This window comes from Paenibacillus sp. FW126-R14 (genome assembly GCF_058789495.1).
Window position 1 is genome coordinate 1 of record NZ_JBYTBS010000054.1, and the last position, 50,149, is coordinate 50,149.

General features: G+C 43.0%; 37 protein-coding genes and 4 pseudogenes. 32 read left to right on the plus strand and 9 right to left on the minus strand.

Going from position 1 to position 50,149, the window contains the following annotated elements:
* The first annotated feature begins 527 nt into the window (after nucleotides 1–527).
* Nucleotides 528–1,076: a DUF3221 domain-containing protein gene (locus AC3WRW_RS26150; protein ID WP_492549164.1), complete on the plus strand. Its 549-nt coding sequence runs from the start codon at nucleotides 528–530 to the stop codon at nucleotides 1,074–1,076.
* Nucleotides 1,077–1,246: 170 nt separating this feature from the next.
* Nucleotides 1,247–1,846, plus strand: coding sequence for a hypothetical protein (locus tag AC3WRW_RS26155; RefSeq protein WP_492549165.1), 600 nt, complete (start codon nucleotides 1,247–1,249; stop codon nucleotides 1,844–1,846).
* 312 nt (nucleotides 1,847–2,158) lie between these two features.
* Here the strand turns inward: AC3WRW_RS26155 and AC3WRW_RS26160 are convergent, their stop codons facing one another.
* On the minus strand, nucleotides 2,159–2,803 hold the full coding sequence (locus AC3WRW_RS26160) for a hypothetical protein (RefSeq protein ID WP_492549166.1): 645 nt from the start codon (nucleotides 2,801–2,803) through the stop codon (nucleotides 2,159–2,161).
* Nucleotides 2,804–2,842: 39 nt separating this feature from the next.
* Nucleotides 2,843–3,046: a TetR/AcrR family transcriptional regulator gene (locus AC3WRW_RS26165; RefSeq protein WP_492549167.1), complete on the minus strand. Its 204-nt coding sequence runs from the start codon at nucleotides 3,044–3,046 to the stop codon at nucleotides 2,843–2,845.
* 126 nt (nucleotides 3,047–3,172) lie between these two features.
* Between AC3WRW_RS26165 and AC3WRW_RS26170 the strand changes: the two genes are divergently transcribed.
* Both AC3WRW_RS26170 and AC3WRW_RS26175 read left to right on the plus strand, forming a co-directional pair.
* Nucleotides 3,173–3,745, plus strand: a complete 573-nt coding sequence (locus tag AC3WRW_RS26170; RefSeq protein ID WP_492549168.1) for a hydrolase — start codon at nucleotides 3,173–3,175, stop codon at nucleotides 3,743–3,745.
* Nucleotides 3,746–4,164: 419 nt separating this feature from the next.
* Nucleotides 4,165–4,425 carry a DUF3977 family protein gene (locus AC3WRW_RS26175; protein WP_492549169.1) on the plus strand — a complete coding sequence of 87 codons (261 nt, stop codon included), beginning with the start codon at nucleotides 4,165–4,167 and terminating at the stop codon, nucleotides 4,423–4,425.
* Nucleotides 4,426–4,837: 412 nt separating this feature from the next.
* Here AC3WRW_RS26175 and AC3WRW_RS26180 read toward each other — a convergent pair whose 3' ends face one another.
* The 4 genes and pseudogenes from AC3WRW_RS26180 to AC3WRW_RS26195 all read right to left on the minus strand — a co-directional run bounded on the left by AC3WRW_RS26180 (nucleotide 4,838) and on the right by AC3WRW_RS26195 (nucleotide 9,894).
* The gene (locus AC3WRW_RS26180; RefSeq protein WP_492549170.1) at nucleotides 4,838–5,134 is read right to left on the minus strand and encodes a hypothetical protein; all 297 of its coding nucleotides are present in this window, start codon (nucleotides 5,132–5,134) and stop codon (nucleotides 4,838–4,840) included.
* Between the two features lie 1,051 nt (nucleotides 5,135–6,185).
* Nucleotides 6,186–7,332: pseudogene (locus tag AC3WRW_RS26185) on the minus strand (IS110 family transposase).
* Between the two features lie 306 nt (nucleotides 7,333–7,638).
* Nucleotides 7,639–7,881, minus strand: a complete 243-nt coding sequence (locus tag AC3WRW_RS26190) for a hypothetical protein (protein WP_492549171.1) — start codon at nucleotides 7,879–7,881, stop codon at nucleotides 7,639–7,641.
* A 780-nt stretch (nucleotides 7,882–8,661) separates the two neighbouring features.
* Nucleotides 8,662–9,894 (minus strand): M16 family metallopeptidase, encoded by a 1,233-nt coding sequence (locus AC3WRW_RS26195; protein ID WP_492549172.1) that lies wholly within the window; start codon nucleotides 9,892–9,894, stop codon nucleotides 8,662–8,664.
* A 634-nt stretch (nucleotides 9,895–10,528) separates the two neighbouring features.
* On the opposite strand from AC3WRW_RS26195, the pseudogene AC3WRW_RS26200 reads away from it, so the two are divergent.
* The 12 genes and pseudogenes from AC3WRW_RS26200 to AC3WRW_RS26255 form a co-directional block, all read left to right on the plus strand.
* Nucleotides 10,529–10,777, plus strand: a pseudogene (locus AC3WRW_RS26200) (NUDIX hydrolase); the annotation flags it as partial.
* 55 nt (nucleotides 10,778–10,832) lie between these two features.
* Nucleotides 10,833–11,294: an NUDIX domain-containing protein gene (locus tag AC3WRW_RS26205; protein ID WP_492549173.1), complete on the plus strand. Its 462-nt coding sequence runs from the start codon at nucleotides 10,833–10,835 to the stop codon at nucleotides 11,292–11,294.
* Between the two features lie 196 nt (nucleotides 11,295–11,490).
* Nucleotides 11,491–12,114 carry a hypothetical protein gene (locus AC3WRW_RS26210; protein WP_492549174.1) on the plus strand — a complete coding sequence of 208 codons (624 nt, stop codon included), beginning with the start codon at nucleotides 11,491–11,493 and terminating at the stop codon, nucleotides 12,112–12,114.
* An 11-nt stretch (nucleotides 12,115–12,125) separates the two neighbouring features.
* Nucleotides 12,126–12,548, plus strand: coding sequence for an SMI1/KNR4 family protein (locus AC3WRW_RS26215; protein ID WP_492549175.1), 423 nt, complete (start codon nucleotides 12,126–12,128; stop codon nucleotides 12,546–12,548).
* 221 nt (nucleotides 12,549–12,769) lie between these two features.
* Nucleotides 12,770–13,072: a hypothetical protein gene (locus AC3WRW_RS26220; protein WP_492549176.1), complete on the plus strand. Its 303-nt coding sequence runs from the start codon at nucleotides 12,770–12,772 to the stop codon at nucleotides 13,070–13,072.
* 372 nt (nucleotides 13,073–13,444) lie between these two features.
* Nucleotides 13,445–13,846, plus strand: coding sequence for an Imm7 family immunity protein (locus AC3WRW_RS26225; RefSeq protein ID WP_492549177.1), 402 nt, complete (start codon nucleotides 13,445–13,447; stop codon nucleotides 13,844–13,846).
* A 216-nt stretch (nucleotides 13,847–14,062) separates the two neighbouring features.
* Nucleotides 14,063–14,581: a DUF6985 domain-containing protein gene (locus tag AC3WRW_RS26230; protein WP_492549178.1), complete on the plus strand. Its 519-nt coding sequence runs from the start codon at nucleotides 14,063–14,065 to the stop codon at nucleotides 14,579–14,581.
* Between the two features lie 294 nt (nucleotides 14,582–14,875).
* Entirely contained in the window at nucleotides 14,876–16,192 is a 1,317-nt protein-coding gene (locus AC3WRW_RS26235; protein ID WP_492549179.1) for an FG-GAP repeat domain-containing protein, read from the plus strand.
* Nucleotides 16,193–16,302: 110 nt separating this feature from the next.
* Nucleotides 16,303–17,028, plus strand: a complete 726-nt coding sequence (locus tag AC3WRW_RS26240) for a hypothetical protein (protein WP_492549180.1) — start codon at nucleotides 16,303–16,305, stop codon at nucleotides 17,026–17,028.
* A 359-nt stretch (nucleotides 17,029–17,387) separates the two neighbouring features.
* Nucleotides 17,388–17,612 (plus strand): annotated as a pseudogene (locus tag AC3WRW_RS26245) (MFS transporter); the annotation flags it as partial.
* A 303-nt stretch (nucleotides 17,613–17,915) separates the two neighbouring features.
* Nucleotides 17,916–18,710, plus strand: a complete 795-nt coding sequence (locus AC3WRW_RS26250; protein WP_492549181.1) for a Cof-type HAD-IIB family hydrolase — start codon at nucleotides 17,916–17,918, stop codon at nucleotides 18,708–18,710.
* Between the two features lie 44 nt (nucleotides 18,711–18,754).
* Nucleotides 18,755–19,075, plus strand: coding sequence for a hypothetical protein (locus tag AC3WRW_RS26255; protein ID WP_492549200.1), 321 nt, complete (start codon nucleotides 18,755–18,757; stop codon nucleotides 19,073–19,075).
* Here AC3WRW_RS26255 and AC3WRW_RS26260 read toward each other — a convergent pair.
* Nucleotides 18,983–19,465, minus strand: coding sequence for a TspO/MBR family protein (locus tag AC3WRW_RS26260; RefSeq protein ID WP_492549182.1), 483 nt, complete (start codon nucleotides 19,463–19,465; stop codon nucleotides 18,983–18,985). The genes AC3WRW_RS26255 and AC3WRW_RS26260 overlap by 93 nt on opposite strands.
* 493 nt (nucleotides 19,466–19,958) lie before the next feature.
* Here AC3WRW_RS26260 and AC3WRW_RS26265 point away from each other — a divergent pair, with 493 nt between their 5' ends.
* From AC3WRW_RS26265 to AC3WRW_RS26305, 9 genes are all read left to right on the plus strand, one after another.
* Nucleotides 19,959–20,945, plus strand: coding sequence for a sugar-binding protein (locus tag AC3WRW_RS26265; protein ID WP_492549183.1), 987 nt, complete (start codon nucleotides 19,959–19,961; stop codon nucleotides 20,943–20,945).
* A complete protein-coding gene (locus AC3WRW_RS26270) occupies nucleotides 20,942–22,378 on the plus strand; it encodes a sensor histidine kinase (RefSeq protein ID WP_492549184.1) in 1,437 nt (478 codons plus the stop codon). Before AC3WRW_RS26265 ends, AC3WRW_RS26270 begins: the two co-directional genes overlap by 4 nt.
* A 22-nt stretch (nucleotides 22,379–22,400) precedes the next feature.
* Nucleotides 22,401–23,963, plus strand: coding sequence for a response regulator (locus AC3WRW_RS26275; RefSeq protein WP_492549185.1), 1,563 nt, complete (start codon nucleotides 22,401–22,403; stop codon nucleotides 23,961–23,963).
* Nucleotides 23,964–24,179: 216 nt separating this feature from the next.
* A complete protein-coding gene (xylF, locus tag AC3WRW_RS26280; protein WP_492549186.1) occupies nucleotides 24,180–25,253 on the plus strand; it encodes a D-xylose ABC transporter substrate-binding protein in 1,074 nt (357 codons plus the stop codon).
* A gap of 84 nt (nucleotides 25,254–25,337) precedes the next feature.
* Entirely contained in the window at nucleotides 25,338–26,849 is a 1,512-nt protein-coding gene (locus AC3WRW_RS26285; protein WP_492549187.1) for a xylose ABC transporter ATP-binding protein, read from the plus strand.
* Nucleotides 26,850–26,932: 83 nt separating this feature from the next.
* Complete coding sequence (locus AC3WRW_RS26290; RefSeq protein WP_492549199.1) at nucleotides 26,933–28,048, plus strand: sugar ABC transporter permease; 1,116 nt, start codon at nucleotides 26,933–26,935, stop codon at nucleotides 28,046–28,048.
* A gap of 617 nt (nucleotides 28,049–28,665) precedes the next feature.
* Nucleotides 28,666–34,710, plus strand: coding sequence for a glycoside hydrolase family 3 C-terminal domain-containing protein (locus AC3WRW_RS26295; RefSeq protein ID WP_492549188.1), 6,045 nt, complete (start codon nucleotides 28,666–28,668; stop codon nucleotides 34,708–34,710).
* 131 nt (nucleotides 34,711–34,841) lie between these two features.
* Nucleotides 34,842–37,301, plus strand: a complete 2,460-nt coding sequence (locus tag AC3WRW_RS26300) for an endo-1,4-beta-xylanase (protein WP_492549189.1) — start codon at nucleotides 34,842–34,844, stop codon at nucleotides 37,299–37,301.
* Between the two features lie 135 nt (nucleotides 37,302–37,436).
* A complete protein-coding gene (locus AC3WRW_RS26305; protein WP_492549190.1) occupies nucleotides 37,437–37,583 on the plus strand; it encodes a hypothetical protein in 147 nt (48 codons plus the stop codon).
* Nucleotides 37,584–37,789: 206 nt separating this feature from the next.
* On the opposite strand, the gene AC3WRW_RS26310 is transcribed toward AC3WRW_RS26305, so the two are convergent.
* Nucleotides 37,790–39,175 carry an MFS transporter gene (locus AC3WRW_RS26310; RefSeq protein ID WP_492549191.1) on the minus strand — a complete coding sequence of 462 codons (1,386 nt, stop codon included), beginning with the start codon at nucleotides 39,173–39,175 and terminating at the stop codon, nucleotides 37,790–37,792.
* Nucleotides 39,176–39,289: 114 nt separating this feature from the next.
* Between AC3WRW_RS26310 and AC3WRW_RS26315 the strand changes: the two genes are divergently transcribed.
* Nucleotides 39,290–40,201, plus strand: coding sequence for a LysR family transcriptional regulator (locus AC3WRW_RS26315; RefSeq protein WP_492549192.1), 912 nt, complete (start codon nucleotides 39,290–39,292; stop codon nucleotides 40,199–40,201).
* Between the two features lie 183 nt (nucleotides 40,202–40,384).
* Nucleotides 40,385–40,744 (plus strand): annotated as a pseudogene (locus AC3WRW_RS26320) (IS110 family transposase); the annotation flags it as partial.
* A 1-nt stretch (nucleotide 40,745) separates the two neighbouring features.
* Here AC3WRW_RS26320 and AC3WRW_RS26325 read toward each other — a convergent pair.
* On the minus strand, nucleotides 40,746–41,117 hold the full coding sequence (locus AC3WRW_RS26325; RefSeq protein WP_492549193.1) for a VOC family protein: 372 nt from the start codon (nucleotides 41,115–41,117) through the stop codon (nucleotides 40,746–40,748).
* 98 nt (nucleotides 41,118–41,215) lie between these two features.
* On the opposite strand from AC3WRW_RS26325, the gene AC3WRW_RS26330 reads away from it, so the two are divergent.
* The 5 genes from AC3WRW_RS26330 (at nucleotide 41,216) to AC3WRW_RS26350 (ending at nucleotide 49,838) form a co-directional block, all read left to right on the plus strand.
* Nucleotides 41,216–41,884 carry a TetR/AcrR family transcriptional regulator C-terminal domain-containing protein gene (locus AC3WRW_RS26330; protein ID WP_492549194.1) on the plus strand — a complete coding sequence of 223 codons (669 nt, stop codon included), beginning with the start codon at nucleotides 41,216–41,218 and terminating at the stop codon, nucleotides 41,882–41,884.
* A 945-nt stretch (nucleotides 41,885–42,829) separates the two neighbouring features.
* A complete protein-coding gene (locus AC3WRW_RS26335; protein ID WP_492549195.1) occupies nucleotides 42,830–43,528 on the plus strand; it encodes a carboxylesterase family protein in 699 nt (232 codons plus the stop codon).
* Between the two features lie 561 nt (nucleotides 43,529–44,089).
* On the plus strand, nucleotides 44,090–44,860 hold the full coding sequence (locus AC3WRW_RS26340) for a nucleotidyltransferase (protein ID WP_492549196.1): 771 nt from the start codon (nucleotides 44,090–44,092) through the stop codon (nucleotides 44,858–44,860).
* Between the two features lie 1,710 nt (nucleotides 44,861–46,570).
* Complete coding sequence (locus AC3WRW_RS26345) at nucleotides 46,571–48,481, plus strand: beta-N-acetylhexosaminidase (RefSeq protein WP_492549197.1); 1,911 nt, start codon at nucleotides 46,571–46,573, stop codon at nucleotides 48,479–48,481.
* 442 nt (nucleotides 48,482–48,923) lie between these two features.
* Nucleotides 48,924–49,838: a hypothetical protein gene (locus AC3WRW_RS26350; RefSeq protein ID WP_492549198.1), complete on the plus strand. Its 915-nt coding sequence runs from the start codon at nucleotides 48,924–48,926 to the stop codon at nucleotides 49,836–49,838.
* The last annotated feature ends 311 nt before the right edge of the window (nucleotides 49,839–50,149 follow it).

Below are 50,149 nucleotides of genomic sequence, written 5' to 3' on the forward strand. Positions count from 1 at the left end.
ATTCATTTATATTACAGATTTTATTAGATTTTTAGGGTTAAAAATACCTCCTAATTCTAAAATATTTATATTAAATTATATTTTTGGAATAATTCTAGATGGATTTTTTATCATACTGCTAATTTGGCTTTGGAAGAAGAAGAGAGTACTATTTTGGTTGTTTTTTATTATTCATTTCATTTGGGCTTTTCATTTGTACGAGCTTGTAACTAGCATTAATGAACCAATTAAAATAAAGTTGTAGGACTGGTCGCGGTCATTAAGGTAAAGGGACACTTTACTTCAAAAGAGATCACCAGATGCCGTACAGTCAGTAGATCTCTATCTTGTTGGAATAAAGGGTAGGGTACTTGCAATGAACATGCAGAATGAACCATGTAATGAGAATTTTTCATCGTTGCAAGAATTATTCTCGAGAGAGCAATATAATGGTATTGCTCTCTCGAGAATAATTGTTCGGTGACAAGAACATTTTCTCATTAGAGGCCGCGTAAATCGCGGCTTTTTGACGCAAAGGAGACTATCAATTGAAAAAACTTTGTTTATTATTCATTTTAATAACATCACTTTTTTTAAATGCTTGTACCAACAAAATCGAACCTAAGCAATCTCCATTAGCGGAAACTAATAGATCCAGTTCAGCAGAACTTATGGGTTATATTACCAAGATTGAAAATCAAAGAGCCTTAGTGGTTAGTTCGATAAGTAGAGAAATAAATCAAACGAGAAAAGAGTTCTACGATGCGATTTGGGTTTCAAATATGCCCCAAGATGTAGAGGTTGGACAACACGTTAATGTTTGGTTTGAAGGTGCCATAGCAACCTCTTACCCTGCTCAAGGAAAAGCTTCGAAGGTCACCATAACCAAAATACAAAAACCTGAAAAAGCAATCCTGTCTCAAGACGAAGTAATACGCAAAGCATTGTTAAACAAGGATATTTCAAGTATCAACATCTTTGTTATCAATGAAGTAGTTTATGATGAAAAATCAGCGGTTTGGACTATTCGATACAAAAGTGCAATTATTACGGATAGTTCAATTGAAGAACATAGTGTGCAAATTCTAGATAAATAACATTAATCTTACGTAGAACGAGAGTTGAATAATAACATGAAAAGGCAGCCAGCCCAGGTGGTTGGGTTGCCTTTTTTCAAGTAACGGGAGGATATCGCAATAGAGCAAATCGTGTAGTTAGCAAGCGAGTAAAAAGGTGAAAACATAACTCTGTAGTGGGAGTGTGAAATATGAAAAAAATATTATTGGTTTGTATTATGATAATGTTGATGCTAGCATCGGCTTGTGGAAATGTTGAAATGACATCAAGTCCAAATACTTCTAGTGAGCCTAAACCTGAAAAGGATGAGTCTATTATTCCAAAAAACACATCCGAATATTGCACTGTAGAACGTATAAATTTGGATAACGAAACCGAAAAATATTTCTATGGAACTTGGAAAGTTGAGAAGCTTTTAGGATTTGCAAATTCATATAATGATGCTTCTGAATATCCAACAGGGCAAAAATTTATTGGAGATGAAATTATAATCGAAAAAGACTTTTTTTCATCAAAAGGACTAAAAAACTATAAGAAATATCAATATGAGCTGAAAAAACCATTGTATGAGATTACAGCGACATGCTATAACTCTGACTCTTTTTATAGATTTTATAAAATAGATATCCCAGACTTAAATATAAATGATGTAGTAAAAGCAATAGTTATAAGTGACCCTTCAACAAAACAAAGCATACCTGTAAGTGTAAGTTTTTTTGTTGTTAATAACGATAGGCTTATCTTGTTATCTGAGGCAACCATTTTTGAGCTTAAAAAAATTACTGATTAAATTAAGGTTATGTCATAAGTTCTGTGCTAATAGAGTAGAAAATATCCAGGAAGGTAAGAATATTCTCATAATTAAATATATATATTGAGGGAGCTTGAGTTTCTTTGTGTAATAAGAATTGCTGGTACATTTTAAATTGGCATAAATATATAGTTTTACGCCAATGCTGCTATTGGACAGTTATTTGCAATAGCATACACATAATGATCTCAAACAATAGAGCGATGGTCGGTGCCACTAAGTGCATAACCAGCGCTCTGAACCTGTACCAACAATTTCGCGAATGTACCTCAGTTTGGACTACGAACCTTTCTAAATACCCGAATGAATAATATTCCTTAACTGGATAACCAGACTTTTAAGCTCCTTCTCTCTTTCCAAATAGTATAGCGAAGCTTGTAACAACGGGAAATTCGGTTCCGCTTTTATAACCTCCGTCTGGATAAAATGACAAAGCTTTCTCAGCTCCGAACGATGTTCGGCGCCGGAGGGAAGAGCGTTTAGGGCAGAAATCATCTCCCTGAACAGTTCGGTTAGAATCTGCTCTTTTTCCCCTTGGCGGTTCTCGAGCCCCCAGTTTAAATACCTTTCGAACGAAACTTGTTTCAGTAGAGGCTTCAGATCGGAAGCTTTCATATGCTTAACGAGCACATTGAGCTTGTCCAAAATGAACTTTGCCGTTTCCTCGAGCGATAATGACTTTTCTTCATAAACAATCCAAAATAGATACTCCTTCAGAATAGCTCGATAGATAGAGACTAAATCCCACAGGTACGGATGGATTTCTTCGCCGTACACATGCAGCAAGCACTCACTATGCCATCGAATGAGCCGCCCCCTAACCTTGTGTCTAAGCGGTTGGAACTTAGGATCCTGTTGGATGGGAAGCTCCGTGAATTCGATCAGAATATGCTTGTACTCTATAAAATAACGGAATCGCAGAATAATCTGCTGCACAAATTGATCTTCCGGCGAAAGTCCAGGAAGGCGCGTCAGCTAATCGACTTGATCAAAATAGTCGTTATGGCATTGATCAAACACCATGCTGAATAGGTCTTCCTTGGAAGGGAAGAATTTATATACGGATCCTTTTGCAATACCGCAATCCTCGGCAATATCCTGAATCGTCGTCGCAAGGAACCCCCGTTCCTTAAAAAGCTTGGTCGCCGATTTTACAACCTCTTCCTTTGTCACACTCATTAACAAAATCTCCCCACTTGACGAATCATGAACAATGGTACAAAATTTAAAACATCGAGTCAAATGAACTTAAGTTTAAATTATAAAACTATAAGTCATATTTTAAGGATGAGGAGAACATACGGAATGGAAAAATTATTGGATCCACAAAAAGCAGCGTTGGTTGTCATCGATTTGCAAAAATGGCTAGGCAATCAATATGCCCCTTATTCCGCCGAGCAGGTGATATCTAAAGCTGCCGACTTGGCAAATGCTTTCCGTGAGCAAGGCTCGATGGTTGCCCTAGTCCGGGTATCTAGCAAGGATCTGAAGGATATCCCAAGACCGAAGTTGGATTCACCAGCGCCACCACTGAATCTGCCTGAGGGATGGGATGAAATCGTCCCGGAAATGCGGGTCACCGAGACAGACCATATCATCACCAAGAAGCAATGGGGAGCTTTTTACGGAACGGAGCTCGACCTGCAGTTGCGCCGCCGTGGAATCGACACCATTGTCTTATGTGGCATTGCTACCGGGCTTGGTGTGGACACCACCGCGCGAGAAGCGTTTATGCATGGGTACCAGTTGATTTTGGCAATCGATGCCATGACTGGGTTTTCTCAAGCCGAACACGATTACGTGAAAGATTTTATTTTTCCACGCATCGGTCGTACTCGGACAACAAATGAAATCATCTCCGCCCTTGCTGAAGCTTAAACCTAATAAGACGTGCCCTTTGATCTATCACCACTGGATCAAGGGGTAATCCGCACAGTATCAACAAGACGAAGATGAACTTCAGGGAAAAGGTTTGGGAAGGAATTTAAGGGCATAGACCAGCATGACATGGGGAGGGCAAATTCCAAGGATGAATTTATGCATTTATCTTTTGGGGTACCCAGATCTCGTGCAGGGGGAAATGAATTTGCAGTGCCAGCTAGTGATCAATGGAATATATTGTGGAAACCCAAGTGGTTATCAGGATCCAAGGCGGGATGAACTCGAGAAAGGCACCAATTTAAAAACAACGCGGTTGCTAGCATGAAACGACAGCCGCGTTGTGCTAACGGGCAGATTACTTCCGATATGTGTTAATGTGAAGATGGCACCTATTAGTAGAGAATGAGGTAACCTATTTGAAATATATCGAGGTTGGTATAGGGAATACGTGGATCGTACGTACGGAAGTAGAGCTTGCTGATGGGTCAGAGTACGAGCAAAAGGGTATTATTAAACCTATTATTCCTCACTCCATCTATTTTAGAGTTTGGTTAGGTAAAACAGTGTTCATTTGGGACTCAGTTGAAGGTTTAAAAAGAATGAAAAAGCCACGGAACGCTTTTAAGCTTATCTTTGGATTAACAAGTTATCTAAGTGAAGGTGAATCTCGGAGTTAGACTAACGTATAACGATAGCGCAATAACCAGTTCCAAAAAGGAATAAAAATACAGGGTTTGCTGATTTAATTATTGAGGGAAATCACTTGGTTAACTGATGAATATTAAAAACTCATGATTGATTACTTCCTGCTTTAGTACCCGTTCGAACTAATGTACTATAGATACCAGTTATTAGTTTGCCCATGGTTGGTGATTTGGAATAAAAATTAATATAGGTCCGTTTTATTTTGAATGGGATAATTAAAAAAACTATAGAGAAAACGTTTCGGCTAGGTTCATTACGCTAACGGAGGCTGTAAAATTCTTTGTATAAACTCTCAACCCTCCAATAGTTGATGTGTATCCAATTGAAAAGTGGTTGAAGGGACTCAGTAAAATCTATCAGATTAAAATTGCAATAGCTCTGGATCTAGAATAACCGTGCCTGTCCCCAGCTTTCTGTCCAAAGATGCCATAGATATGCTTCTGTAAGAAAAGCGATTAGTATAATAATAAAAAACTTATATTGACTTAGGATAAGCGCAATAAAAAGAATAATAATCGGCAGGTAATAAAGATATATACTTGTGAGAATTTCTTCATATTCACTTAAAGAAGCGATACTTAAAATAAGAATGAGATAAGCAAAGATGAGATATACAACACCAAGTATTACACCAGCAAGTACACCGAATATTAACGTTGTTAAGTATCCAAGTATCTTCATATGCGCGACCTCGCTTTCTGTAAATCAAGTATATATAACCAGTGAGTTATTTATCAGTACTAACTTTATATAGTACCTTGATGTTTTTGTAAGAGGACAAGAACATATATGCATAAGAAGCCGCGTTTTACGCGGTCTTTTATTTTTATGGATACAATTTCTTGTCCTTTTCCTACTGGGAGGCAGGCGGACGTATTTTTGTGGCGAAGTGTTGCTGGGATGTTGCAAGGCTTGACTTTACGGCAGGAAGCGTAATCCTAATGGTGATCCAACATTAGGATTAGAGAAGATAAGTATTAGAGCATGTGATGTTGCTTTGCTTTCGTTTGATGAATCTTAGTTAAAAAACAAGAAAAAAAACATCTATACCAAGTAGATTAATGACTTCTGCATTCGACGCTGGGAAAGAATACCATTTAACGGAACTAGGAAAATGGTTTGTACACTATACAATGAATGAAGTTGTGCCAATTGAAGCAACATAGGGACACAATCATATGGCAAGATTTTAAAGGGAGCCCAGTGCTAAAAATATAAATACTGGCCCCTTTTATTTCAAGTGGGATAACGATAAGAGAGTGATAAATAATACTTTCGGAACAGCAGGAATTCAATGATTTACTTGGTTACAGGGAGCATTGCTCGCCGCAAGTAGCGATTTCGGGGTTAACCTCCCTCGGTATGATCTAATTTCCTCACGCAAGCTCGTCTATTCGCAGGATTTCATCCTTTAGGTTTCGATGCTGAATGAAAAGGAGCGAGATCTATTTAGGGTGTTTCGTTAAAAAGGCATGCGGGAATAGAGGTGGAGTTGAATCACCCAGTTCATTCCAAATACTGCACGTATTCTCCACGGTGCCCTTAGCGATTTTCACTCCCATGTCTCGACGGGTCTATAGCCCTTTCATTCCTTCGTCACATCTATCCAAGGGGTGGAGGTCGGTCTTTCTAACGGAATGGGTCTGAGCCCTTTTGTTTAACGTATCCCGATACTCCTTGCTTTCTTTTGTCTCCTGCGAATACGCCAACTTGCGTGAGATGAGATTTAGTTTTAAGCTGCTAGCGCAGAGATTTTGTTTGGATTGTAGCCTTCGGCACTATGAACCACTCCGACTAAGAGCCGAGCTAACTTTCCACATAACTTCATGATAGATTTCATCTTTTTGAGCTTTTTCACTTCAACATTATGGTGATGTAAGGCTTTATACTCTTTGTTATTCATAACCATGCTCATCGTGATTAAATAGAGAAAGTGTCGCAGTCGTGGACGGCCACGTTTACTAAGCGTCAATTGTCCTTTCCATTTACCTGAGCTTGCTTCAGTTATATTGAGACCTGCGTGGTGGAGCAAGGCATTTCCTTGTGCGTAACCTCGAAGATCTCCACTTTGTTGCTAAGTCATGTTCCTCAAGAAGCTGCTCCAAATGGAGCCTGTAAGCGTTTGAAGCTTGTTTGGAACCAATGGTTTTCTTGGCGAGATCGACGAGAAGATGGGCTCTACGCACACCAGAATGCCGCTTCATGGAAGTCTGCCATCCCTTAATGACATCGTCAGGATTCAGTTTACAAAGGTCGGATGGGAGCGGAAAAAGCCGAAGCGTTAACAATGCCCCCTTGCAAGTTAAAATCTTAAAGACATGTCTGAGTTCCGGAAAAACAATGTCGACCCAGCGGTGGATCTGGTTGACGGTACTTACGAGTCTTTTAACGACAGTTTCGCGGTTAGCCATGAGAGTTCGTAACTCTTCATACTCAGACGAGTGGAAACGGACAGGGGAGTAGTAGCCGTTTTTCACCATGTCGGCAATAACTAATGCATCTTTCTTGTCGCTTTTAGAGCGAGTATTGCCGCGGTTTTCCTTATTCTTTTTAACAAGGTGAGGATTAACAAGTACGGCTTCAATAGCTTTGTTTTTGAGCCACCCGGCAAGGCTTAGCCAGTAATGGCCAGTCGGTTCCATACCAACGATAACCTGAGATAATTTAAATGAAGCTAGCAAGTCGCGAATCCAACGGTCGAGGGACTTGAAACCATCTTCGTCGTTGCTAAACACTAAAGGATTACCAAGAGCGACACCTCGAAAGTTAACCGCTCTGGCAACGTGGGCCTCCTGAGCAATGTCTACACCAACAACAATATGATGAAAGGTAATGTTTTCAATGAGTTGATTTTGCTTATCTTGTGATTTAAACTTCATAGTAGAGCGTCCTCCTGGATGATGGAATTAAAGGGCTTTTGACCCGTTGCGTACTTCCATCTTACCGAGGCGCTCGTTTTTTTACAAAGCTGAAATTTATCCATCTACAGGAATCTAACGGATAACGATAGCCTATTAAATTATTGTATAGCGATTTTATCCTTTTCTTAATTGACTTGAAAGTCATCTATTTGTCAAGCAATAGAGCGGTAGTTCTCAAAATCCCCGTAACAAAAAAACGCTAACGCTTGGATCTCCAAGTGATTAGCGTTCTTTAAAAGCTGAATAACATGGACTCACACGTTCTTAGACGCCTTCCATCAGAAAATGAAATAACCGATCGGCATCTTCCGGCTCGTGCGCGACGATTTCAAGTTCTAAATCCAGATTTCTGACTTCTTTAAATAACTTGCTTAACCCCACGTACTGACTCAATTTTGACTTTAAATTTAATCGGTCCCCGTCCTTGCTGACGAGTTCAACTGTCCCTTTGCACTGGTCCAAAACTTCAAGAAAACCTTCTACATTTTTCAAATGATAAATTTTCATCCTGTCACTCCTTCTGTCACTCCTTCGCATGAGGTTTGGAAAATGGTTGGCTCGATGCGGATCTGACTTCTTATATTTCTGTAAAAAGGAGTGAATAACCTTCTCCGAACAAGCCTGCCGTTCATTTTTGTAAGCAGACGCATACGACTAGTTTTATCAAGAACCAGCACACTTAAACATCCGTTCCCTGTTGATTTATTCAATCAAATATCAAATTTTTTATAAGTCTTCACGCTTAACTACAGGCGGCAGCCACAAAATCATACAATAGCTGTCCATGTAGCCAACCATCATTTAAAGGAATTTCTTTAAAAGAACAGGAAAGTTTAATCAAATACAAGAATAATCAATAATGGTCGTTTCTACACTAGATAAAATATTCTAGAGGAGAAGTCCAATGAAACCAAGTACGCAGGAACTAGCTGAAATTGGTACTAACTTAGGGATAGATATAGTTAATGTGGGGAAATTTGTGTCATTAGACAAGGAGATTGACGACTGACTGTGTATACTGAAAATAAAGTTTTAGACTGAGAAATATAGTGCTAGACTGAGAAAATAAAGTATTAGACTCACGCGGCGGCGCTCAACTAACGGGCAGATTAGTTCAAACAAAAAGGGTATTGTTAGAGGGAGTTTAATAGAGAAGAAATGGAAATTCAATGATTCGGAGAACACGGCAGTATTATCAATAAGAGAAGTTGTATTTAATAAAATTCCAATATTAGTTGTTCACTTGTGATTCCATATTGAAAAATCACACCGAATTTTAACAGGGTTTTAATAAAGTTGTTCGATGGCGCTCCATGTCTTCGGCACCACGGATGCCACATAGATGTTCCCAGCCAAGGCATATTTCTGCGCCACCCGCAGTACCTCATCTGCGGTCACCGCCTCTACATTGGCTACGAAAGCATCAACATCAAACTCCAGTCCATACAGTGTACTATAACTCAGAGAATCATTTTGAGTGAGCACATCATCCATACCGATTACCAGCTGTCCGGTCAAACAGGCAATGGCGCGGCGGAGCTCCGCAGCACTGACGAGACTTGTCTCCAGATCCGCCAGGTGGTTAAACAGAATCTTTCTTGCCTCGTTTACGTACGTTGCCGGCAGTCCCATATATCCCAAAAGGTAGCCGTGATCATGAAAAGACTCGTAATCCACATCGACTGCATACGCGAGTCCCTTTTCTTCACGAATCTCATCATACAAACGAGAAGACGCATTTCCATGAGCTCCTAAAATCGTGGCAATAACTTCAAGCGCCGGCTCATCGCCGCTCCCGTAACCTGCTACCGGAATTGCCCATGAAATATGCGCCTGTTTGACGCTGCGTTTGACAACCGCCTCTTTTTGCTGCAGATCATATTCACGCCTCTCCTGCTCGGCACGATCCTTCGGCTGATGAACTTTTAGGCGTTCCAAATAGGAGAGCACCGCAAATTCATCAAAATTGCCCGTCGCTACAAAGATCACAGCGCCTGTGTGATAGTGCGCGTTATAAAACTGAAGGAGATGTGAGCGCTGGATCTTCCGCACGCTTTTCTTAGTACCCAGAAGCGAGCTTCGCTTCAACAGACCTTCGAGCACCTCGCCGGAAACCGAAGAGGGTTGATCGGCATACATATGAATTTCTTCGATGATGACCTGCTTTTCTTTTTCGATTTCTTCTTCCGGGAGCGCCGGTTGCCAAAAAAAGTCCGATAGAAGGTCCAGCGCCTCCATGCCGTACTTGCTTTGCACCTGGATGTAGTACTTGGTTTCATCCTCCGAGGTATAGGCATTGGGAAGCGTGCCGAGGTCCGCGGCGTCCTGGTTAATCTTCTTTGCCGTTTTCGTGGCGCTGCCTTTAAAGAGCATATGTTCGAGAAAATGAGCAGTCCCGGCAGGGACGCCTACTTCCATGTTGCATCCTGCTTTAATCGCGTAGGCAAAAACCGCACTGCGCGAAGACGAATCTGGCTTCAGCACGACTTGTAAATGATTTTTTAATGTCATGATCTCCATGCGCAGATCCCCCTTTACTTTTTGCATTATGAATTTTCCGGAGGGAACCTTCGTAGTTGGCTTCCGTGCTAATATATATCTATATTACACTATTTTGGCTCATACCTGTAGGAGCGTTGGTATGTTCGAGTCGAATGAGGAAATCAGGATCATGCACTCTTCAATATAGATGTTACAAACGCTGAGGATAAGGAACTACTCGAAATATTAGAGTCTGTATTAATAAATTATACCTTGAAACAGGACAATTGATTGAGGATATTACTAAGTGTTATAAAGGAAGGATTCATGAATTCCAAACTGATTATGAGCGTTTTTGGGTTATTTAAAGATATGCTGAAGTTATCAGGAGAGTGCTTGTCCGTTATAGGGCATTTGTAAATGATGAATTAGAGCAATCAACGGACTGCTTTATTATCCTTAAGGATACGAGAACTCCATGAAACCAGGCGGCAGCGCAGCCTATTAAGCTAAAGGGCAGGTTACTTCCAATTGAAGGGATTTCCTGTAACAATGTAGAAATACCAATTACTACAAGATACTTGGGGGAAGAAAATGTCGGTTAAAAATGAGTGCGGATTATATACAATGTGTTTAGTGCAATATGAGGATAAGATCCTACTAATAAATCGTGCCAAAAAACAATTATAGATATATGGTCTTCAATTATCTGGTTACAAAATTTGAAGGGGAATTACTTACGAATCCACCTGAAGGAGAGTTGCGCTGGGTTGATATTAGTGATGCTACAAACTTACCGATGCAGCCGTGGTTTAAACGTAGATTACCCCTATTTTTCGAAAAGGGAACATTTGAGATATCCGTCGTATGGGATGAGGATAGTAAAAGGTCAATTGAAGATAAGCTCAGATTACTCGGTTAGTATAAATGAACTAACGAAGAACAATTGTAAATCTCATAAATAGGAGTGATTTGTTTTGTATCCACCATCTCATCGATTAGCAACTGGAGTAATCATTAGAAATGGTGACGCCATTCTACTAGTAAAGGGAAATAATAACCGTTGGAGTTTGCCAAAAGGCGGTACCCACGAACGAGAGGTCTTTTCAGAAGCAGCGATCAGAGAAGCAAAAGAGGAAACAGGTCTTAATGTGAAACTAAATGATGTAGCATTTGTAACGGAGTTTAAAAGGTCTGACTGGGGGCAGTATCTTCAAGTTTATTATTCAGCTGATATTATTGATGGAAATATTACTGTCAACAATGACCCTGATAATGAGATAAGCGAAGTAAGCTTTGTTCCTATCAAGGAACTTGATGCATATTTGAATTTCCGGCCTCAAGTCCTGCCATTAAAAGATTGGATTAAAAATAAAGTGACCCAATACCATTTTTTTGACTTAGACGTGGAAAGTATTGAAGTGATAACTATTAACTGAGACCCGATTAGGATGGCAAGCTCGCTCAAGAAAGAGATTGACTAAGCTCTAACGGGGAACAGTTCAAAAAGGACCTGACGGCAGTTGGCATATGATTGGCTGCCGTTGCCCGTTGAATTAACGGCGAGATAGTTTAACCAATTATCGAATATTTCAATTATAGTGGAACTTATAAGGTTATAGCGTGAGGTGAAATATGATTCGGGGAGTAATTATTGAAGGATTGTCTACCACAGGAAAAACATCAGTATTTTCTTCAATAAAGAGATTACATAGCCAAACAAACAATGATGAAAAGACTTTAATTGCAATAAGTGAACACTATTCGCAAGTTTTGCATTCATACCATGGTATATTAAGATCCATGAACAAGGATGAACATATTCAGCTTTTAAATCGTCATGTTGATTATCTTGAGCAGCAATTCGAATGGATGGATTCACTTGGTCATACGAAACCATCCAAAGGTGTATTTTTTCTTTTAGAGAGGTTCAATGTAAATCATCGAGCGGCCTTTATAAATTCTGCAGAAATTGAAATGATGGAAAAACGTTTATCAAGGCTGAATGCACATTGTGTGCTTTTAACCTTATCCCAAGATGTTGTTGAGTCTAGATATATTGAAAGTCGGGGCGAAGCTTGGAAATCCTTCGTAATGAAAAACCACTCCACAGTAACAGAGGCATGTCAGAAGTTTTTAGAGGATCAGGAAAAGCTTCGTATGTGTACTAAACAATCGCTTATCCCCACATTAGAGATAAACACCGATAAAGCAGACTGGGATTCTTATGCAAAACAAATACTCATGGGATTAAACTAATTTTAAATATTGTGGGTGAAGTTGAAACAAGTCTGGGATACAAATTACCAAAAAGCTATATAGAATTATTAGGCATTCAGAATGGTGGGGAATTACATAAAAACGTAATTCAATTTGAAAAGAAAACCGGCACAAAATCTGTTTGCACGGGTAGGTTTTATCCTTTAGATAAAGTAGCAATTAACTTCCAGGAACATATAAACATAATTGAAGAGCAGTTAGCTTTTAGCGATCATAATAGAGATATCTATCAATCGTATAAAATGATTTTACCTATCAGTGTTGAGAATCATGGTTATTTGTGTTTGGACTATAGAAATTCGATAACAGATCCATCAGTTGTGTACTTTTATGATGAAGATCTTGTAGACTATTACATCGCATCAAGCTTTGATGATTTTCTGGAAAAATTATTTTCTCTCGATTTAATGTAGGACACGGATAGTTGTGCTAACGGATAACGTTAGCATAATAACCAGGGAGTAGATCGCCGTGGCAAGCAGCTGTTCCTTTCTTTTTTAGGTAACAGCCAGTTATGCCTAAAAAGTTGTTCATAGTGCAATTTGAATATGGAAAACTAAGAATTCTACCTCTGCAAATCCTGGGAAAAGAAAATGACTTATTGATTTAACCAAATTGAAATGAGGTACGAGCAATGAGTAAGCCTGAAAATTACTTTTCTGATGAAGAAATCGAAGAAATTGAAGCACTTCATGATGGAACTGAGGCAATGAGTGTTAACGGCGAACAAATCATTTGTTTTAGAATTTTACATGGTTTGGTACAAAAGAAAATTAAAATTACGGATGTTTCTAGAATTGAATTATTGACTGCTTACGCTCAATTAAAGGGTATTATAAATACATTTGATTCGTGGGGATTTGTTGATACAAATCTTTTAGAAGTAATTGTTAACAAAGCCAAAGGACTATTTTTAAGCGAACTAGAAAAGCGTTAAAGTAAATAGATTTATCCCTTGATCGGCGCTCATGCCTTTTAACTTTAAATCAAGCCACCTTGCGATTGCTAGGTGGTTCTTTTTTGCGCCACTGTATCGTATAGTAATAGCACTTAGTGAGTGTATAAATAGATACGGAATGCTGCCGGGTGACAAGCACTTTATCCCATTCCCGACGGAGGGCAGGGAGGAATTTTGACCAACTGATTAAGCTAACTGTCAGTAGAGCGTGGGTGAAGTTTTTGTTCCATCGACGGAATATGAATGAAATTTGAAGCAATACGAAACTCGATAAATACCAACATATGGTATAATTGAGTGACAGTTAAACGTTAATGAAAGAATGATTTTATAGAAAGTGAGGGTTTAATTATGTACGAATATCATGGATGGGCGACTATTAGAGAAACTGCGACATGTGATGAAGAAGATAACATGGAAAAGATAGTCATAAATATAAAAGAATATATAAATAATCTCAATTGGTGTAACGGTATTCTTGACCTACACGTAGTGAATGGGGACTATCAGCTAATTATTGCAGGCTTAACTAATCATAAAGGACATGAAGCTAAAGAATTATTCATGCTATATAACTATATCGCAAAAGAAACACCTGGTTCATATGGGCTTTTATATATTTGGGACGATGAAGATAAGGATGGTTTTTCTAACAAGTTTCAAGTGCATGTATTAGTTCGTGGACAAGTAAAGCTTCAAGAAGACCCTTTTTTATCGCCATGCATTCCAGTAATTGAAGATAAATGGGTTTAAGGTCAGATATTTCATGGTGGCCAAGTCTAAATGCTCATTACGCTAACGGATAACGATAGTTAAACAGTGAAGGGCTGCCGCGTGGCAGCCCTTCGCCCCGTTAAGGGGCAGTTTTCTATGGGACGTAATGTTCACAAGAGGAATTCCTCTGTCTATGCAGAATAGACACTGTGTGTAAGTAATCGAACATGGTCATAGACAGGGAGTGGAGTATTAATGATTTTTAAGATACCTAATATCTCACTTGGAGAATTCGGTTATGAGGGTACCATAACATTAGATGCTTGGGACGGATTTTTGACTAGAAAGAACGGGGTGTATGGATTGGACTTTGGCGGTGATATGATTGTTCAAAATCCAAAAATAGAAGAAGAACACGTTGCAACATATCATTATCTTATTGAGAACCAAACAGCCATTAGAGAATCTATTTTAGAAATATTACTGAATAATTATAAAGATCTGCAGGACCAATATGGCTATGAAGGTAATGAGGCAGAGGATTATATGCCGGATGTAACTGAGAAAAATGGCTTTAGATCAATTATTGGATTGTTGAATGTCCATATCATGAATGTCTATAAAGATGGATTAGCATACTTCGGGCTAGAATTTGAATGTACTTGGGATGAGGAACACGGTTTTGGTGTAATGATGTATAAGGATCGAGTAGTTGAAATTGGTGGGACAGATAAGTCATGTTTGACATGGGTTGCCGATAGGGATAAGAAATGAAAAACGGTTATTGCGCTAATGCAGAACGAACGATAACACAAATAAACAGGGAGCAGATTGCCTCGGCAGCTGCTCCCTGTTTTCATTAAAGTAACGGGCAGCATAGTAAACTGATTTTAAAAATAAGAAACAGAGGTTTATAAAACGGAAATGCTGATAAAAACTCCACTCATTGAACTCATAACGTGCAGGAATCTATCCCATACAATGCGAAATTAAAATGGTTATGTTCGAACGACCAACCAAACTGTGTGGATTGCTGAGCATTTCAGAAAAGGTCGGGGAGAATATACTATGAGGATCTTGGCATTATGTCTTATATTAGCAATACTAACTGGATGTGATCAGTCGGGCCAGCACAACCAGCTCTCACAAACATCCGATTCGACTCAGGCTCCATCTACATCTTCAACAACTATTCCCCTAATAGCCTCTCCAGCAGTAACATCGCAAGCCATGTCATCGCAGTCACCTATAATTAGCGACGCATCGGTCGAGGAAATTGCGGACCAGTCGTTTAATGTTGAGTTGGAGTCGTGGGGAAAGGTTCGTTTTGTTTCCGCTAAAGTTGTAAATGCAGACGGGCATAAAGACCTTTTGCTTTGCTTAAAGGATGCTAGCGGTAACACCTTATATACTTTCCCACAGCCGAGGCTCGTCGCGACGTGGAATTTTGAATCCGTAAAAGCGATTTCCTTTAAAGATGTGGATGGGGACGGCAAGCAGGACGTGATCTTGCTCGCGGATTACGTTACCGGAAAAAATCCGGTTGGGAGCGCCACAATCATTGCCCCATCGATTTTTATTCAGAAGGACAAAAGCTTTCTGTCGGATTTTGATAAAGATAATAGGCTAAACTCTTCCGGAAAGATAACGACGGTTAGCGACGTTGTGACATTCTTAAAAGCGAAGGCAGACGCTACCAAGACAATAACGGATTCCGAAAATAACATGACCTTAGAGGAAGTAAACCGGAACCTATGTTCTAAGGTGCTTGCTACCAACATGTCTGAGGATGAAATTATTAATACGTATAACAATGAATATTCAAAGCGCAAGCTGGATGGCTCCGAATACGGTCAGGATAAAATGTTTTACTATATCGGCGAGTGCTTTCAACAGGAAACGAATAAATTGATTGAAAGTCGTAGCAATCTAAAGGCTCAAGCAGATGCTATTTATAAAACAGTTACTCAAGCTATTTCAGACCTGTCCCGTATCGATTATATCCGTAACAGCGGCGGTACCATGTGGTCTCACGATGGACATAGGACAATTGGACTCTACGGGTATCGCATGAACGCGTATGTAAAAATGAAACTAAATGAACCTGCGTCTGCTCCCCAAAAATATGATGTGCTCGCCAAAAAGCTTGATTCCTACTTGGAAGAATTAAAGGATCAAGGTGTTAAGGGTTTAGTGGATCTACAAGATGCTCAAAAGGTTAAAGAAGCACAGGGGAAATTCGATTCCGAGTTTCCGAATCTTAAAATCACAATTCAGAAGTTTGAAGAGTTAACCTCCGATAAAGACAATGCATGCATATATCTATTGCAGCTTCTCGTGGACCGTTTGGGAGCTTCGATTGATGAAGCGAAGAGTCAGAGATAAAAATGGCGCAGCATTGAACTAATGGGACACGATAGCTCAATAAAATAAATACGAGAGAATACTGTAAGTATTTTGATTTGCAGCATTCTCAGTTAAGAGCGGAGGGAAACATGTTTTCCTGGATAAAAGAAATCAACAAAGAAGATATGTTCGGAATTGACGATGAAAACGCAATACCAATCCATGTGCCTTTTAATATTGAAAAGTTAGATGTTAAAGAATCTATTTATAATATGACTGTCTTTGCTCAATTTCTTAACGCATCTAGTGTCCTGTTGCCAGGGAATACGTCCGTCCAACTAGGGATTGAGAATGAAGAAATCCATAATTTGATTCTAAAGGAATTAGTTCCTCATTATGAGAAAATAAAAGTTGTATTAATTGATAATCGGATAAATACCATAATGATGGAACAGTTGAAAAATAACTCTGTAGAGATATTTAGATTTATGGAGCAAAGCGGGGAGCTTTCTCCTTTAATCATGGACTTTTATCGAAGTAGCGATAGGAACTTGCTTGGTCCTCATAAGAAGAGAAGAACCTGCAGATATTTTAATGTGCTACTTGATAAGTTGGAACCAATAAACTTAACTGGAACAGATTCTCTGAGGAAATGGATCGAAGATGGATATATACAACCCAATGAAAGATTAGCTTTATCACCTACTGGATGGGTATTAGAGGACGAATTACAAAAGTCAGTCGCGCTTCGCTTCTTTGCATCATTTTGCCCTAATCTTCTTTTAGTAGTAGATGCAGAGGATATGAAAATAGTTGGTCTTGATATCTTAAAAAACAAATATAATCATTCAACTAAAGAAGAACTGAGAGTTTAATAACTTCAGAATGAAGTTGCCGGCTGATTGACTCCAGCAGGTATGAGTAATAAAAGTAACAGGCAGGATAACGTAAGTTACTTAACAACAGAATTAAACTGAGAATCAGAACTTTTCTTACTATCACACGTCACAAACATATGAATATTATGACTGCATTAGAAATGCAGCTTATTTATGAATAGTGAATTGATTAAAATTAATGGTTATCTTGAAGCCTTGAGTAACATGAATACTTTTCTGGGGAATTGTTATGGTAATCGATATAGGATTGTCGAACTGAATGTAAACATTAACGAGGCTGTACGTCAGTTTAATAAAAACAGCAATCTTTCGCGTCATAATTACGTAGAAATTAGAACCAGAGTTTGATCTATAACGTGCGCCCAGAGGCCCGCAGTCGACTCACTGCCGGCTACATGATTTTCTATTCCATAGGAAGCGCCACCGGTTCAATTGCTTCGACCAGTATCTACACATACGCTGGTTGGAACGGTGTATGTTCGTTTGGTGCCGCTGTCAGTGCTTTGGCCCTCTTATTCTGGGCATTGACCTGCCGTCCGCGGTCTGTCATATCGAAATAATAATCGTGCCTCGCCTTTCCCCATTTTTTATTTCACACAATGACGACGAAGTTTATGCAATAAGCTTTTGCCAGTACAGACTCCTATTCTGTGCGATTAGCACGAGCAATAAACGAAAAACGTTAACAGAACAGATTTTTGTCACCTGGTTGTCATCAAACAAATGGAGGGTATTTTAGCCTTTGAGTTAAACCAATCGAGGAGTGATCGTTACGCTAACGGGAGGTTAATTTAATAATAGGTCTAGTACCTTTTCTTATATTAGGTTATTATTGGAAAAATAACTTTTGAGGAGAGGTACAGGTGCCTGACATACAAGCAATTGTATTAGACTTGGACGGAACATTACTCGATAGTGACAAATCTATATCACCTAGAAATTATAAGGCTGTTAAAAGATGTTATGATTCTGGCATTCATATTATTGTTGCCACGGCAAGACCGCCAAGAGCAGCTAATCATTTTGTAAAGAATTTTCCTTTCGTAGACTACTTGGTTTATTACAATGGCGCTCTAATAACTTGCAAGTCTAAGCAAATTCAGTGCCACATTAGTATCCCAAATGAGATTAGCAAGCAAATTAGCAAATTCATCGAGGTGCATGCTCCTCAAGCGTTAATTACATACGAGGTAAATGATACATGGTATGCATGTAAACCTGTTCCAGACTCGCAGCGTGCTCATTTCGGTATCCGTTCTAATGACCAGTCTCCCCAGATTATGGATATCAATTTTATAAGTTCACTCTCTCCAACCAAAATATTGATTCAAGGTTATAGCTCATGGAAGGAGATATTAGAACAATTCGGCAAGTATGTGAATGTAATCGCAACGGACGGAGGGGTATTGGTTCAAATCATGCAAAAAGCAGCATCAAAGGAAGAAGCCGTACAATGGGTCCTAAATGATATCAGAGTGAAGTCAGAAAATGTAATGGTATTTGGAGATGATTTTAACGATTTGGGATTATTCAAGATGTGCGGTTTTCCTATTGCAATGGAGAACGCGATAATTGAACTGAAAAACTGTGCAACTCATATAACAACTTCAAATGATGAAGATGGCGTTGCTGTTGCTCTCGAAAGATTGGTTATGTAATCACTTGCGGGAATAGGGAAGAACTGATCGAGAGAATAGAAAAAATGGGCATTGAGAACGCAGAATATTGGTCTGAAAAGGAAACATCGGACAATAAGTACGCTACACTTGCAAAACTTCAATTTTTAAGACCGATCCAAAAGTCATTAGACAATTACTTAGAGGGACATGATATTTGGGTAAATAATGAATTGACAAGAAGGAAGAGTAAAATATCTAGCGTTTTTGAAGAAATGATTAATGCAGGTGTGAAAACAGAATCCATAGGGATTTTAGCTTGTTGGATTTCGAGAATTGTTCAACTGGTAGATGGACCAAGCCAACAAGGTGGCGAAACACGACCACAGGAAGTAAGGAACCAATAGCCAGGCGGCTAGCTTGGAATAAGGGATCGTGTAATAGAGCAGAAGAAACGCAGTAACAGCAACGATAAAGGTATCCACGAAAGCTAAACGGAGGTTTTTCAGTTTAAATTCAAAAAAAGTAAAAGCTTGATTAGCGAAATAGTTGATGATTAATGTGAGGAAATAAGCGAGGGATACTTCCTGGAAACCGTCGGTTTTTGTATAGACTATTGCAATTGACAGGGAAATCAATGCATAAAGAACGCTCCAAACAATGCCAAATATTTTAGGCTGAGGGCTCCATGCTGGCTTTCGAAGGCTTACGAAATACGTGAGATCGGTAGGAAACAGAACAGCTGAGACAGAAAAGAGCGCATAGGTAATGAGGAATACAGTAATAAAAGATAACAAATCAAAGCACCTCCATTTTGTTTGTCCAAGTATATTAATTATATTATTTACTTTGACTGGAAAGGATAACCTTGCCGGTTGAATATATCTTTTATTAATCTTTTTGAGAAAGAGGAATGTACATTACCTGCGCGAAGAACTGCATTTAAACACAAACTTTTTTATTATGTTTAGGAGATTTTACTTTCGTATTTCAAGATAGTTCCGTATTGACTCTCGCTGAAGTTTTTATCGAAAAAATACCAATCTTATCAAACACGTTTGCTGGGACGGTATATCTCATAGATTACAGTATGTTTATCCTTATTTTTAGGCCGATTATTTTACCTTTGGTTTTTCACTAAAACAAAGTTTTGACGTCGTATGTTACAAAGAACACTGCTATCAAATAATGCCGGGCAACAAAAAATATTCATGGAAGCTTAAGTCGGTTCCCTTATTGTATCCGCTTTCTTTTTCCGCTATGATAAGTGGTAAGTTGAGAGGTGGAAACATGACGGATAAAAAGTGGCTCATCAGCATCGCGCTGATCATATCGGTGTTCGGCTTCTTATTGATCCGCTTTGCTTCGGAGTCCAGCAAAATCCAGTATATTGTCGATGAACTGAAGGGAAAAAAGGAACAAGCCTTCAAGGGGCGGCATATCGTACTGATTGAGCAGGAGCAGGGGCATCCATACTGGCAGCTGGTGGAGAAGGGGGCGACGGAGGCGGCGCAGGTCGATCATATTACCATCGAATGCATCGGACCGGTACGTAACAGCATGGAGGAGCAGATTAAATTGCTGGAGAAAGCCATCGCTTCCAAGGTGGACGGGATCATCGTGCAGGGGCTGAACGACAACATATTTACGCCCGTGATCAACAAGGCGGTGGAGCGGGGCATACCGGTTCTGACCATCGATACGGATGCTCCAACCAGCAAGCGGCTGGCTTATATCGGAACGGACAATGTAGAAGCGGGCCGACGTCTCGGGCATATCGTGGTGCAAACGACCGGCGGAACGGGCAAAATCGGCGTCATTATCGGCAGCGAGTCGGCTGAGAGCCAGCTGCAGCGATTAAGCGGATTAAGAAGCGTCATCGACGAGTACAAAGGGCTGCAAATTGTGGATGTGCGGGCTTCCAACATCTCCATGATGGAGGCGATCCAGCAGGCGGCGGACATGCTGCAGCTTCATCCAGACATCGGCATGATGGTCGGCACAAGCGCTACGGACGCCCTGGGCATTCTCCAAGCGAAAAAGGGCTTGAAGCGGGACGATATCCGGATCGCCGGCTTTGACGATTTGCAGGAAACGCTGGATGCTATTCGCAAGGGCGAGATTGAAGCGACTGTCGTTCAGCAGCCGTACGGTATGGGGGAGATGTCCGTCCATCTGTTTCATGATTTCTTCCAAGGCCGCACGCTTCCTTCCACACTGTTTACCAAGGTGGAGGTCATCGATAAAAGCCAATTGAAAGCGGAGAGATCCTCATGAGCATTCGTTCGAAATTGTTTATTTTTATCCCCCTGCTCGTGCTGCTGATGAGCTTTGTTTCCTATTTTTTGTTCGAAAGCGGCAAGAACGTCCAGGAAAGCTATTACCTGATGATGGACCGCATTCTGCTCTATAAGCAGGTTTCCAAAGAGAGCAAGGAGGTTATGCGGTACTTGAACCGGTACGTTATCCAGATCGATACGGAGAGCTACCCGGATCTGAGGATGCATTTGGAGGCACTGGAAGGCTTGAGAGAGCAGCTGGCGAATATGGAAAAAAATGAAGTGAATGCGCTCCCCATTCAAAATTATCAGAATATGATCGATACGTTCCAGGAGCAGACACGGGGCATGATCGGCGGTAAGGAGGGGAATTCCAACGCCAAGGCCGGGGCTTATCTGCAGGCTGAGCAGATCTCCCTTTATATCGGTGGGGACGGTCAGGCGCTAGTGGATTTGGAGCTGGAGCATTACCGGCCGATTTACGAGAACATCATGCTGACCACTGCCAAGATGAACAAGCTTGGCTTGTATCTGGTTTTTACAGTCGCGCTGCTCAGTATTGTTTTCTCGCTATGGTTGTCAAGCAGCATTAGCGGTCCGATACGTAGTCTCGTTCTTACGGCAAAGCAAATTTCCAAAGGTAAGCTGGATACGAAGGTTTCGGAGATTTCGACAGGCGATGAAATCGGTATCCTATGCCAAACCTTCAATCGCATGCTAGACAATATTCAGGAACTTATGGATAAAAACATGAAGGGGCTGGAGAATGACCGGCTGGTGAAGGAGCTGGAGCTGAAAACGCTGCAGAGCCAAATCAACCCGCATTTTTTGTTCAACACGCTGAATGCGATCGCGAAACTCGCCTACATTGAAGGAGCGGAGAAAACGAGCGATTTAACGGTATCCGTCTCGCGCCTGCTGCGCTACAACCTGCAGAAACTGGACCATCCGGTAACGCTTCGGGATGAGGTGCAGCATGCGCTGGAATATTTGGCGATTCAGAAGGCACGGTTCCGCGACCGGATTCAGTTTGTAACGGAGATTGACGAAAGGGCTATGGAGCAGATCGTTCCTTGTTTAACGCTGCAGCCGATTTTGGAAAATGCACTCGTGCACGGCATTGAAGGTATGGAGGAAGGTGCGCTATTAAAGCTGGGCATCGCCTGCGGGGAAGACCGGGTGCTCATTGAGATCGCCGATAACGGAGCCGGCATGAGCGAGGACATCAGAACCATGCTGCTTCAATCCATCGTAAAGGATGTTCCGCGGCCGCATAGAGGGAAGGAACAATCGACGGGGCTTGGGACGGCGAATGTCTTCAAGAGGCTGCAGTTGTTTTACGACGGAATGCAGAGCATCGAGATTATCAGCGCTGAAGGAGAGGGTACCACAATCAGGTTTTATCTGCCGCTGTCTACAGGTGCGGCTTGAACCGGAAAAGGGGAAGCGAATGATGTACAGATTGCTGATTGCCGATGATGAAGCGTTGGAGCGGGAGGGCCTCGAAATGATGGTCAGCCGCATGCTGCCGGGCCAGTTTGAGTTTATTCATGCGGAAAATGGGCGCAAGGCGATTCAAATGGCGGACGAGAAGCGCCCAGACTTTATTTTTATGGATATCAAAATGCCGGGAATACAGGGCTTGGAGGCCGTGCGCGAGATTATGTCACGTCATCAAGGGGTGCGGATCATCCTGGTGACGGCTCACGATTATTTCGCTTACGCGAAGGAAGCGCTGTCGCTCGGTGTGAAGGATTACATCCTGAAACCCGCCAAGCGCGATGAGCTGATAGATGTGCTGCGCAAGCAGGCAGCCGAGCTGGAGGAAGAGAAGCGCAGACGCGGGGAGGAACTTGAGATTCGCGAGAAGCTGACCCGGCTGCTGCCGCTGGCGGAGAATGAGCTGACGATGATGCTGATGATGGACTGCATCCAGGAACTTGATCTGCGGTATCTTGCGGAGCTGCTGAATATAAGCTGGGAACAGGGCTATGCGATGGTGCTGTCCTTTCCCTTCGGGGAGCAGAAGGATTGGGAACAGCTGCAAAGCGTCCGAAAGGTCCTGTACGAAGAGCTCAAGCAGTACGCCAAGCTGCAGATTGCCTGCATGGTCTCTCCTATGATCGGCAACCGGATGGCGGTTTTCGTCCCGGTTCCGTCTTATGGTGCGGGCTTTACAAACCGAGTGGATGCCCTTGTGTTTGGGGAACGGCTGCAGGCCTTCGCCGAACACCGATTCAGGCTGTCCCCGTCCATTGGGATCGGCACGGTCGGGAAAGGGATGGAGGGGCTTCGCCGCTCCTACCAGGAAGCGGCCGCCGCCTCGGCGGACTCGTCAGATGTCGTACGTATCCGGCATTATGAAGATATTTGCCAGCGCGACGGTATGCCGGGTATCGCGCTCGATGAGGAAAGAAAGCTGCTGGACGCGCTGCAGCGGCAGCATAAGGAAGAAGCGCGTATCCGCTTCTTGGATGTGCTGGAACGGCTGATCGCCGGCTCCGGGGCTGACGACCGTGTATGCCGGGATGAGGTCGTCGCGTTATTGATTTCCTTGGCCCGGCAAATATCGCATCGGTCCCCAGCGGAAATCGTCTCCCGCTTCGCCGGGGTGGCGGGGATGACCTCCCTGCGCCAGGCCGCGGCAGAGCAGCTGGAGCGGATTCTCGAGGATATGACCGAGGAGCGCCGCCAATTCGGCGTGATCGAGCGGGCAAAGTCGTATATCGGCGAGCATTACAAGTCCGATATCTCCATGGAGCAGACGGCGGAATACGTGAACCTGAGCCCGTATTATTTCAGCAAAATATTCAAGCTGCATACGGGGGAAACGTTCATTGATTACGTAACCCGGCTGCGGATTGATGAGGCCAAGCGGCTGCTGGAAAGTGAGGAGCTCAGCTTTAAAGAGATATGCTATATGGCCGGCTATAACGATCCGAACTATTTCAGCCGCATTTTCAAAAAAACGACGGGAGTCACGCCGACGGAATACCGTCAGCAGCTCAGCCCTTGAAGTCCTTGCTCCGGCAAGGACTTTTTTGCTTTCCTGCACAAAATGGTGCTGGAAACTGAAAATATTTGAATCCGTTTTCATATTCGGTCAAATGAATGCTGATAGAGGACGAAGGAGTGCGGACCGCCGATGTAGCGAGTCCGCTTTTGGCGCTGATACAATAAATTGTGTAAGCGGAATCAATTCGTTTAACCAATTTGAGGGGGAAATCGGGACATGAACAAATGGTTGAAAAGAACGGGTTATGGTATGGTGACGCTGGTGCTGGCCGCTTCCGTAGCAGGCTGTGGCATCGTATCGGACAGCAGCAAGGTGACTAAAAATAGCGGCAAGATTGTCATCGGCATGTCGATGGACACATTGAAGGAAGAGCGCTGGCAGAAAGACCGAGACATCTTTACGGAAAAAGTGAAAGAGCTCGGTGGGGAAGTCAAGGCGCTGGCGGCCAACGGAGATGACGCCACGCAGATGAGCCAGGCGGAGCAGCTGATTTCACAAGGCGTGAACGTGTTGGTCGTTATCCCGCATAATGCGGAAGCGACGGCTCAGATTGTGGAAAAAGCCCACAAGGAGGGGATCAAGGTCATCTCCTACGACCGTCTGATCAAAAATTCCGATGTGGATTATTACATCTCCTTTGATAATGTCAGGGTTGGCGAAATGCAGGCTAAAGCCGTGACCGACAAAGTAGCGAAGGGCAATTTCGTCTACATCGGCGGTGCGGATACGGACAATAACGCCCACATGTTTAAAGAAGGAGCAATGAATATCCTCAACCCGTTGAAGGAAAAGGGCGACATCAAGGTCGTGTATGACCAGTTCTCTAAGGATTGGAAGCCGGAAGAGGCACTGAAAAACATGGAGAATGCGTTAACTGCCAACAAAAACAACATTCAAGCGGTAGTAGCGGCTAACGACGGTACGGCGGGTGGAGTCATTCAGGCGCTTACGGCGCAAGGGCTGGCGGGTAAAATCCCGGTATCCGGACAGGATGCCGATTTAGCGGCCGTTCAGCGCATCGCCGAAGGCACGCAAACGATGACGGTGTACAAACCGATTAAATCGATCGCCACGAAGGCGGCGGAAATGGCTGTAGCGCTGGCAAAGCAAGGCCAAATCTCAGATGCCGGGAAGAAGGTCAACAACGGAAAAATCGATGTTCCTTCCGTCCTGCTGGATCCGATCTCCGTTGACAAATCCAACCTGGTGGACACAGTCATCAAGGACGGCTTCCACAAGCTGGAGGATGTGTACAAGAACGTGCCGAAGGACCAATGGCCAAAGCAATAACGGGAGTCGATTGCGGGGTAAGGCGCCGTCACCTGGCTGTCTTACCCCTTCCTCAAAAGTAACGATCCGATAGGAGCTGGGAAGATGCACGTATTGGAAATGATCGATATCTCGAAGGAATTTCCCGGCGTCAAAGCCTTGAGCGGCGTAAATTTTAAGGTGCGTCAGGGAGAAATCCACGCGCTCTGCGGTGAGAACGGAGCGGGCAAATCTACTCTGATGAAGGTGCTGAGCGGACTTTATCCAACCGGCACATATACGGGTGAAATCCGGGTCAACGGCGTGAAGCAGGAGTTCCGTTCCATCGCCGATGCAGAGAAGGCCGGTATCGGCATCATCCATCAGGAGCTTGCACTTGTGAAGGATATGACGATCGGGGAGAACATTTTCCTGGGGGCTGAGCCTACCAAGCGAGGTGTCATTCAATGGGATGATCTGTATTACAATGCCGCACTTTGGCTGAAGCGCGTCGGTCTACATGTCAGTCCGGATATGCGGGTTGGCTCGCTCGGCATCGGCCAGCAGCAGCTTGTCGAAATCGCCAAGGCGCTGTCCAAGCATACGAGGATCCTCATTCTGGATGAACCGACTGCCGCTCTGACGGAGAGCGAGGTCGAGATTCTGATGGGCATTCTTCATCAGCTTCGCGAGAATGGGGTTTCCTGCATTTACATTTCGCACAAAATGCCCGAGGTGTTCCGTCTTGCCAACAGCATTACGGTCCTGCGGGACGGTCGGACTATAGCGACGCTGGACAAGTGCGACACGAATGACGATGAAGTTGTCTCCTTGATGGTGGGGCGCGAACTGACCGAGCGATATCCCCGCGTCGCGCACACCCCCAAGGAAACGGTGCTTGAAGTGAGCAACTATTCCGTATGGCATAAGGAAAAAGACGGCCACCGCGTCATCCGCAACGTCAGCTTCGTTTTGCGCAAAGGGGAGATCTTAGGGATCGCCGGTTTGATGGGAGCGGGAAGGACGGAGCTCGTTACGAGCTTGTTCGGGGCTTATGAAGGAAGGGTCGAAGGGGAAGTGAAGATTGACGGCGAGCCGGCGAGGATCCGCTCGGTAGCCGACGCCATCCGGGCCGGAATAGGGCTAGTGACCGAGGACCGCAAGCGTCAGGGGCTCGTATTGTCCATGGACGTGAAAACCAACACGACCTTGGCTACGATGGATCGAGTTTCCAGATACGGCGTGATCAACGATAACGAAGAGATCAAGTGGGGCCAGAAGTATGTACAGGAATTAAAGACCAAGACGTCGTCGTTGGACACTCCCGTGAACACCTTGTCCGGGGGCAATCAGCAAAAGGTCGTCATCGGAAAATGGCTCATGTCCAATCCGAAAATTTTGATCATGGACGAACCGACACGAGGAATCGATGTCGGAGCAAAGTATGAAATTTACAACCTGATGAACCGGCTGGTCGATCAGGGAGTGGCCATCATCATGATTTCCTCGGAGCTGCCGGAGATTCTTGGGATGAGCGACAGGATACTTGTCATGAGCGAAGGACAATTCGTCCGCGAGCTGGATTATCGCGAAGCGACCCAGGAAAATATTATGCTGGCCGCTACAGGAGGGAAATAACGATGCAACCTGCCACACACACTACGGAAACGACGAGCTCCGTCAGCCCTAACCGGCCGGCATGGAAAAGCCTGTTCGGCAACATGGATGCGCGCGCTTATACGATGGTAGGCGCCTTGATTTTGATTTGGCTGCTTTTCGGCTTATTGAACGATACCTTTCTTACTCCGCGGAATTTGTCCAATCTGTTCACGCAGATGTCCGTAACCGCCATCCTCGCTGTCGGCATGGTGCTTGTGATCGTCGCCGGCCATATCGATTTGTCGGTAGGCTCCATCGTCGGGCTGACCGGTGGGATCGCCGCCATACTCAGCAATTGGTGGGGCATGCCGGCAGGCTTCGTCATCTTGGGGACGCTGGTGGCGGGGGCGATTCTCGGTATCTTCCAAGGATGGCTCGTCGCTTACAAGGCGGTGCCCGCCTTTATTGTCACGCTAGGGGGCATGCTCGTCTTTCGTGGGGTCTTGATGGGCGTGACGAAATCGACGACGATTTCGGTGTCCGATCCGGCTTTGGCGTTAATGGGCAACGCCTACTTCGCCAAAGGCTTCGGCTTGATTCTCGCCGTATTGGCCATCGCCGCCATCGTCTGGTCGACGTTCAGCAGGCGGAGATCCCAGCTTAAATACGGCTTCGGCGTGCAGCCTCTGGGAGTGGATATCTTGAAGGCGGCCGGTTATAGCCTGCTGGTGGTTTTGTTCGTGCTCGTCGTGAACAGCTATAAGGGCATCCCGTTTCCGATTATTTTCGTCATCGTGTTAGCCTTCTTGTTTTCCTTCATAGCTACGAGGACGACTTTCGGCAGGCACATATACGCACTTGGCGGCAACATGGAGGCGGCTCGCCTGTCCGGCATCAATATCAAAAAGAAAACAATGACTGTCTTCATGTTCAGCGGTCTGCTGGCCGCTATCGCCTCGATCGTGCTGACATCCCGTTTATCGTCGGCCACCATCTCGGCGGGCAATATGGCGGAGATGGATGCGATCGCCGCCTGCGTCATCGGGGGGACTTCACTGATGGGAGGCTCGGGCAAGGTATCCGGAGCGATCATCGGCGCCCTCGTGATGACGTCTCTCGACAACGGCATGTCACTCATGGGGCTGGAATCGTTCTGGCAGTACGTCGTGAAAGGAAGCATTCTCGTATTCGCCGTATGGCTGGACATTTCCAACAGAAATAAAAAAGCGGCTAAATAAGTGTTCCACCCGTCATTTTCCGATGGCGGGTTTTGGCATTGCCTTTCGCGTTACTGGGGTAGAGAGCGACATCGCCGGACCTGGCTGCTTTGGCTAGGGAAATGCTTGAATTTAAATGCTTGAATCGGTTGCAAGAAAGGACACATTTGCTAGTGCAAAATAATGCTAGAAAATTGAAAAATATTGTATTCGTTTTCATATTGGGTTAAATGAATGCTGATAGGGGGCAAAGGAATGCAGACTGCCACTGTAGCGGGCCCGCCTTTGATGCTGATACAATAGGTCGTGTAAGCGGAATCATTTCGTTTAACTAATAAGAGGGGGAAACCGGAATGTAGTATCAACATCGCGGGCCTTGAGGCAATGGCAAGGCGCAATCTGGCAATAGGGGTGATGTGTGCAAATATTGATACGAAATGTATCATAATGTAAGAAGATTACTACTTGTGGCCCCACTTTGGAAAATGCTTTCGGAATATATGGCGGAGAAGCAGTTTACAGTAATGAATCTAATAATTACCCCTGTAGGCATTTGCATTTTTAGGAAAAAAGGAAGGATAAGTTTTAGCTTGTAGGTAGCTATCATCAAATCAGTAGTCATAGGGGGAAAGGAAAAAATGCTAAAAAAAGTGAAACGGGTTATTTCTATTACATTATGTGTTGCTATATGTACAACACCACTATTAGCAGGGCAGGCTACTCAAAGAAGTTATGCAGCTGAGTCTGCACCACAGACATTGCCGATTTATATGGATTCTGAGCACTATTCCTTTAAGGAAAGGGCAGCAGACATGATTTCAAAGATGTCTATTTCACAGAAGGCAACTCAAATGAACGGAAGCGCATCGCCATCAATCACCCTTTCCGACGGCAAAGTAATTCCTTCATATGGCTGGTGGAATGAGGCGTTGCACGGTGTATCCCGGTACCAGCTTAATGCTTCTGGTAACGCGACAACCATCAATAATGCAACTTCATATCCAATTGGGCTTTCCATGGGAAGTTCATGGGACCCAGAGCTTATGCACAAAGTAGCAACGGCCATTAGTGATGAAGCTCGTGAAACAGCTCCTGATAGTGACCGCATGTTAACCTTTTACTCACCAACTATCAATCTAGCTCGTGATACGCGTTGGGGACGCACGGATGAAACCTTTTCTGAAGATCCCTTGTTAACAGCTGGAATTGCCGGACAGTTTGTAAATGGTCTGGAAGGCAAGAATATGGACGGCAGCCTGATTGATCCCAATGGGTACTTAAAGACTGTAAGTACCATAAAGCATTATACTGCGAATAATTCTGAAGTAAACCGTCTGAATGGCAGCTCTGATGTAACAGGTCGGGAGCTCAGAGAGTTCTATACTAAACCTTATAGAGAGATTATTAAAAATACGGATGTTACCTCTATTATGAGCTCTTATAATAGTGTTAATGGTACACCGGTTACATTAGACCGTAATTTAATGGAAACATTTCTTCGTCAAACCTTTGGGTTCTCCGGTTATGTAACAACGGACTGCGATAGTATAGCTATGGCTGTGTCACCATCCAGACAGAACTATATGTATCCCGGAATGACCAGGGCAATGACTACGCAAGAAGGATACGCATGGGCTGCAATGTTTGGTACGAATCTAGTATGTAATGCAGGGTATGCCGGCTCTAGCTATGGCGCGGAACTTCCAGGAGCAGCAGCAGCAAAACTTCCCACTCCTTCAGGCATATTCACAGAGAATGCGATAGATGTAGATTTGCTTGATCTGTATACTACTCGAATGAAACTGGGCGAGTTTGATGATACGGTTAGAAATGCAGCAGGCATCATTCAATCATCGACAAACAAAGTTTCCTGGTATGATGATGCAATTGCTAGAAGAACTGCTTTAGGAAATGGAAGCTTGTGGACGTTTAATTCGGGTACCGGCGGTGACGGTAAGAACATGACTCAAGAAAGATCTGATATTGCTCGTCAAGCAGCAGCGGAATCCTTGATCTTGTTAAGAAACAATCCAGTCGCATCAAATGGTAACAAGTCAGTGCTTCCAATCAATGTGCCTTCAACTGGTGAATTTAAAGTTGTCGTGTATGGTCTTAATGCTAATTTCAATACAACGAATAACAGCTTTTTCTTAGGTGGTTATTCTTCAGGTTCCGGCGCTAGCGGCATCGCTAAAATGGTAAACCCTTATAACGGTATCAAAGCAGAAATTCAAAAAATCAATCCCAAAGCTGTGGTTGACTGGAAAATGGGCTTCACCAATACTGATATAAAATATGCTAGTATGACGACACTAGATAATGCAGCGATTGATCTTGCTTCAGGTTATGATTTAGCTATCGTTGCTCTTGGCGCAGAACAAGCAACTGCTGCAGAGGATAGTGATAGAGGCGGCAATACAAACCCTAATAACACATTACCAGGAGCGCAGCTGGCGCTGGCTAATGCTGTTGCAGCGAAAAATCCTAAAACGGTCACCGTTATTGAAAGTACCAGCCCAGACGACCTATCAACTTTATCTGCAGATGTTCCTGCCCTGTTATGGAGTGGATACAACGGTCAAGTTAAGGGATTGGGACTAGCAGATGTTTTACTAGGTAAATATAACCCGAGTGGGCGTACATCAACCCTTTGGTTCAAGAATGACCAATTCCCTAGTATAAGAAGCTACAGAATTACACCTGGATCTGATACCTATAAAACAGGTAATAATACAAGTGCATCCACAACGGTTACTTCCCCTGGTCGCACATATATGTATTATGATGGATCAAGAGGAGCTCCTCTTTACAGTTTTGGATATGGAATGAGCTATTCAAACTTCGCATATTCCAATATGACAGTAACGGATTTAGGCGCAGGGAATTCTGTTGATGCTAACGGTACGATTAATGTCTCTATGAATATTACGAATACAAGTGATAGAGACGGAAATGATATTGTAGAGCTTTATGCTTCAACACCAGACTCTACCCAAACAGGTGTTAATCAACGTCCTATCAAACGTCTTATTGGATTCAAGAAAGTAATGGTAAATGCAGGGAAAACAGTTCCAGTTACCATAACCGTTAAAGTGCCAGACTTACGTTTTTATGATGAAGCAGCAGGTAAATGGGTTATGGATACAGGCAGATACAATTTGCAGTTCAGCACATCGAGTGCAGATGCGGATATTAAACTTAACAAGGATATTTTTGTTACAGGCTCATTAGCTCCTAAGTTAAGTGTTGTAACAGCAAAACCTCGTCAGGACAGTGACGTGGCATTAGATATCCCAACTCGGGTATTCTTCGATAAAGGAAAGAATGTACTTCCACAAGTTACGGTTGCAATGAATGATGATACGCTATATGGATATATTGCCAAGGGTTCCAGCAAAGCTATGCCAGCTGGAATGACCGTAACCTATAGCAGCAATAGACCTGGGGTGGTCTCAGTAGCAGGCGATCAAATCACTACTGTCGCAGCTGGCGTCGCAACGATTACCGCAACCGTTAGTTATGCAGGAGAACAGCGTTCAACTGACTTTATAGTCTATGTTAATCCTGCTATCACTCTTAAAGACCTCAGGATTAATGGGAATACAGTTAGCGGTTTTGATCCTTCCATAAAGCAGTATAATGTAGTAGTTCCTTTCGAACAGAATGCAGCTCCAGCGGTAGCGGCTACTTCTGCTAACGCCGAAAGCGTTGTAACAATCGTGCAAGCTAATGGTATTCCTGGAACAGCAAATATTACAGTAACTGATTCAACATTTAGTAGGGTTTATACAGTTAATTTTGGTCGTCCACCGGTAAGTGCTGAATTCAAAGGAGCAACAGCTTTAGATAGTCACTACTCCATCGTACGACAAGATTCGGATTATTCTTTCGCCACTAGTACTGGAGTGACTATCAGAACAAAACAGGCAGCAGTAAATGCAGTTCAGAACTTAGTTATGCAGCCAGCGATTGGCGATTTCGTATCGCAGACTGCTATGAATTTTTCAGCCACTCCTACTGTTAACAATCAGCAAGGCGGGTTGATCTATTATCAAGATGACTCTAATTACGTAAAACTTGTTTATGAACGTTCTACGGGAACTACAAACCGAATTGCATTGTATAATGTCGTCAATGGGACAGCGACCGTAGTTACGGGCAACACAAATTCAGCAGGCAACACAAAGATGTATTTACGTCTGATTAGAAACAATGGGGCAATTTCAGCACAATGGTCCGCTGACGGTGTCACGTGGTCTAGTTATTCCGGAACAGCTGCAGTGAATTTCGCTGCACCACAATTAGGCCTAATAGCAACTAATGGTAATGTAAGCGCGAGTGCACTCAATGTATCTTTTGAATACTTGAGAATTGGAAGCATTGATGCATTAAATCCTGTGGCGGATAAAATCCAAAAGGGTGGAGTAGATATTCCAGGATTTGATCCGCGCATTACAACCTATGATGTAGTTGTACCAAAGGATGCATTGCCTGGAGATTACGAGTACTCAGTAGAGTGTGGAGATGGTTTAACGTGTGTCGTGAACCAAGCAACAACCATTCCAGGCAATGCCACTGCTGTTATAACTAGTCCTTTCGGTACAACAACATATACCTTTAAGCTTAATTATCGGGCTGAAAGCTTCAACTTTGTTAATACAACATCTGAGAATTTGTCAAACTTCTGGACAATTCTTAAACAAGATGCTGCTAATTACTCATTAGTACAAGGTAAGGGACTACGTCTTCCTACATTAACGGGGGATATCTATCAAACAAATGCCGCTTGGAATAACGTATTTACAGCCCCTGCCGGTGGTGATTGGGATATTGTTACTAAGGTCCACTACCCTGTAGCACCATCTGCAACCTATCAACAATTTGCGTTCTTAGCTTGGCAGGATGAGGATAACTATATAAAGCTGGATGCCGAAAACAACGGAAGTGGCATTCTAGTCCAATCTGGACGTGAAGTCAATAAGGTATTCACTTCATCTGGAACAAGTGCGGTTAATGCCAATAGAGACGCCGCTTTAACCGTTTACCTAAGAATGGCTAAGATCGGAAATAGTTACCAGTGCTCATATTCGTTGGATGGCATTAATTATACAAATGTAGGTGCAGCAATTAATTTAAGCCTTAACAATATCAAAATGGGACTATTCGCAACGAAGAACTCAGCTAGTAGCCCAGTAATAGATACCTATGTAGAATATGTTCAGGTACTGAATACAAATGAAGCACTACCGGTCACTCCAGCTCAAATGAAACTTAATGCTGCAACCAAAGTTTCTGAATATGTTAGAACGCTATTACCCGAAACCGTGCAATTTAGTGAAGGATCAAACACTGTACAACTCGTTAATAGCATTACTCCAACGTATACCATCAGCTACGGTTCAAGTGATGCGAGTATCCTGTCTGCAACAGGTAGTGTTACTCAATCTGTCTACACAAGAGAAATCACGTACACGTATACGATTTCTGATGGAACTAACAATGTAGTAAGTACTCCTATTCACTTAAGCGTACCTGGAACGGAAGGATCAGCACCTCAAGTTGATGCAAAGGCCAGCATTAGTGGCCCTTCATCGCCAGTGGTCGTGGGTCAGGAAGTTAACCTTCCGGTTGGGGTTACTGGATTGACTCATAATTTTAATATTCTAAGTGCGGAGTTAAAGTACGATCCGGCTATGATTGAGTTTGCTACTTCACTGAATAGTGGTATCAACGTCTTGCAAGCAGGTTCAGTTACTTCTTTACGGACTGGACTCCAAGTTCTTGAGACAGCTGTGAAACCGGAAGCAGGAGAAATCCTGATTATTATGGGAATCACAGGAACATTCTTAACAGGTGATGGGGAATTATTCGTTCTTCACGGCAAAGCCAAGGCTAATGCCGCTGCCGGGACTACAAATGTTGCTGTAACCAAGCAGGAAATGGTCGGTGACGAGAACCATCATTCATTACTCGACACATCTCAGGCTACGATAGGCATACAAGTTGTGCAGGCAGATAAGACGGCATTGAATACAGCAATTACAGATGCTCAGCAAGTGTTAAACTCTGCAGTGGAAGGATCAGCCCCAGGTCAATATCCAACGGGTACGAAGGCCGCACTTCAAGCTGCGATTGATGCTGCAATCGGTGTCCGTGATAGTATTACGGTAACGCAATCTGATGTGAACTTAGCAGTGTCGACATTAACGACAGCAGTGAGCACATTCAGAGCTAGCGTGAATCCAACGACTTCACCTTCAGTTGATTTAGAAGCATTAAATCAAGCGATTGCTTCAGCTCAAGCTAATGTTTCTAAAGCTACAGAGGGCAACAAAATCGGTCAATATCCAGCAGTTGCAATCAGGAACCTTCAAGCAGCTATTGATGCAGCGAACAACGTGAAGACCAACAGTGGAGCTACACAGTCGATGGTTGATGCAGCGGTAGTAACATTGAATGATGCTGCATTAACATTCACAACGAAGCTTGTGACTCTTGTACCTGGAGAGACCTCCATTACGATCCAGGATCTGTCGATACTTGCTAAATATTACGGTGTCAAGAAAGATCAACCTGATTGGGAAAAGGTAGAGAAGGCTGATTTGTTCGATAATCATGAGATTACGATTGTTGAATTAGCAGCAGTAGCACGTATGATTGTAGCGAATTGGCTTCAGCATTAAACAATTGATGTAAGTGAAGTAAAGAGGGGGGCGCTTCTTCGCCTTCCTCCTCAGTTAATAGTGAATGAAAACGCTTTTAAAATTGTGAATCATGTCAGTAATGAATCTAATAAAGAAGGAAGGAAATATCGATGAGAAGGAAGATATTAGCATTATCACTTGTGGTTACCATGCTGATGACTTTTTTGGTTCAGCCTGCTTCGGCAACCTATCAGCCTGAGCTTCCATCACTTTACCAGACTTTTTATAATTATTTTAAGTTCGGTTCGTTTCAGGGGATGAGCAGCTTTTTTGGGGGTGGAGATCCGCAAAGCATGCTGCAGCGTCATTATGACAGTTGGAGCCCGGCTAATGAATTCAAGCCGTCAGCTCTGTTCGGCACCAGCCAGTCGGCTGCAGCATATTCCAGCGCTGCAAAGGCAACTTATTCCGGTGATGCAGAACGTGCGGCTGCTATTGATAAGGCAAATAAGACCGCCGTACTTGCGTCAACGACCTCTCAAGAAGCTTTTTTAAACAATGTCAGGAATTTAAACAAAACCCGGGGGCCTAATGATCAGGTCAAGGTTAAAGGTCATACGCTCCTTTGGCACAACCAGACGCCCGAGGCTTTCTTCCATGAAGGATTTTCAATCTCTAACCCCTGGGCAAGCAGGGAGGTCATGCTGGCCAGAATCGATTCCTATATTAAAGCGGTATTTGAAAAATTCGCTCCTTACGGCGACGTACTCTACTCATGGGATGTAGTCAACGAGGCCATTGACGACTATACAGGTTATATCCGTAATGAAGGCGATTACCAGGTTAGCAACTGGGGCCGCATTTTCAAAAGACCGGATCTAACCGGTGAAGCCAGGATCCTGGCAGAGAGCGAGTATATCAGGCAGGCATTTACATCAGTCTCGAAATACAACAAAGCGTTGGGACTAAACTGGACGTTTATATACAATGACTTTTACGACGCGGATAAAGCCTATGAACCAAAGCGCAGCGCCACCGTTACTATGCTGACGCCTATCTACCAGCAGATGAAGCAAGACGGCACAACCTTTGTCGTGGGTATGCAGAACAGGAACGCGGTTTCACTCGACCTGAACGTGTTTAAAGAGACCTTCAATCAGTTCGCCGCCGTCTGCGATGAAATCCAATTTACCGAATCCGACACACGTTCCGATCTTATTGCCAATCCGAATTATGATCCGAACGCACTGCCGTATTATTTACCAGACGGCTCGAAGAATCCAGTCTGGACGAAAACGAATTGGGATAACACGCCTAATGCTCATGTGGCACTGGTTAGAAACGGCTGGACGGCTGCCATGGCGAATTTGCTCGAAATCCAAAGAGAGCAGGCTGATTGGCAAGCGGATCAGTTTGATTTCCTGCTTGAGAATAGTAAGGGCAACGGAGGCAAGCTGGTGATGTACGCCTTTGATGGAGTGAGTGATACGAGCACCTTCAACTCCAGAAAGGGTGCGCATATCTTCATGTCGGCCGACAGCACGGGAAATACAAACTATACGGCAAAGATGTCCTACTATGCGATGATTGGCAGTGTAGCCCGTTTCGACTTGAAAAAGCAGCTGAGTAATCTTCCTCAGGATTCCTCCAAGGATAGGTACACTCCTGACAGCTGGAACAAATTTGTTGGAGCTCGAAAAGCAGCTAATGATATTCTGGGCGTAAGAATCTATGATATTAATGGCGTAAATAACGTGAAGGACGCAACAAACGCGTTGACGGCAGCCATAGCGGGATTGACCGAGCCCAAGGGCGCTGTTCTTGCAGGACCGGCGGCAGCTTCCAAAGGAGCAGCCTTTGATCTGAATTATGGACTAAGCGGCATGGATCAGAACATATATGCCCAGGACGTAACGTTTACTTATGATCCGAGTCAGCTGGAATACGTATCGGCCGAATCCGTGAAGCCGACTGAAGTCGTGATCGTCGACAAGGCTCAGAAGCAAGGGGAAGTTCGGCTCCTTGTAGCAACAATTGGCCAAAACGCCCATCTTGACGGTAGTCTTTTGAAGCTGTCTTGGAAAGCAAAATCCGATACGCAGGCTTCCGCTGCTACGATTTCCTTGTCCAAGGCAGTCGTTGCCAATGAAGCCGGCGTCGAAAATGAACTGCAGAGCACGTCTTATACGGTTCAGCTGAACAGTGCGGTCGTTGATAAAACAGCCCTCAATATCTTAATCGCCGATGCACAAAGCAAGCATGACACGGCCGTTGAGGGAACCCGGGCAGGCCAGTATCCGGCGGGCTCCAAAGCAGCGCTGCAGGCAGCTATGGATCAGGCGAAAGCTTTAGCGGATAACGCTGCGGCAACCCAGGATCAAGTTGAGCAGGCAGTAAGCACGTTGAATGCAGCCCTGCAGACATTTAACGATTCAGTGATTCGCACGCAGCCTGGCGATATGAACGGCGACGGCCGTTATTCCATTGGTGACCTGGCTATCGTTGCGGCAGCCTACGGCAAAACCTCCGCTGATCCGGACTGGTCCAGCTACAAGAACTGCGATTTGAATAACGACGGTAAGATCGACATCGCGGACCTTGCGGCCCTGGCTATGAAAATACTTGAATAGTTGAATAGGTAACATTCAGAAGCAATAGAGAGGGAGGCTAGCCTCCCTCTCTATTATTTATTTTTTTGCGAATAGGCAATGTTAGGCTTTTTCTAATTCCATTAATGTACGAATAAGTTATTGGAATGGGAATGAATGCAGAGTCGGGCGTGGCTGCAAGGCGTTTTCAACAACGACATCGCAATAGGTTGTGAAGCTTTGCTGGAAAGCTCCAAACAATCTGCAGGCGGCTATCATCGACATCGGGGACCTTGGGGCAATGACAAGGCACAATCTGAATAGGTTTCCAAGCCTCTTTTACTGGACGGGGGCAGCTCAATTAATATTCGCTGCAGCAAAGACGTTCTGCTTCACAGAATTTCCCGGAGGACTTCAATCAATTGTGTCATTTTAAAATTCACAAACGTCCCTACATTGTCGACTAGTGACACAAATTAACCTACATTACAGCGAAGTATCTCCATAGTTGCTGAGTCCTCGGCAACATCCTACGGCTCTTGTACTTGCTTTGATTCCCTACGCCTCCGACTCATGAGCACCAAGAACAATGCAATGAACGTGAGGATAATGCCAAGTATTCGAAATCCCCCGAAGCTAAACTCAACTCCCATTACGATGCCTATCAGCAACGAAGAGAGAATGGCTCCCAAGTTTCTTGATGTACTAAATAATCCGGATGCTACACCAATGATCTCTTTTGGAGAGCTCTTGAACAAGGCCGCTTGCATACCGACACTGTTTAGTCCATTGCTAATACCGAATGCGGCTAACGCCAAACACACGCTAATAACCGGTGAAGTTTGATTCCATGTCACGATCCACAAGGACCCAAGTGTCATCAGGATGGCGGCCACGTGCAATGCCGGCCTGGGTCCAGATTTCTCGATCCATCGTCCTGCTAGTGGAGAAGCAACGAGCGAGCATAAGCCTAAGGCTAGCATTAGAATCCCTGTATGGAACTCGCTGACATGGCGTACTGTTTGCAAGTAGGACGGAATTCCGAAAAAGAGAGCGTAAAAAAGTAAGTTAACGACCATGAATTCGACATTGACCCAAGTTATCTCAGGATATTTTGCGAATGTGCGCAAGGGAATAAAAGGTGACGTCGTTTTTAACTCATGTCGTACAAAAGCTCCAAGCAGAGCAAGGCCGATCAGCCCGACAATGATATTTAGTAATGAGACATGCCCGGATGCTTTTACCGACAGTAATCCGACTAGCAGGGGAACCAGACCCGCTGTGAAGAGCAGAATCCCTGACGCATCAATCAAAACCAACCATTTACGAAGGGATATGCTGCGTAGGGTGGATGATGACGTTTCCTCCTTAGGAATCGTCCTCCAACAGAGTAGAAAGCTCAGTACTATGAACGGGATATTGACGAAAAAGATAGCGTGCCAATCCCACCAATGAATCAAAATCCCGCCAATAAAGGGTCCGATGGCCGCCGCTCCGGATTGGAAGATGGTCAAAACGGACAGCGCAGTCGCTTGTTTCTCTTTAATATGAATTCGAATAATGGCCATTCCAACAGAAATCATCATGCTTGTTCCGATGGATTGCACAATGCGGAACACGATGAGCCAACCAAAGTTTGGCGATAGTGGAGCTAATACTGAGGCAACGAAGGCTACAACAAGCCCGGAAAGAAATATCTTTTTGCGACCGAATAAATCGCTGGCCTTTCCCACTACAGGATTAGAGATAGCACTTGCGATGTAGAAGGTGAAAATAATCCAGGAAATTACGGTAAAGTCAAGTTGAAACGTATTTTGCAGCCTAGGAATAGCAACAGCAACCATCGAAGAATTTAATGGGTTGAGCAGCATCCCAATTCCAACGGAAATCATCAACCACCAACTGCGAGCATTCATTTTTGAGTTCCCCCCAAAGTTTATTGAGGTCATCTTACTTGAAATCAATCATTTATTCCAACGCATTTTATGTTATGATTTCATTGACTTGAAGGAATGAATGGAGGGTGCGAAATGGAACTTCTTCAGCTGCAATATTTTCTCGCGGTAGCTCGCTTGGAACATATGACCGAAGCTGCACGAAGTCTGCATGTGACTCAATCTTCGCTTAGCAAAACAATCGGGCGCCTGGAGGAGGATCTCGGGGTCCCGCTATTCGACCGAACAGGGAGGAAGCTGCGATTGAATGAGTTTGGAAGGAGATTTCTTCACCGTGCGGAAAGGGCATTGTTTGAATTGGAACAGGGAAAACAGGAGATTAGCGATTTGTCCAGCCCGGAACATGGCACAATCGAATTGGCGGTTACCAACGCTAGTACGTTGCCCCATATTCTTCGAGAATTTCAGAAAAAGCATCCCCATATCCATTTTCATGTGCAAATGCTGACCACGCAGGAAATGGTTACGCTCCTTCATCGAGGAGAGGTCGATTTCTGCTTGTCCTCACCTCTAATACAAGAGGAGGATGATATTGAATGTCAAATCGTATTCATCGACCCCATCCTTGTAGCAGTTCCAGTGAAGCATCGGTTGGCAGAGAGAAGCAGCGTATCTTTGATGGAACTTAAAGATGAATGGTTTGTCGGTGTAAAGAGAGGCTATCGTACTCGCGATTTAGTTGATTCCGTATGCAAAACGGCCGGATTTACACCGAAATATGTGTATGAGGGTAATGAACCTGCCAGGCTAACCACTCTTGTGGAAGCCGGAATTGGCATTGGCTTCATACCAAGCACCGGAATGAATCCACGGGAACATATCCATTATCTCCAAGTAAAGGAACACGAATTAGTACGGGAGATTGCTTTATTATGGCACAAAAATCGATACATTACGCGGGCGGCTCTGGAATTCCGTGAAATAGTTATAGAATATTTCAGGTCTTTATCCAATGACAGCCAATACAAGAGCTACCTGAACCCGTGAAGCTTGATTCGGTTACTACCGTTATGAAAATCAGCTAATGTAGACGTATAGGGGGAAACACAAACTCAAGCAGACCGAGGCCGCTGATAATCCAGGGAAACATTAGTCAAGCGCCTTATGGAGTGTCGGCTGACAAGAACATCGTCCCATTAATTGCCGCGTAAAACGCGGTCTTTTTATTTTATGGGATCAAGTTATTGTCACGAGCCAATTACTTTTTCTACCTTAATTATCGGAGTCGACATCGCAAAATTTAGACATGTGGCGAGAGCCCCAGACTTCCGCGGGGTCGAGTTCGGGAAGCCACTTACGTTTGAAAACAATCGAGAAGGCTTTGAATTATTTGTGAGCTGGTTCAGGAAGATTGCTACGGAGCAAGGGTTCAAGGACGCCATAGTTGGTATGGAACCAACGGGTCACTAATGGCTAAACCTAGCTCATTTTCTTAAAGAAGAGCAAGTAAAATACGGCGTAGTTAACCCACTACACGCAAAAGTGATTGCACAGTTGGTCAAAGACGGGAGTTACGCTGTACCGAGCCTTCTTAGACGGCGAACGAGGTAACCTCGAACAGAATATCGTCAAGTGCCTTGAAGTAGAGCGTGTAACCTCCCCGCATAAACTTCGGACTACTTTCCTTGCTAGCAAGCCCCGCAGACGTAAGCTTAAGGAAAAATTGATCCACATCTTCCTTTGTATCCACATAGAATCCGATATGGAACCCCTCGGGATAAGTCGGATTCTCGCCTCCTAAGGCCACCAACTGGCTTAAGACGAGCGTAAACCCCGCCTCGTCCTTCATAACTGCAATCACGTCACCTTTCCGATCCACAAGCTCAAAACCGAATATATCAGCGAAAAAGGCTACTGCCTCCGACATATTGTTTACGCACAAGTTCAGGTGGTTTAGCTTCATTTTTTATTCCCCTTCTGTTATTCTAATGGTATTAGATTAATCTAATACCATTAGAATATGCTTCTATGCTATACTTGTCAAGTGAAGAGGTGAGCCCGTTGGCTAGAAAAACTCGTACAACCAATACTCCGCTGGACCAGACAAGAATTATTCATACCGCGTTGCAATTGCTAGACGAGATTGGTCTCAAGGAATTAAGCATGAACAAAATCGCGAACAAGTTACAGGTGAAAACCGCGTCACTTTATTATCATGTCCAAGACAAGGACCAGCTGATGGGACTGCTGGCCGATCGAATAAGCAGTTCCATGGAGTGGCCGGAGTCATCTCTTTCTTGGAGGGATCAGCTTGGGCTTTGGGGGGAGTCTTTCCGTAAGGTCCTTCTCTCGCACCGGGATACGGTGGATCTTTTCAATTCTAGAATAGCCTCGGGCCACGATCGTCTTAAGCAGGTAGAGAAGCTATACGCCCTATTGTTATCTGTCGGGTTCCCGGACCAGCAGGTGCCATGGGTAGCTTCAATTTTGAAAAATTACGTGCTTGGATTTGTAGGAGAAGAGGTAAGGTTGCGGTTACATGCCGAGCAGGGTGCCATCTCGAATGCAGAGCTAAGTGAGCGCTATAACCAATATTATAGTCAACTGCCGTTAGAGGAGTTCCCTACGGTAATCCGTCTGGCGTCGTACACGACGAATTCCGATTGGGAGAAGGAGTTCGAGTTCGGACTTAATGTTTTGACAGAGGGGCTGGCGGTTAAGCTTCAGTAGAATTGATGCCGGAAGATAAAATGGAAAACGATAGTGCAAAATACAAACCGAGAGCATTTAAGAGCAAAGCGTTTCTCCATAGAGGGAGGAAGTTTAATCATTTCACCGTATACGTTGGGTACGGCAAATTTACGAAGTTCGGGAAAAAGACGTTTAGTGAAATTATCCGGCGGAAAGGGCATATGAATGGCTTGAAGGTAGATTTCGAGGGAAGAAGGAACGTTCCTTTACGGAACTGACTGACTCGAACTGTAGAACGAAGCTCGAAGAAGGCAGCCGATTGTAACCGGCTGCCTTTTCCACGCGATCTGTCAGAGCAGTTCCAATATGTGGTACCATTAAGTCAGTACAAAAATTGCACCATGGGGGTGTGATTCACAAAATGGAATCTAGTTGGAAAGAAATAATTATTGCAATTATGAGCAGTAAAAATCTAGATCAGTGCCCTGAGTGTCAAGAATCGGGAATAAAACATAAATTTGTTGGAGACGAAGTCACACGAGTTTGTTTTTTAGCAATTTGGTGTGAATCATGTAACCAAGGTATACACATATCTAGGACACGGGCTCCAATACTTGAGGAAATTATCCCCTTTAGTAATTCAAATAGCGGTGTAATTCCTAATTATAAATTATTAAAAAAACGAATTTTCTAACGCATTATGTAATAAAGATCCCTCAGAGAATAATAGTTCAGTACCAACAAAAAGAGGCTGCCGCGACATATAAACGGCAGCCTTATTGAATGGGCAGGATAGCAGAATGATATGTGGAATTTATTGTAATTAAAGAATTTCAGGAGGTATACGTGAATGCTTATTAACAGCTAAAAAAATTATTGAAGTATTGGAATAAAATTAAGTCATCCACTTACGATGAACGTTTGTTCAATAACATCATCAGAAGCCATCATAACTAAATGACGATCAATGAAAGGAATATTTGAATGACAATACAACCTAGATCCCTGAGTGTTGAAATAACCAAAAAAGTACAGATTGATTATCTCATTTCTCATCCTGAGGGATATGAAGACTCAACTCATGAGTGGGGACTTATTATTTTTTTACATGGTATGGATAAGAGGGGCGAGGACGTATCCCAACTATCTAGTTATGGACTGCTTGAAATAGTTAATGAAGGTAAATTATCGCTACCGTTTATTGTTGCGGTTCCCCAATGTCCAAGTGAGTCTTATTGGAACATGGAGCGTGATGCAGTTACTGCTTTGGTAGTTGAGCTTATAACTATTCACCGTGTAGATCCAAGACGTATTTATTTGATAGGGTATAGTTTGGGAGGATATGGAGTTTGGGATTTAGCTATCCATAATCCGAGAACATTTGCTGCAATTGTGCCATTGAGTTCAGGAGGACAAATCTCTAAAGCAGAGCAACTTAAAAATACTGCAATTTGGGCTTTTCATGGAGCCAATGATGAGATTGTCCCATTAGAACAGCTGACAAACATGGTAACCGCTGTAGAACAGCATCAAGGAAGTGTAAATCTTACCATATACCCTGATTTGGGACATGATATATTGCGAACAACATTGAGCAACCAAGAGCTATATACTTGGCTACTTGAACAAAAAAAGAACTTATTGGATTCACACATCTCCCAGCAGGCAAAGCAAGGGAATTAGCAGGAAATCCAGTAACAGCAGCTATTACGACATGGTATCTTTTACAAAAAAGCGGTGATAAAGGGTAGATTAACTAATTTCTTCCCTTTTAAGAATTTAACATAAATGTTAATTGACGGAGCAAGTTGAGTGTGATAGCATGGGTTTAGAAGATGGTTGGTGCAAATCTTCATTGATCTAATACTGAAGCAGTCTCGGAGCTGTGAACCGAACAGAGGAATCTTAGTAGGCTTCAACGGAGTTCCACCGTTATTCAGGAAACAATATCGGTGATATCCCGTATTGATAGATTTCAGAGAAATCTGAAATTAGGTGGTAACACGGACATAATAGTTCGCCCTAAGTTGACAAGAAAATATGTCAGCTTAGGGCTTTTTTGTTTTATTTCTTCTCGTATGAATATTTGTAATTTTCCAAAAATAATTAATAATTGATGGGGAGTTCTTTTGAAAATTGAATTTCTGTGAAGGTGTGGGGTAGGAGATCAACTTATGCGAGAAGCTAAGTTAGTAGCGACGTCGATGATCTATCTCTTAACGCATACAGGTAGGAGGAGTCTATATGATATTAGAAAAAGTTATAAATAGAATTGTAATACAAAGTGAATATAAGGATTTTGTTGATAAGTATATAGACAGTATACTTACCGAATTTAAAGGTAAGATTCATAGCATTTATATGTGCGGCTCGATTCCAAAAGGAACTGCTATACCTTTTAAGTCAGATGCAGACTTTACTATTGTATGTGTAAATCCCAAAGATATTGATTACGAAAGATTGTCAAATATTAAAGGAAGGCTTTTGGAGGAATATCCAATATTAACTAAGATTGATACGATAATTTGCTCGATTGACGATGTATTAAGTAAACCAAATGAGTGGGGTTTTTGGGTTAAGATAATTTGTGTTTGCGTATATGGTCATGACGTTGGTGAAAAAGTACCACCGATAATTATTTCTCCAGAGTTCATTTTAGACTTAAATACAGAGACCAAGGAGGAAGTAGATCGTGTACATAGAGGTTTACTTTCTAATGCTAGTGATAACTCATTGAAAACTAGATATATTAAAGGTTACTCTAAGAGATTAATTCGTGCATTATACTCTTTGGTTTTAGTAGATACAGGTGTATGGCAAGATGACATTATTATGATGAAGAATGCCATATTAAATTATTGTGAGATTGACTCCACTTTAGTTGATTATCTGTATGCTTGTTACTTGGATAGTAATGTACTTGTTGAAGAGTTTCTGGGAATTGCAGATGAAGTGTATTGTTATTTTGAGAACGCCTTAAATGCAATGTCTGCTTCCAGAACTTCCTTCGGCTAACACCATATTGACGCTCCGGGTCACTCTGAGAAGCGAGTGACCACATCCAGCCCCTAAGTCCGTCGGGAACATCAAAAAAAAAATTGTAAGAAGACAGGCAGCTGGTCACAGAAAATGATCAGTTGCCTTTGTCAGCTAACCACATCAAGTTAAGGAGGTTAGTGGGATACAGGAACTTATAAAAAAACAAAGTGAAAGAAATGTCGAGTGACAAGAATATAGTCCGATTAATATCCGCCAAAATGGCGTTTTTTTATTTTATCGGAACATATTCTTGTCATTTCTCGATGTCAAGAATATGTTCCGAATGCCGATCTAGGCCAAGAATATAGTCCGATTGCCGACAAGACCCAAAAATTTACTTTTGGGCATTCAGCTAACGGGCAGACTAGCGTGGTAATCCTGGTGGAATTAAGGAGGAAATTAATCATATTTCTCGAATAATTGTTCGAGCTTGTAGTGAACATCCAGATCACTTACGAATAGGAACTAAGTTTTGTTTTGTTACTGGGAGTATATTATGGAAAATGACTTAATAAAATTTCTCGGAAATCTTCTTTTACATCAAGATGACGGATTGCTAAGTAAACTAAGAATAGGTGAGGATTTAGATAAAAGTAAAGTAGATGAGATTTGTTAAGTATTAACCCAGTTAGCCATCGAGTGGGAGAATGATGATAAGATATCGAAAGAGGCGGTAGATTACTTTATTCATATAGATCCAGTTATGAATGCAACCTTGAGTCGATATTCCGAGAAACAGCAGGCAGAAATTTTAATAGCGCTTGATAAAATAATGGATAAAGTAAGACAATGTTTATAATAATTACGTTGGGTTAACTTGGAACTATTGTTGAATAAACGCACCGTGCAGCCGTCCATGACGATCGGCTGCTTTTTCATGCTAACGGGAGGATAGTTAAATTACTTGACGAATACCTCAATTCAGACACCAACAGTGGGGCAAAACATCAAGAGTTACATAGTAAGTAGTCAAAAGTTCAATCACGGCATGATGTTAGAGGACAAAAACATATATCAATTATCAGCCGCGTATGACACGGTTTTTTTATTTTATGGATACAACTTCTTGTCTTTTCCAAAAGACAAGAAGTTGTATTGCTTTCCATAGATTTACATAATGATGATATGTTCCCCGAGTAATTGAACGATGCATTCTCAAGGGTTATTTTTCATAATACTTAATTCGGATTACTATATATTTTTAAAAGTACGTCAAGCAATCGAATTCTTCATGGTATTTTGTCGTTTGCAGCCTTTATAAAACTAACGGTCGGAATAACGAAAATTACAATATTGGTAATCGTGCAATTTATTAAAAACAACCTTAACCTAATATGGGAAATAGTCGTAGTGGCCTGCGGTTGATATTGTCATTTATTGCCTCGCTCACGCATTCCGAATTCCAACGGGTAGGAAAAACTGATCAATGTCCCCCCCTTGTACCGAAGTCTCTCCCGTATCGCCTTCTAATCATCGCCCTTATACTAAGAACATAGCGAGCGAGACAGTAAAAAGCTTATGATTCTCAACTGTTGCGATATGATATATGTGACCGATTACAAGGCTTACGATGGCGGCGCTTGCGTTTGCAGTACTGCCAGCCATCATCGTTTTCTTACTGTTTCAGGAGCAGAACATGAAAGAAATGACCGCTGGAGCAGTCAAAGGGTGAAGGAGGACATGCAGATGAAGTTGCGCTTTGAAGGGGATACTACCGATTTGCAAGCGGGAATTCAGCTATTGTTACAAGAGCTACATATTACCGTAGAGGAAGATGGGGTCATTGTACAAGTGGAACCATCCGCGGGCGATTTGGAGGTAGGTCTTGAGCAAGGGAAGGCTTATATACGTTATGGGCAAAAGCACCAGTTTTTCCGTGGACTTGGTCTTCTCGTACAGCACGGCCGCTGTGGAGAAGCATTTCAACTCCAGGAAAAACAACAGTTCGATACGATAGGACCGATGTTCGATTTGTCCCGCAATGCGATTTTGACTTTGGACAGCTTTAAATTCATGCTGAATAAGATGGCCTTGATGGGGTTGAACATCGTCATGTTATATATGGAGGATACGTATGAAATTAGCGGTGAGCCTTATTTCGGATATATGCGGGGCCGGTATACGCAGGCGGAATTAAAAGAGATCGATGACTACGCGGATCAATTTGGTATCGAGGCATTTCCGAGTATTCAGACACTCGCGCATCTAGAGGAGTTCCTCAAATGGGAGCCTGTGAAGCATTATAAGGATACGAAAGGTGCGCTGTTGGTAGGGGAAGAAAAGACGGACCTATTGGTGGAGCAGATGATTGAGGCTGCCAGTGCGCCATTTCGCAGCCGCAAAATTCATATTGGTATGGATGAGGCGGAGGAGCTCGGGCGCGGAAAATATTTGGATTTGAATGGATTCGCGAGCCGATTTGATATTATGACGATGCATTTGGAGAAAGTGCTGAAGGTTGCACAAGGGCGCGGCTTGAAGCCTATGATGTGGAGCGATATGTTCTTGAAGCTTGCTTCCGAGGGCGGCGGTGACTATTACAATCAAGATACTCAAATTTCGGAGGAAATGGCTCGCCGCATCCCCAAAGATGTGGATTTGGTGTATTGGGATTACGTCCATACGGAACGAGATGAATATGAGAGCTTGATCGCCAAACACCGTCCGCTCGGTTGTAATTTGGTATTCGCTGGCGCTGTGTGGGTATTTAATACGTTCGGTGTAAACTACGGCTTGTCCCTGAATGCTTCGGATACCGCACTTCAAGTTTGTAAAAAAGAGGGTATTCGCGAGGTGTATGCAACCATGTGGGGTGACGATGGGATGGAGAGCAATCCGTTCATCGCTTTGTTAGGCTTACAGCTTTATGCTGAACACGCATACTCGGAGGAAAAACCGGATTGGGCGCGAATCTCAGAGCGGGTTAAATTCTGTACAGGCATTGATGCTGATGTATACCTGCAGCTCAAATATTTAGACGAGACGCCTGGCTCCGAGCCGGACAATCGGAAGCAGAGCAATCCATCGAAGTTTCTATTGTATCAGGATGTGCTGCTGGGGATGTTTGACAAGCAAATTGAGGGACTCGACATGTCGGCGCATTATGCGGAAGTGGAGCAGAACATTCGCAGCCGCCGCGATGACAATGCCGCGCTCAATTATTTATTTGAAGTACCGGAGAAGCTATGTGGGGTGCTTAGGCAAAAAAGCGAAATTGGCATCGAATTGAAGCGGGCATACGATGCTAAGGATTGGGAGACGCTGAAACACATCGCAACAAATGTGCTGCCTGCGATCGGGGAAGCTGTGCGGGAGCTGCGTGGTGCCCATCGAACGCAGTGGCTGAGTATGTTTAAGCCGTTCGGATGGGAAGTCATCGATATTCGCTACGGCGGCGTCATCAATCGATTGGAGACAGCTTCCTTTAGGCTTCTTGAATATGTTGGGGGCCGGATAGGACGAGTCGAAGAGCTGGAAGAGGAGCGTTTGTTATACAGCACCACCAACAGGTTCACCAATAAAGGGGTGGGCTGGTGCAGCTATTATTACCGGATGGCATCGCCAAATGTCTTCTTCCATGTTTTGAATCCTTTCTAAAGGAAGTCGGCAAGAGCCTTTCAAAGCCCCTTAATTGGGGGCTTTATTTTTTTTGAATCGCCAAACGAGAAAATCACCCGCTGTCGGGTGACAAGAACATTATCTCATTAAGTGCCGCGAAAACCGCGGTTTTTTTGTTTTATGGGATAAAGTTCTTGTCAAAACCAAATGACAAGAACTTTATCCCATTCCTGATTTTTACAAAAACTTTATCTCCCGACGGAAGGCCAGAGGGAGTGTTTTTCAAATGATTAAACTAACGGGCAGCAGGTTTGCGTCGAGCAAGTCAATTTTTATGTTGAGGAATCAGCATTCATTCGGGGAGGTAGTTAATACACCCTTTCTATTGCATATACCTTAAAATTAACTAAGATAAGAAGGATATATGACAGTTCTTCATGAATTGTTTAATAATTACAACATCAATTAGGGAGAGTTATCTATGGAAACCACGAATTATGAAGTCTTAATAAGCTTGCAACCTATTGAATCATTCTGTTTATGGTGTGATTTGCTTGGATATGGAACACCATTTATTAATTCTAATTGGGATCTTACTAGTAAAGAATCAAGGAAAAATCTTATAAGAATTGCGAAATTACAACATTTAATGAGAGGAATAAACTCTGTTAACCCTAAAGAAACGACACTAGTGTTAAATGATGGGTTTATTAAAAATGTTGATGTAAATGATCGACATGATGGGCCACTAGCTTATATTTACTGGTTGACATCAGTAATCAACTATTTTCGTTATCTTAATAAAGTTGATAAGGAAAATGGTTTTCCAGGAGCGAGAGGTGTACTGACTTATGGCCATAGAGTAGGATTTTCTAGAGATATTGAAACAGCAAGAGGAAAAATTTTAACACACCCTGATGATCAAGAATATTATAATAATATGAAAGTAGTATACTCTCCAAATGAGTTTCAAATGAATACCGCTTTCTCAAAAGCGTATATTATGGAGTCTTTGGGCTCACGAGTTGGGTTACGTGGTCCAAATTTGTACATTGATGCTGTTTTTTTAGATCGCTTTGTAAAACTTATTTATGATTCTAAATCCCCATTTTTTAATCGGCTTGAAAATCCTGTAAAAGATAAAGATAATGATAATGTTTATACAATGGAGATTAAACAAGTTCCAGTGTCTTTTGAGGTAAATGAATATGAAGATAATGAATTTTATGTTTGGGAAGTTATCCAATCTACTGATAACTCATCTTCCAGGGTATTGTTCAAGTTGTGGTTTGATAAAAATTACATAAACATCTCCGAAAAAGGTATTAATACTAAATTGTATAAGCTCATCAAGTATAAACCGGATAATGAGGATTCAATTATAAATTTAGAATAACCGACATTGTTCCAGTTCATGATATATGGATATGTTCATGTTAATAGGTAACTAAAAAAACACACATCGGGTCAAAAAAAGAGCCGCTGTGTGTTTTTGATTTCGAGAATAAGCCCCTCGGTATAATGTTCTTGTCATCATCCGTCCGACACGACACAACAGCAACACAACCCGCAGCATTTTATTGGCGCGGAAAGACCTGTACTATCTGTAGATAGGAATAGTAGTATTACAAGCATTTCAGAAAAGTTAGCAAAACAAATTGTAAATCTCCCCGAACTAGTTGCAAAACAGATTATATCAGATGTATT

Coding starts and splice junctions, on each gene's coding strand:
- AC3WRW_RS26155 (WP_492549165.1), top strand. CDS start 1,247: ATGAAAAAAATATTATTGGTTTGTATTATGATAATGTTGATGCTAGCA.
- AC3WRW_RS26165 (WP_492549167.1), bottom strand. CDS start 3,046: ATGAGTGTGACAAAGGAAGAGGTTGTAAAATCGGCGACCAAGCTTTTT.
- AC3WRW_RS26170 (WP_492549168.1), top strand. CDS start 3,173: ATGGAAAAATTATTGGATCCACAAAAAGCAGCGTTGGTTGTCATCGAT.
- AC3WRW_RS26180 (WP_492549170.1), bottom strand. CDS start 5,134: ATGAAGATACTTGGATACTTAACAACGTTAATATTCGGTGTACTTGCT.
- AC3WRW_RS26190 (WP_492549171.1), bottom strand. CDS start 7,881: ATGAAAATTTATCATTTGAAAAATGTAGAAGGTTTTCTTGAAGTTTTG.
- AC3WRW_RS26195 (WP_492549172.1), bottom strand. CDS start 9,894: ATGGAGATCATGACATTAAAAAATCATTTACAAGTCGTGCTGAAGCCA.
- AC3WRW_RS26210 (WP_492549174.1), top strand. CDS start 11,491: ATGATTCGGGGAGTAATTATTGAAGGATTGTCTACCACAGGAAAAACA.
- AC3WRW_RS26220 (WP_492549176.1), top strand. CDS start 12,770: ATGAGTAAGCCTGAAAATTACTTTTCTGATGAAGAAATCGAAGAAATT.
- AC3WRW_RS26225 (WP_492549177.1), top strand. CDS start 13,445: ATGTACGAATATCATGGATGGGCGACTATTAGAGAAACTGCGACATGT.
- AC3WRW_RS26230 (WP_492549178.1), top strand. CDS start 14,063: ATGATTTTTAAGATACCTAATATCTCACTTGGAGAATTCGGTTATGAG.
- AC3WRW_RS26235 (WP_492549179.1), top strand. CDS start 14,876: ATGAGGATCTTGGCATTATGTCTTATATTAGCAATACTAACTGGATGT.
- AC3WRW_RS26240 (WP_492549180.1), top strand. CDS start 16,303: ATGTTTTCCTGGATAAAAGAAATCAACAAAGAAGATATGTTCGGAATT.
- AC3WRW_RS26255 (WP_492549200.1), top strand. CDS start 18,755: ATGGGCATTGAGAACGCAGAATATTGGTCTGAAAAGGAAACATCGGAC.
- AC3WRW_RS26265 (WP_492549183.1), top strand. CDS start 19,959: ATGACGGATAAAAAGTGGCTCATCAGCATCGCGCTGATCATATCGGTG.
- AC3WRW_RS26270 (WP_492549184.1), top strand. CDS start 20,942: ATGAGCATTCGTTCGAAATTGTTTATTTTTATCCCCCTGCTCGTGCTG.
- AC3WRW_RS26275 (WP_492549185.1), top strand. CDS start 22,401: ATGTACAGATTGCTGATTGCCGATGATGAAGCGTTGGAGCGGGAGGGC.
- xylF (WP_492549186.1), top strand. CDS start 24,180: ATGAACAAATGGTTGAAAAGAACGGGTTATGGTATGGTGACGCTGGTG.
- AC3WRW_RS26285 (WP_492549187.1), top strand. CDS start 25,338: ATGCACGTATTGGAAATGATCGATATCTCGAAGGAATTTCCCGGCGTC.
- AC3WRW_RS26290 (WP_492549199.1), top strand. CDS start 26,933: ATGGATGCGCGCGCTTATACGATGGTAGGCGCCTTGATTTTGATTTGG.
- AC3WRW_RS26295 (WP_492549188.1), top strand. CDS start 28,666: ATGCTAAAAAAAGTGAAACGGGTTATTTCTATTACATTATGTGTTGCT.
- AC3WRW_RS26300 (WP_492549189.1), top strand. CDS start 34,842: ATGAGAAGGAAGATATTAGCATTATCACTTGTGGTTACCATGCTGATG.
- AC3WRW_RS26305 (WP_492549190.1), top strand. CDS start 37,437: ATGCAGAGTCGGGCGTGGCTGCAAGGCGTTTTCAACAACGACATCGCA.
- AC3WRW_RS26310 (WP_492549191.1), bottom strand. CDS start 39,175: ATGAATGCTCGCAGTTGGTGGTTGATGATTTCCGTTGGAATTGGGATG.
- AC3WRW_RS26315 (WP_492549192.1), top strand. CDS start 39,290: ATGGAACTTCTTCAGCTGCAATATTTTCTCGCGGTAGCTCGCTTGGAA.
- AC3WRW_RS26325 (WP_492549193.1), bottom strand. CDS start 41,117: ATGAAGCTAAACCACCTGAACTTGTGCGTAAACAATATGTCGGAGGCA.
- AC3WRW_RS26335 (WP_492549195.1), top strand. CDS start 42,830: ATGACAATACAACCTAGATCCCTGAGTGTTGAAATAACCAAAAAAGTA.
- AC3WRW_RS26340 (WP_492549196.1), top strand. CDS start 44,090: ATGATATTAGAAAAAGTTATAAATAGAATTGTAATACAAAGTGAATAT.
- AC3WRW_RS26345 (WP_492549197.1), top strand. CDS start 46,571: ATGAAGTTGCGCTTTGAAGGGGATACTACCGATTTGCAAGCGGGAATT.
- AC3WRW_RS26350 (WP_492549198.1), top strand. CDS start 48,924: ATGGAAACCACGAATTATGAAGTCTTAATAAGCTTGCAACCTATTGAA.